Raw genomic sequence first — 55699 nt, forward strand, 5'->3', positions numbered from 1 at the left:
ACGGCGCCGCCCGGCGCACGACCGCGGCCAGGTGGTCGACCTGCCACGGTTCGAGCGCGACCATGGCCACGACGTGCTGGGCGAGGACGTCGAGCGGGTTGCGCGGGTAGCGGATCGACTCGATGGCGCCCGCCGCCATCCGCTCGGCGACCACCGCGCAGGACACGAGGTCGCCCCGGTACTTCGGGAACACCACCCCGCGGGAGATCGCGCCGACCTGGTGGCCCGCGCGGCCCACCCGCTGCAGCCCGGACGCCACGCTCGGCGGCGCCTCCACCTGCACGACGAGGTCGACCGCACCCATGTCGATCCCCAGCTCCAGGCTGGACGTGGCGACCACGCACGGCAGCCGCCCGCTCTTGAGCTCCTCCTCCACCAGGGTGCGCTGCTCGCGCGACATCGACCCGTGGTGCGCCCTGGCGACGACGGGCGGCGCCCCGCCGCCGACCCCGGACTGCCCGACGGCCTCCGCCGGGAAGCGCTCCCGGTCGGCCCCTGCGTCGGCCCCTGCATCGACACCGTGGTCGGCGTCGAGGTCGACCGCCTCCTCCGCCTCCTCGGCGGCCAGCTCGTTGAGCCGGGCCGTGAGCCGCTCGGCCAGCCGCCGCGAGTTGGCGAACACGATCGTGGAACGGTGCTCGCGCACCAGCTCGAGCAGCCGCCGCTCGACCGCGGGCCAGATGGACGGGCGCTGCGCCGTGCCGGCGGCGGAGCCGACGACCTCCTCGTCGGAGCCGCCCACGGCGGGCTGCTCGTCGAGCGCGGCCAGGTCGGGCACCGGAACCTGGACGGCCACCTCGATGGTCTTCGGGATCGGCGGCTGGATGACCTCCACCGGTCGGGCGCCCGCGAGGAACGTGGAGACCTCGTCGACCGGGCGCACGGTGGCCGAGAGCCCGATCCGCTGCGCGGGCCGCGGCAGCAGCTCGTCGAGCCGCTCCAGCGACAGCGCGAGGTGGGCGCCGCGCTTGGTGCCCGCCACGGCGTGCACCTCGTCGACGATCACCGTCTCCACGCCGCGCAGCGCCTCCCGCGCCGCCGAGGTGAGCAGCAGGAACAGCGACTCGGGCGTGGTGACCAGCACGTCGGGCGGGGTGCGGGCGAACTGGCGGCGCTCGTCGGCCGGGGTGTCGCCGGTGCGCATACCGACGGTGATGTCGGGGGCGGGCAGGCCGAGCCGCGTGGCGGCCTGGCGGATGCCCGCGAGCGGCGAGCGCAGGTTGCGCTGGACGTCGACGGCGAGGGCCTTGAGCGGGGAGACGTAGAGCACCCGGCACCGGTGGGCCGGCTCCGGCGCCGGCTCGGACGCCAGCCGGTCGAGCGCCCACAGGAACGCGGCGAGGGTCTTACCGGAGCCGGTGGGGGCGACGACGAGCGCGTGCCGCCCCGCCTGCGCGGCCCGCCACGCCCCCTCCTGGGCCGCGGTGGGCGCGGCGAAGGCCCCGCGGAACCAGTCGCGGGTGGCGGGGGAGAAGCCGTCGAGCGCGCTCACACAACCCATCATGCGCCGAACCCCCGACAGGCTCCGGCTGGACGGCGGCATACGGGGTGACCGGGGCGCGGGCGGTGTCGGAGGCGGGGCGCAGCGCGAGGGCGACCCCGGCGGCGCAGATCGCGACGCCCGGCAGCGCGAGCGGGCCGGGCGCCTCGCCGAACATGGCGTACGCCCACAGCATCGTGGCGGGCGGGGTGAGGTAGAGCAGCGTGCTCACGCGCACGGCCCCGCTGCGGCGCAGCACCAGCAGGTAGGCGCCGTAGCCGCCGAACGACGACAGCAGCACCACCCACGCGACCGCCCACCAGAACCCCGGGTCGGCGGGCGGGGCGAGCCGCCCGCCCGCGCTGGCCAGCGCGACGAAGAACCCCGCCGCCACGACCGTCTGCACCGTGAGCGACGTGAGCGGGGTCTCCGACGGCCGCCACCACCGCTCCAGCAGGGTGCCCGCCGACAGCGCGATCATGCCGCCGACCGGGAGCAGGAACGCCCACCACGGGGCGCCGCCGGACCCCAGGTCGCCCGCGACCACCAGGCCGACCCCCACCAGCCCGAGCGCGAGCCCGACGCGCCCGCGCGCCCCGGTGCGCTCGCCGAGCAGCGGCCCGGCCGCCGCGGCCACGAGCAGCGGCTGCACGGCCGCGATCAGCGCCGTCGTGCCCGCCGGCACGCCGAGCGCCACGCCGGTGACGACCCCGCCCAGGTAGAGGCACTGGATGAGCAGGCCCAGCGCGCCGTGGCGCACGAGCGCCCGCGGGCCCAGCCGGGTGTCGAGCACGACCGCGAGCCCGCCGAGCAGGGCGGCCGCCACGACGTAGCGCCAGGCCAGCAGCGTGTCGGCCGGGGCGTAGCGGGTGCCGAGTTCGGCCCCGATGAAGCCGGAGCTCCACAGCACGACGAGGGCTGTGCCCGCCGTCGTGCCCGCCGCCGTGCCCGCCGCGGGGTGCGTGCGTCGTTCCATGCCGGCGAGGTAACCATACCGGTCGGTATACTCGCAGTGTATGAGCGCCCAGTTCGACGTGATGCCCCTGACGCCCGCTGGGGAGCGGCTCCTCGACGCCGCGGCGGAGCTGTTCTACCGGCGCGGGATCAGGGCCGTCGGCGTCGACCTGATCGCCGACGCGGCGGGCACCACGAAGAAGACCCTCTACGACCGGTTCGGCAGCAAGGACGCCCTCGTCGCGCTGTACCTGCGGCGGCGCGCGCAGCGGTGGCACGCGTTCGTCCGCGGGTACGTCGAGCGGGTGCCACCGGGGCCGCAGCAGGCGCTCGCCGTGTTCGACGCGCTCGCCGAACGGCTCGCCGACCAGGACCGCGGCTGCGCGTTCGTCAACGCCCACGCCGAGATCGGCGGCACCGGCCACCCCGGCGAGCCGGTCATCCGCGCCGAGAAGGCGGCGATGCGGGCCCTGTTCACCGAGCTCGTCGGCGGGGACGCCGACCTGGGTGCCCAGCTGCACCTGCTCTACGAGGGCGCCAACGTCGCCGTGACGGCGGGCGGGCAGCCCGACGGGGTCGAGCAGGCCCGCCGGGCCGCCGCGCGGCTACTGGACGGCTGAGAGCCGCCCCACCAGGCCGGCCAGGCGGCGGTCCGCCCCGCTGCCCGTCCGGTAGGTGCACGCGAGGCCGACGGCGGCCACCCCGCCCGCGGCGACGATCCCGCCTATGGCGTCGGCCACCGTCGCGAGCGACGGGCCGCCGGGGGCCGGGAACAGCGTGCCCGGCAGGTCCTCGGGGTTCGCCACGTCGACATCGACGTGCAGGTAGACCGGCGCGCCTGCCTCGCCCACGGCCTGCACCGCCGCGTCGACCGGAACGTGGCGGATCCGGGACCCCGCGAGGTAGTCGGCCTCCGGCGGGTCCAGGTCCCGGGCGTCGACCAGCACGACGTCCTGCTCGGGCACCGGGCGCAGCCCGAGCCGCTCGGGTGCCGTGCGATCCGCTCCGCCCACGAGCTGGCGCAGCGGGAAGCCGCCCAGGTAGCCCGAGGTCGTGGTCTGCGGCGTCTGCACGTCGCCGTGGGCGTCGAAGCAGACCACGCGCGGATCGCGCCCGGCCCGCTGCAGCCCGGCGACGACGCCCAGCGACGTCGTGCAGTCGCCGGAGAGGACCATCGGCACCCGGCCGTTCCGGACCTGCGCCGCCACCACCTCGGCGACCTCTTCGTAGAGCACGGCCATCCGCTCCCACGGCGCGCCGTCCGGGAGGTCCGGAGCGATCGTGCGGTCGGCGGGGAGCGGCAGCTCCAGGTCGGGCAGGGGTTCGTCGAGGTGGAACGGGACGGCGAGCACGGTCACGGGGCCAGTGTGGCGACGGTTGACATGCAGCCAAGCAGCTGCCTATCGTGAAAAGGCAGCCGTGCGGCTGCATATGCGGACCGGAGCGGGATGGACGAGATCTTCAAGGCGCTGGCCGACCCGAGCCGGCGGCGGCTGCTCGACAGCCTCAACGCCCGCAACGGGCAGCGGCTCACCGAGCTGTGCGCGGGCCTGGACATGGCGAGGCAGTCGGTGAGCAAGCACCTCGCGGTGCTGGAGCGGGCGAACCTCGTCACCACGGTCCGCCACGGCCGGGAGAAGTTGCACTACCTCAACGCGGTCCCGATCCTCGCGATCGCCGACCGTTGGATCCGGCAGTACGAACGGCGGCGGGTGGAGGCGCTCGCCGACCTCAAGCGAGCATTGGAGTCCCCGATGACGGGTCTGCCCGCCTTCGTGTACACGACCTACATCAAGACCACGCCCGAGCGGCTGTGGACGGCGCTCACCGACCCGGCCTTCACCCGCCGCTACTGGGGCGTGTCGTTCGAGACCGATTGGCGGCGGGGCTCGCCGATGGTCTGGGAGCAGGACGGGCACCGCATCGCCGACCCCGAGCAGGTCGTGCTGGAGGCCGAGCCGTACCGCAGGCTCGCCTACACCTGGCACACGCCCACCGAGGAATGGGCGCGCCTGAACGGGATCGACGAGGAGCTGCGCGCCACGCTCGCCGCAGAACGCAGGTCGCGGGTGTCGTTCGAGATCGAACCGATGGGTGAGACGGTCAAGCTCACGGTCGTGCACGACGACTTCCCGGAAGGCAGCACGATGCGCACGATGGTCGAATCCGGGTGGCCGCACCTGATCTCCGACCTGAAGACGCTGCTCGAGACCGGGGCGACGCTCCCGCCGGTGTCCGCCGGGGCACGCTGAACGAAGCGGTTCTCGATCACCGCACCGGGAATTCCATGAACGACACGCGGAATGCCGTCGCTCCCACCTCCGGGTGAATCCACCCGGCCTGTGCCAACCTCGTCTCGCCTTCCGCTCTAGCCCACGTCGTCGAGGCGAGGAGTCGGCCGATGATCGATTCCGGATCCCGGAGGACGCTCCATTGCGTCCTGATCATTTCGACCGTTCTCGCGGCGATGAGCTTCGCCGTCGCCGCGACGGGACCGGAGCCCGGGGAGCGCAACGAGCTCGCCCGTTGGCTCGACGCGCTCGGCGAGAACAGCCTGCCCTCCTGGTGGGGCACCGCCCTGCTGGTCGCGGTGGCGCTCGCGTTCGCCGTGACCGGTGCGGCGGCCCGGACGGGCCGGGTGGCCGGGGCCGGCGCGTGGTTCGCCGCGTCCGCGCTCGCCGCGGCGTTCTCGCTGGCCGAGCTCACCGGCGTGCACCGCAGGCTGGGCGGGATCGGCAGGCTCCTGCTCGGCGAGGGCGCGCTCACCCGCAGCTGGTTCGCGATGGCCGCGCTCGTCGTCCCCCTGGTCGTCGCGGTGCTGGTGCTGCTGGCGGCGCGGGTGGGCGCCCCGTCCGGCCGCCTCCTCGCGGGCGGCGGCGTGCTGCTCGTGGTGTCCGCGGTGGGCGGGGAGCTGGGCGCCGCTCTGCTCGGCGGGCGCACCGGGCCCGACCTCGCGCCGGTGCTCGTCGCGCACCTCGGGGAGCTGGGGGAGAACCTCGGCGCGGCCCTGATGCTGGCCGCGGCGCTGCACGCGCTGGTCCCGTCCGGGCGCGGCACCGTCGCGGTGCGCCACCGCGCGGCGGCGCCGTCACCGGCGGGCGCCGACGACGTCCCGGTCCGCCTCGCTCCGTTCTGGTGGTGGTGCGGGGCGGTGAGCGTGGCGCTCGCGCTGCTCTCCGCCGGGTTCGTCGCGGCCGACCCCGCGCACCCCGTGCTGCGCGACGCGCGCCTGTTCGTCGACCTGCTCGTCGAGCACAACCTGCCGACCTGGTGGAGCGTGGCGCTGCTCGCCACCGCCGCGCTCGCCCACCTCGGCGCGTTCGCCGCGGCGCGGGCCGCCGGGGCGCCGGAGGCGCGGTACTGGCTCGTCACCGCGGGCGTGCTCGCGCTGCTGTCGCTGGACGACCAGAGCCAGCTGCACGAGCGCTCCGAGCGGCTGGGCCGGATCGTGGCGGGCGAGACCGGCTCGTTCCCGTTCTACTGGCTGATCCCGGGCGTGCTCGCCGGGCTCGGCGTCGCGGTCGCCATCGCGATGCTCGCCGTCCGCGTCGCCGCGAGGGCCCGCGTGCTGCTGGTCTCCGGCATCGGGATGATGCTCGCCGCCGGGCTCGGCCTGGAGGCCGTGCAGGGGCTGTTCATGGCGGCCGGGAACGAGGGGCTCGGGTTCGCCGTCGGTTACCACATCGAGGAGCTCGCCGAGGACGTCGGCGTGATCCTGCTGATCGCGGCCGCGGCCGCGGCCACGCGCCTCTCCCGCGGCGCGGGCATCTCGCTCGCCCGTTCCGCGCTGCCGGCGCGCCCCGACCCGGATCCGGTGGACGTCGGGCGATAGCGGAATCCGGACGCCGGTGCCCGGCGTCCGATTCCCGCCGGATCCGCCCGCCGACCGCGGCGAGTCTCGTCGGTGTGGAACTCGAACTCACCGGAAAGACCGCCGTCGTCACCGGCGGCAGCAAGGGCATCGGCCTCGCCGTCGCGCGCACGCTGCGCGCCGAGGGCGCGAACGTCGTGGTGGCCTCCCGCACCGGCACGCCTGCGCTCGACGCGCTCGCCGGCCCCGGCCTCGTGCACGTGCCCGCCGACCTCACCGACCCGGACGCGCCCGCGGCCGTCGTCGCCCGCGCCGTCGAGGTGTTCGGCGGCCTCGACGTCCTCGTCAACAACGCGGGCGGGCCCCCGCCCGGCGCGACCCTCCCGCGGTTCTCGTTCCTCCCGCTCACCGACGCCGACTGGCGGGAGATGGTCGAGTTCAACCTGTTCTCGGCCGTGCGCGCGATCCGGGCGGCGCTGCCGGCGATGCTGGAGCGCGGGGTGGGGCGATCGTGAACGTCTCGTCGGCGGTCGCGCGCCAGCCCGGCGCGATGAACGCCGACTACTCCGCGGCGAAGGCGGCGCTCACCGCGCTCACGAAGTCGCTGTCGGAGGAGTTCGCCCCGCAGGGCGTGCGGGTCAACAGCGTCTCGCCGGGACCGGTCCGCACGCCGTGGTGGACCGAGGACGGCGGGGCCGCCGACGTGCTCGCCGCCGCGCTCGGCACCGACCGCGACGCGGTGCTGGAGAAGGTGGCCCCGGAGGCGATGGCCGTGCGGACGGGACGGCTGCTCGACCCGCAGGAGGTCGCCGACGTGATCGTGCTGCTCGCCTCGCCCCGCTCGGCGAGCACCACGGGGGCCGACGTCCTCGTCGACGGCGGCTTCCACAAGGCGGTCTAGGAATCGCTGGCGCGGGCGGTGGTCGCCACACGAGGATCGGGCGGTGACCACCACCCAGAGCGCCGTCCAACGCAGGATCCTCGCCGTGCTCGCCGCCAGCCAGGTGCTCGGCGGGGTCGGGGTGGCCGGCGCGATCGCGGTCAGCTCGCTGGTCGCCACCCGCCTGTCCGGGTCGGAGGCGGTGGGCGGCCTGGCCCAGACCTCCGTCGTGCTCGGGGCCGCCGTGGCGTCGTTCACCGTCTCGCGCGTCGCGACCCGCGCGGGCCGGCGCCCCGCGCTGAGCCTCGGCTACGGCACGGCCGCGCTCGGCGGGGCGGGGGCGGTGGCGGCCGTCTCGGTGGGCAGCGCCCCCGCCCTGCTCGCCGCGCTCGTGCTGGTCGGGTCGGCCACGGCGGCGGGGCTGGCCGCCCGGTTCGCCGCCACCGACCTCGCGGCCCCGGACCGGCGGGCCCGCGCGCTCGCCACGGTCGTCTGGGCGACCACGGTGGGGGCGGTGGCCGGCCCGAACCTCGCGGGACCGGTCCAGGGGGTGGCCGCCGCGCTCCGGATCGAGCCCGCGGCGGGCCCGTTCCTGCTGTGCACGGGCGCGTTCACGCTCGCCGCGCTCGGTACGTGGGCGGGCCTGCGGCCGGACCCGCTGCTGCTGGCCCGGGACGGGGCCGCGGCGCAGGCGGGCCCGCCCCCGAGCGCCGCCGAGGCGCGCGCCGCGCTGTTCGCCTCACGCGGCGCGCTGCTCGGGATCGGCGCGATCGTCGTCGGCCACCTGCTCATGGTCGGTTTGATGTCGATGACGCCGGTGCACATGGACCACGGCGGCGCGACGCTCACCGTCATCGGGCTCGTGATCAGCCTGCACGTCGCGGGCATGTACGCGCTGAGCCCGCTGTTCGGTTGGCTCGCCGACCGCGCGGGGCGCCCGCGCGTGCTCGTGCTCGCGGCGGCGTTCCTGCTCGGGGCCGGCGTGCTGTGCGCGCTCGCCGGGGCGACCGACACCGCGCTGCTCGCCGTCGGGCTCGTGCTGCTCGGGCTCGGGTGGTCGGGCGGCCTCGTCGCCGGGTCGGCGCTGCTGTCGGAGTCGGTGCCCGCCCGGGTGCGCACCGGCGTGCAGGGCATGGCGGACGTCGCGATGAACGTGAGCGGCGCGGTCGGGGGCATCACGGCCGGCCTGGTGTTCGCGGGCACCTCGTACCGGGTGCTCGGGGTGGCGGCCGCGGTGATCGCCGTGCCGTACCTGCTGGCCGCGGGCTCGGCGGTGGTGCGCAGGCCGCGGCCCGCGCTGTCCTGACGGCGGTCAGCGCCTGCGGTTGAACCACCACCAGCGCAGCAGCACCACCAGCGACGCGAGCAGCCCGAACAGGACCACCAGCCGCCCCACGGGCGAGGACAGGCCGGTGGGGTCCTGCGCGAGAACGGACATCACGGACACGACGGTACCGGTCCGACTACCAGCGGGGCGCGGCCGTCCCGTAGGACGGGGGCGGGTCGGGCCACCCCAGCGGGGTGCCGTCCACCGCGCCCGGCGGGGCGGCGAGCGTGAGCCTCCCGGCCGGCGCGGCGACCTCGACCAGGTACGGGGTCGGGTCGACCTCGGCGACGGGGCCGGCCGGCCGCCGCGGCAGCGACTGCAGCCACGCCGCGGTGCCGGCGAGCGCCAGCCGGACGTGGTGGGTCCCGCCGCTGCGCCGCTGCTCGGCGAGCGCGAGGAGCGCACCGGCCGCCGCCAGGTACCCGGTGGCGTGGTCGAGCAGCTGCGCGGGCAGCGCGCCGGGGGCGCCGTCGGCGCCCTCGGCGTGGGCGATCCCGCACGCGGCCTGCACGATGCTGTCGAAGCCGCGCCGGCGCGCCCACGGCCCCCGGTGGCCCCACGCCGACAGCGTCACGACCACCAGTCCCGGGTGGCGTTCGGCCAGCTCGGCGGGGCCGAGGCCGAATTTCTCGAGCGCGCCGGGGCGGTAGCCGCAGACCACCACGTCCGCGCCGGCCAGCAGCTCCTCCAGCACCGGCCGGTGCGCGGCGAGGTCGAGCAGGGCGCTGCGCTTGCCGGGGAGCGTGTCGTAGGCCTGCAGCGGGATCTCGGGCCGGTCGGGCGGGTCCAGGCGCAGGACGTCGGCGCCGTGGGCGGCGAGCGTGCGCGTCGCGACCGGCCCCGCGATCACGCGGGTCAGGTCGAGCACGCGCGGCCTGCCCGCCGGCCGGGGCGGCGCGTCGCCCAGGACCCGCCGTCGGACGAGCGGGGGCGGCGGGCCGGCGTGCGCGCGCCACGCCTCCTCGGTGCGCACCGCGGCCCCGACCCCGCCCGCGTCGTGCAGCGCCGCCTCCAGCTCGAGCGACCCGCGCTCGGCGATCGCGGCCGGGACGTCCGCCGGGTCGCCGCAGCCGAGGACGCGCAGCGCCGCGTCCCGGTGCCACGGGTAGTTGGCGTGCAGCCGCAGCCAGCCGTCGGCGGTGCGGTGGAACGCCGACAGCGGGTCGAACGGGCTGCCGACCGGGCGGCCGTCGAGCCGGACGTGGCGCTCGCTGCGCAGGGCGACGGCGAGCGCGCGGGTGTCGAGCGACACCGGCGCGCCGCGCGTCCCGGCGAGCAGGCTCGCGCCGACCGCGGCGGTGCCCGCGGCCGTGACGGGGAACGTCGAGGGCAGCACCTCGGGCGGCCCGGTGATCCGGATCCGGTGGAGCTCGCGCGGGTCGCCCCCGAGCGTCCCCCACACGTCGGCGAGCAGGTCGAGCACGGCGAAAGCCTGCCACTACCGTGGTCGTTGTGCGATTGACCTACTTCCGGGAGCTGATGGAGAACGAGTTCGGCGTCGTCCGCGCCGCGGCCGTCTCGCGCGACCACGTGTTCTCCGAGCTCGGCGGCCGCACGGTGGAGGAGGCCCTCGAGGCGGGCATCGAGCCGCGCGAGGTGTGGAAGGTGGTCTGCGAGGCCTACGACGTGCCGCCCGCGCGCCGCTGACGGGCCTCAGGCGGGGGTGAAGACGCCGAAGCGGTTGCCCGACCGGTCCAGGAGGTGGGCGAAGACCAGCCCGTTCGGCGTGGTGACGGGCGGCGTCAGCACCCTGCCGCCGAGGCGTTCGGCGCGGGCGCACACGTCCGCGACGTCCTCGACGCGCACGAAGAACGTCGCGTGGTTCGCCGCGCCGCCCGCGGTGTGCGCGATCCCGCCCGCCGGCCGCCCGCCGCCCGCGTAGGCGGGCGACCAGGTCGTATCCCTCGGAGTCCGGGTCGGGGGTGGCCCCCCAGCCGAACAGGCCGCCGTAGAACTCCCGGGCCCCCGCCGGGTCGTCGGTGCCGATCTGGAACCAGGCGACGGTGCCGGGCGCGGGGCCGGTGCTGGTGGTCGCGGTGTCGGGTGCGGTGGTCTCGGTCATGGCGCCACCCTCGACGGGGCGGGCGACAACCCCCCGTCGGTGTTTCACACGAGTTCCACCGGGCGCAGGACCACGTCCCCGGGGACGGGGCACCCGAGCTCCTCGGCGCTGCGCACGGGCGCGCGCTCGTCGAGCAGGACGGCGTAGCGGATCCGGTCGGTGCGGAACACGCGGGCCCCGCCCCGCAGGCGGCACCAGCCGACGAGGTACCAGCAGCGATCCCGCGCGGTGAAGGAGACCGGTTCCACCTCCCGGTCGGTGACCGCCCCCGCCCGGTCGACGTACCCGATCCGCACGACGCGGCGCGTGGCGACGGCCTCCTCCAGCACGGCGGGCACGGACGCGGGCTCGTCCGGCTCGACGGGGGAGATGAACCGGATGCGGTCGGCGAGCTCGCGGGCGGCGGCGCCGTCCGCGGCGGACATGGCGGCGATGATCTTGTGGAGGGCGGTGCGCGCGGACCGGTGGTACGGCGAGCCCCGGCTGCGCCCGAGCAGGATGGCGACCGCGACCGCCTCGGTCGGGGTGAAGTTGAGCGGCGGCAGGGTGCGGCTCTTGTCGAGGGTGTAGCCGCCGGTGCGGCCGACGTCGGCGTAGATGGGCACCCCCGCCTGCTGGAGCGCGGAGATGTCCCGCTCGACGGTGCGGACGCTGACCTCGAAGCGGGCCGCGAGCTCCCGGGCCGACAGGCGCCGGGGTGCGCACGCCCGCAGCTCCTCGACCAGCGCGTAGAGGCGGTCGGTGCGGTTCACGGGCGCGACGGTAGGGCCGGCCACCGACAGCGCCCCGTCCTCCGGGTGCGTCGGGTTGCCGGACGCGTCCTCCCGACGAGCGGCGGCGCTTCGTCGGAACCCGTGCGACCGACGCGCCGTTCGTCGGAATCCGGGGCCGCTCGACCGCTCTCGACCGGGATCCTCCGCGCGTGGGCGTCGACGGCGACCGCACACCTGCCGGCGCAGACCCCGGGCACGAACACCGCGAGGTGGGCACCGCGCGGCCACCCGGCGTGTCCCGTGGTCGATCGAACACGTGTTCGCTACGATTCCATCCACATCGCGGTGCGGCTGTCCACAGATCGCGACCGCCCGCACAGATCGTCGGTGGCCCCGCCTACCGTCGACGCCAACCGACAGACCCGTCCAGAGCACTGAGGTGGAGACCCGGCGATGACCACACCCGACCGCGAGAAGGCGCTGCAGCTCGCCCTCGCGCAGATCGAGAAGAACCACGGCAAGGGGTCGGTGATGCGCCTCGGCGACGAGACCCGGCCCCCCATCGGGGTGATCCCCACCGGGTCGATCGCGCTGGACGTCGCGCTCGGCGTCGGCGGGCTGCCGCGCGGCCGCGTGGTCGAGATCTACGGCCCGGAGTCCAGCGGTAAGACCACGGTGGCGCTGCACTGCGTGGCGAACGCACAGGCCTCCGGGGGCATCGCCGCGTTCATCGACGCCGAGCACGCGCTCGATCCCGAGTACGCCAAGGCCCTCGGCGTCGACACCGACTCCCTGCTGGTGTCCCAGCCCGACACCGGTGAGCAGGCCCTCGAGATCGCCGACATGCTGATCCGCTCCGGCGCCCTCGACATCATCGTCATCGACTCGGTCGCGGCGCTCGTCCCGCGCGCCGAGATCGAGGGCGAGATGGGCGACAGCCACGTGGGCCTGCAGGCCCGCCTGATGAGCCAGGCGCTGCGCAAGATCACCGGCGCGCTGAGCAGCTCGGGCACCACGGCGATCTTCATCAACCAGCTGCGCGAGAAGATCGGCGTGATGTTCGGCTCGCCGGAGACCACCACCGGTGGGCGCGCGCTGAAGTTCTACGCGTCGGTCCGGCTGGACGTCCGCCGCATCGAGACGCTCAAGGACGGTTCCGACATGGTCGGCAACCGCACCCGCGTCAAGGTCGTCAAGAACAAGGTCGCGCCGCCGTTCAAGCAGGCCGAGTTCGACATCCTCTACGGCGTGGGCATCAGCCGCGAGGGCTCGCTCATCGACGTCGGCGTCGAGCAGGGGATCATCCGCAAGTCCGGCGCCTGGTACACCTACGAGGGCGACCAGCTCGGGCAGGGCAAGGAGAACGCCCGCAAGTTCCTGCGCGACAACCCCGACGTCGCCAACGAGATCGAGAAGCGGATCAAGGAGAAGCTCGGGGTCGGCGCCCAGGTCGACGCCGAGGCCGAGCCGCTGCCCGCCCCGGTCGACTTCTGAGCATGGCCGACGGGCGGGTCGCCCGGCTCGACGGGATCGACGTCGGCGACGCGGAAGTCGTGCGCGCGCCGGTGGCCCGGCTCGACGAGCTGCCCGCGGCCGAGCCGGGCCGGGAGCGGTCCGGCCCGGCGCCGGCGGGGCCCGTCGACCTGGGCCGGGTCGGGGACGCCGCCCCGGCCGCGCCGGTCGCCGACCTCGCCGCCCCCGGCGGTGCGCAGCGGGACAGCACCGCGGGGGCGGCGGGGCCGGTGGCGCTGTTCGACGTGCCGTCGGTGAGCGCGGGGCGCGACGACGTCACCGTGGTCGAGCTCGGCCCCGCCGCCCTGGACGGGCGTGCGATCCGCGGCGGTCGGCGCCGTCCACGCGGGGCCGGTGAGCCGGGTGGCGGCACCCGCCCGGGCGCCCGGCGCCGCGGACGGTCACGCTCGGACGGTCCGGGTCCCGACGGTGCAGCTCCCGACGGCCCGGTCCCCGGGGAGGCCGGGCACGACGGCGCCGCCACCGGGCCAGAGGTCGAGGAGCCGCACCGGCGTCCGCGCGGTCGGCGCGGACGGGCCCCGGAGGAGCTCGACCCCGACGCCGACCCGGTGGCCGTCGCCCGCGAGGTGTGCCTGCGGCTGCTCACCGAGCGCGCCCGCACGCGGCAGGAGCTGGCCACCGCGCTGCGGCGCAAGGGCGTGCCCGACGACGCCGCCCACACGGTGTTGGAGCGGTTCGACGAGGTCGGCCTGATCGACGACGCGGCGTTCGCCGAACAGTGGGTCCGCTCCCGGCACGCCTACCGCGGCCTCGCCCGCCGCGCGCTCGCCGTGGAGCTGCGGCGCAAGGGCGTGAGCGACGAGGACGCGCAGGAGGCGCTCGCCGGCGTGGACGCCGAGGCGGAGGAGCGGCGGGCGCGGGAGCTGGTCGACCGGAAGCTGCGCTCGCTCGCCGTCGGCACCGCCGAGCAGCGGGCCGCGGCCGGGCGGCGCCTCGTCGGGATGCTCGCCCGCAAGGGCTACGGCGCCGGCACTGCCTACCGTGTGGTGAAGGAGGCGCTCGCCGAGCGCGGCGCCGAGGTCGACGAGCTGGGCGACGGCGAACTCCCGGACGACTGAGGGGCGCTACTTCGTGCGCCGGCGGCTGCCGCCGTGCCAGTCCTCCACCGCGCCGACCTCGCCCTCGCGCCAGCCGAGCGCGCGCAGCTGGGGACGTTCGCGCAGGCTGCGCTTCAGCTCCGCGAAGCCGGGGAACCGGGTCAAGCCGATCACGTGGTCCCACAGCTGCGCCGCCTGCTCTGCGGTGGGCAGCCGGCTGATCACCGGACCGAAGAACGCCACGCCGTCCGGTGGCTCGAAGTGCAGGATCGGCGTGCCGACGTCCTTGCCGGTGAGCGAGAGCGCCTCGTCGGTCTCGGCGCGCAGCTCGGTGTCCCACACGTCGTCGTCGAGGGCGTCGGCGAGCGCCGTGGGCAAACCGACCGAGGCCAGGATCGGCTCCACGAAGCCGCGGGTGCCGCGGGCCTCGCGGGCGATGGCGTCGTTGCGGGCGTCCTCCCGGTCGAAGATCGCCGAGCCGAGCGCCTCGTAGAGGGGCCCGATGGCCTCCCGGCCGTACTCGGCGCGGGTCCGGGCGGCCATCCGCAGCAGCCGCAGCCCGGACGTGTGCCCGGCCTCGTACTCCGGCGGGAAGCGGGTCGCGTAGTCGACGTCGGCGTTGACCAGCCGCAGCGAGATGAAGCGCCAGTCGACGCGGTAGTCGCGCTGCGCCTGCACCATCCGCACCCACTTGCTGGTCATCCAGGCGAAGGGGCAGACCGGGTCGAAGTAGAAGTGGATGTCGGCGTCGGCCATCGCCCGACCATAGCCGTCGATCAGGCGGGGGGCAGGACGCCGCGGTCGATCAGCACCCGCAGCCAGTGCCGCATCGACTCCTCGGTGTCCCAGGTCTCGCAGAACCCGGCCTGCTTGATCTTCACGGTGCTCACGAACGCCGGCGCCGGCACGCGCTTCGCGCCGTAGGCGAAGCAGTAGTCGGCGTAGTGGTGCGACTCGCCGAGCAGCTCGGGCAGGCGCAGCGGGCGCAGGTGGTGCGTGCGGACGACGTCGTCCCACACGTCCGCCTTGGCGGGGAGGAACTCGCCGAGACGCACCGGCTCGTCCGGACCGGTCTCCACGCCGAGCACCTCGGCCAGCGCGGGCCACAGGTCCCGCCACTCGAACACCTCGCCGTTGGTGAGGTTGAAGTGCTCGCCCCACGCCCGCGGCTCGGTGGCGGCCCAGAGCGCGGCGTCGGCGACCAGGCGCACGTCCACCGCCTCCGTCACGTACGACGGCCCGCCGGGGAAGGAGAACGGCCGGCCCTCCGCGCGGCGGATCGCCGCGTACGCCCCGATCACCGGCGGCAGGTTCATCGCCACGCCGTAGGCGGGGCCGACCACCATCTGGGGGCGCAGGATCGTCCAGGCGAATCCCCGCTCGGCGGCGAGGGCGCGCAGGTGGTCCTCCTGCAGCCAGTAGAAGTTCGGGTGGTCGTCGCGCGGGTGGCGCTCGCGGGCGGGGATGCGGATCGGGTGGCGGTGCACGCCGTAGGCCTTGGTGCCCTGCAGCAGGGTCACGTGCCGCAGGCCGGCGGCCGCGGCGAGCGGGTCGAGCAGGTTGCGCAGCATGGCGAGGTTGGTCTCCATCTGGTCCTGCTCGCGCCAGCCGGCCACCAGCCCCGGCTTCTCGTAGAGCGCGGTGTAGACGACGTGGGTGACGCCGGACAGCTCGCCGACGGCGGCGCGGCACGCGTCCGAGTCCCGCAGGTCGACCGGGAAGTGGCGGAACGGGGCGGTGGAGAACACCTCCGGCGGGCGGCGGGAGAGTGCGACGACGTCCCACCCGGCGCCGAGGAACGCGTCGACGGCCGCCGCGCCGACGAGCCCGCTCGCGCCGACCACGAGCACGGTGCCGCCCATCAGAACGGTGCATCGAACCCGGCCGCGAGCCGGGCGATCCGCCACACGCCGTCGGGCTCCCGGGCGAGCTCGAACCGGTAGGGGCCGGTGGTCACGGGAGTCATCGCGCCCCCGTGGGCGGCGGTGAGCACCAGGTATGCGTGCGCGTCCGCCCGGTCGGCGGAGAGCGCGTCGACGACGACGTTGGTGAAGACGTGCCGCCGCTGGTCGGTCTGCTGCGCCCAGAACCCGGCCAGGAAGTCGGCGATGGCGTCGCGGCCCTCGACCGGCCCGACCCGGTCCCCGCCCATGACCAGGCCCTCCCAGACCCCGTCGGCGGTGAAGCACTCGGCGAGGGCGGCGCGGTCGCGTTCGTCGTAGGCCCAGCCGTAGCGCGCGATCCGTTCGCCGACGAGCAGCCGATCCGAGGCGGGCTCGGCCGCGACCGGCGGTCGCAACCGGACGTGACCGTGCGACCGCGCCCAGCCGGGTACGGGACGAAGATCGTTCATCGGGCCCCCTTCCGGCCACCACAATGTCGCCGCCGCGCGAGCCGATCAGGCCCGCGAGCAGCTGAACATACTGCGCGGTATGTCGTCAACACTCGATTTCTCGGCGATTTTCACCGGTGCCCTTGACCTGATCACATCGGCCCCTCTATACACCCAACCTACGCAGTAGTACGTCGACTGCCTCGACCGTCCGACTCAATGGGGAGACGCGTGTGAAGGGCTCGAGGAAGCTGCTCGCCGCCACCGCAGCGGTGCTCGCGGCGCTCAGCGTGGGATGTGCCAACACCGGGTCCGGTGCGGCGCCGGGTGCGAGCGCACCGGAGCAGGACGCGGGACCGCTCAAGATCGGGGTGATCGTGCCGCTCTCCGGCCCGGCCGGCCCGAACGGGGCGCACGTCCTCGAGGCCATCGAGGTCATGGCCGACCTGGTCAACTCCGAGGGCGGCTGCGCCGGGCGCCAGGTCGAGGTGGTGTCGCGCGACGACCAGAGCACGCCCGCCGCCGGCGTGAGCGCGGCCAACGACCTCATCGCCGAGGGCGTCGACGTCGTGATGGGTGGCTGGAACAGCCCGGTCACGCTCGCGATCCAGCCGGTGCTGGTGCGCGCGGGCATCCTGAACATCACGACGATCCCGCAGAACGCCTCGATCCTCGGGGGTGCCGACCCGGCCGCGATCCGGATGAACGCCGGCAACGAGGTCGGGGCGCACGTGGCCGCCCGCTACATCGCCGACACGCTGCAGGCGAAGCGGGTCGCGATGCTGCTGCAGAACGACGCCTACGGCAACGACGCCGGCGCCGCCCTGCGCGCCGAGCTGGAGAAGCGGGGCGTCGAGGTGGTCGCCGAGCAGACGTTCGCCTTCACCGACACCGACTTCCGCATCCCGCTGTCGAACATCGCGGCCGCGAACCCGGACGTCGTGTTCTCCGCGAACGCCGCCGAGTCGTCCGGCATGCCGGCGATGGCGCGCCAGTACGCCGAGTCGGGCATCCCGGCGGTGCACTTCGCGGGCACCGGGACCGTCTCGCCGACCGTCATCGAGCTCGCCGGTGGCGCGGTCATCGACGGGCTGGTCTCGGCCGACCTGTACTTCCCCGACGTCGAGCCGTTCCGCAGCCTGCCGCGCAACGAGGCGTTCGTGCAGGCCTACACGCAGCGCTCGGGCGGCGACCTCCCCGACAAGTACCGTGCGCTCGGCGCGCAGAGCGTGGACATCTGGTGCAAGGCGGTGGAGAAGGCGGGCACCACGGAGCGGCTCGCCGTGGCCGACGCGATCCAGGGCGAGAGCTTCACCGACACGGTCCTCGGCGACGTCCGCTTCACCGAGGAGGGCCAGCAGGAGTTCGCCGTCTACGCGTTCACCGTCGAGGGCGGCAAGACGAAGGTCCTCGAGGAGATCCCGGTCGACGAAGCGGTGTGGGGATGAGCGCTCCGGCGCTGGCCGTCGAGGGGCTGACCGTGCGCTACGGCAGCCTCACCGCCCTCGACGACGTGTCGTGGACGGTGGACGACGGCGAGATCGTGGGGGTCATCGGCCCCAACGGTGCGGGCAAGAGCAGCAGCTTCGCCGCGATCACCAACACCGTGCCGCACGAGGGGGAGTGCCGCCTGTACGGGGAGAGCACCTCGGGGTTGTCCACCCAGGCGCTCGCCCGGCGGGGCCTGCGCCGCACGTTCCAGCAGAACTCGTTCTTCACCGGCCTCACCGTGCTGGAGAACGCGATGGCGAGCCTGCAGGTGGAGCGCGCGACGCGGCTGCTGCCGAGCGTGTTCACGCCGTGGCGGGAGCACGCCGCGCGGGCGGCGACCCGCCGCGAGGCCGCCGAGCTGCTCACCGAGTTCGGCATCGCGGCGCGCTACCACGAGCTGCGCCCCGACGACCTGCCGTACGGGCTGCAGCGGGTGCTGTCGATCGTGCTCGCCTTCGGCGGGGGCACGCGCGTGCTGCTGGTCGACGAGCCCGCGGCCGGGGTGGGCGGCGACGACATGCGCAACCTCGCCGCCCTGCTCGAGGAGCTGCGCCGCCGCGGGCTCGCGATCGTGCTCATCGAGCACCACATGGACCTGGTGATGGAGATCGTCGACCGGCTCGTGGTGATCGACCGGGGCCGGCAGATCGCCTACGGCCCACCCGGACAGGTGCAGCGGCTGCCCGCGGTGCTGGAGGCCTACCTGGGGCGGACGGCATGAGCGCGCTGTTGGAGCTCGTGGACCTCGAGGTCCGCTACGGCCGCACCGCCGCGCTGCACGGCGTCGACCTGACCGTGGGCGAGCGCGAGCTGGTCGCGGTCGCGGGCGCCAACGGCGCGGGCAAGAGCACGCTGGTCAACGCGGTGGCGGGCTGGTCGCGGGGCAGGCCCGCGGTGTCCGGTGCCGTCCGGCTGGACGGCGCGGACGTGGGCGGGCTCGCCGCCCACCGCAGGGCCGCGAGCGGCATCGTGCTCGTGCCGGAGGGCAAGGGCGTGTTCGAGACGCTCACGGTCGAGGAGAACCTCGAGCTGGTCCGCCCGCCGCGCAAGGCCGCGGGCAAGCGGTACTCGGTGGCCGAGGTCTACGAGGTGTTCCCGCAGCTCGCGGCGCGGGCGGACAAGAGGTGCTCCACGCTGTCGGGCGGGGAGCGGCAGATGGTCGCGATCGGCCGGGCGCTGCGTGCGGCGCCGCGGCTTCTGATCCTCGACGAACCCTCGGTCGGGCTCGCGCCGCGGCTCGTGCTCGACGTGCTGCGCCACGTCCGCGAGCTCGTCGACGCGGGGCTGTCGGTGCTGCTGGTCGAGCAGAACGTCCGGGCGACCCTCGAGGTCGCCGACCGGCTCTACCTGCTGGAGCAGGGCCGGGTCGTCGCCTCGGGCCCGGCCGAGCAGATGCGCGACGACGAGCGCATCGTCGCCGCCTACCTGGGTGGGTTGCGCGCATGAGGGTGCTGGATCAGCTGGTCAACGGGCTCGCGCTCGGCGCGGGTTACGCCCTGCTCGCCGTCGGCTGGACGGTGCTGCTCGGCGCGGCCCGACTGGTCAACTTCGCCCACGGCCAGCTCTACATGCTCGGCGCGTTCGTGACGTGGTGGGCCTGCACCGCGCTCGGGGTGCCCTACCTGGTGGCCATCCCGATCGCGCTGGTGGCGGTCGGGGTGCTCGGCGCGGTCATGCAGCTCGCGCTGACCCGGCTCGTCGTCGAGCAGAACATCGTGAGCCTGATGCTGGTCACGCTGGCGTTCGGCTACCTGCTCCAGGGCAGCGCCGCGCTGGTGTTCGGCGGCAACCCGCAGCAGATCCCGAGCCCGTTCAGCAGCCAGAACGTCGCGATCGGGTCGGCGCGGTTCACCCAGCAGGACGTCCTGATCATCGTGGCGGCGCTCGCGCTCTACGCGGTGACGTTCTACGTGCTGAGCCGCACGGGGATCGGGCGGATCGTGCGCGGCGTGGCCGAGGACCCCAAGCTCGCCCAGCTCTACGGCATCGACGCCGCGCGGGTCTACCTGGGCGTGTTCGTCTTCGCCGCGCTGAGCGCCGCTCTCGCCGGGGCGATCATCGCCCCGCGCAGCCCGATCCTCACCTCGATCGGCTTCGACGAGGTGATCATCACCTTCCTGGTGGTGGTGCTCGGCGGCATCGGCAGCGTGCTGGGCAACCTCGTCACCGGTTTCGGGCTCGGCTTCTTCGTCGCCCTGTTCGGGGCGTTCTTCCCACCCGCGTACTCGATGGCGGCGGCGTTCGCCGTCCTGCTGATCGTCCTCGTGGTGCGACCCGAGGGGCTGAGGATCCGGTGAGCGTGAGCGAACTGCAGGTCACACCGCAGCGGGCCCCGGGCGGGGGCGAGAAGGGCGGGCGCGCGCTGCCCACCGCGGTCCGCGTGCTGCGCTGGCCCGCGCTGATCGTCCTCGGCTACCTGGTGCCGGTCCTCCTGGGCGGCTCGGACCGGATCTACGCCGCGGTCGTGCTGATCGCGATCTTCGCGATCATGTCCTACGGCATCGACGTCGTGCTGTCCTACCTGGGCGAGGTGAGCCTCGGCCACACCCTGTTCTGGGCGGGCGGGGCGTACGCCACGGCGGTGGTGGCCGTGAAGTACGGCTGGGGGCCGCTCACGTCGCTCGCCGCGGCGATCGGCGTGGTCACGGCGCTCGCGGTGGTGCTGGGGCTCGCCACGATCCGCACGCGCGAGTTCGTGTTCTCCCTGGTCACCTACGCGGCGGCGGTCATCGGGCTCACCGTGGTGAGCAACAGCGACTTCCTCGGCGGCACGGACGGGCTCGTCGGCGTCCCGCTGCTCGCGCTCCCCGCGGTGGGCGGGCAGTACGTCGCCCGCACCAACGCCGAGATGTGGCCGATCGCGTTCGGGCTGCTCGTGCTGGTCGTCGCGCTCATCGCGCGGTTCCGCCGGTCCCGGCTGGGGGTGACCGCGCTGATGGCGCAGATGAACCCGCAGCTCGCCACCACCCTGGGCGTCGACGTGCGCCGGACCCGGGTGCTGGTGTTCGTGCTCTCGGCACCGATCGCGGGGCTGGCCGGCTGGCTCTACGCCTACCAGCGCAGCTACGTGAGCCCCGACCTGCTCTCGGCGCACTTCCTGCTGTTCATGCTGGCCGCCGTGATCCTGCCCGGGCGGCGGCTCCTGCTGGGCCCGCTCGTCGGCGCGGCGATCCTCACGACGCAGCAGGAGCTGTTCTCGTTCGGCGGCGACGCGGACAAGATCGTCCTCGGCGGGGTGCTGGCCGCGATCCTGCTGCTGTCGCCGAACGGGCTGGTGGGAATCTGGCACACGATCACGCGCCGGTCGGGATGAGGAGTTGCCGTGGCGATGCAAGCCGGCCTTGGCCGGAGGGGGCCCGCGGAGGCGGGGCGCATGGAGGTGCTGAACGCGGCCGCGACCGTGTTCATGGAGCGGGGCTTCACCGCCACCAGCGTCGACGACATCGCCGAGGTGCTGGGCTCGACGAAGGGGCGGATCTACCACTACTACCGGTCGAAGGCCGACATCTTCCTCGACGTGCTCACGCTGTCGATGCTGGACCTGCTCGACCGGATCCGGCCGATCGCCGAGCGCCGCGACCTGCCGCCGGACGAGCGGCTGCACGCCGCCGCGCGGATGCACGCCGTCGTGATGATGACCCAGAGCGCCCGCTCGCGGGTGGCGGTCCAGGGCACCGAGATGCACCTCATGCAGGAGGCCGGGACCAAGCAGCGCAGGGTGCTGCAGGCGTTCGTCGACATGCGCGACGAGTACGAGCAGTACTTCGCCGACATCGTGGCCGACGGCATCCGGGAGGGCATCTTCCGCGACGTCCCGCCGCGCCTTGCGGCCAAGCCGATCCTCGGCGCCCTCAACTGGATCAACATGTGGTACCGGCCGCGGCCGGACAGCGACATCGACAAGATCGCCGACGAGTTCGCGACCTTCGTCGTGAACGGCCTGCGGCCGTTCGACTGATCGATCGATTCCGAGGGGTTGGTGGATCGACATCGATAACCAGACATACGTCTGAGTAGGTTGGCAATTCACGGCACGAGATCGGAGCACGAATGGCTGTGGTGTGGTCCCCGGAGCTCGACGACGACGGCCGCAAATGGTTGAACACGGCGAAGGAGCTCGCCGAGCAGCATTTCGCGCCGCTGGCCGAGGAGCTCGACCGGGAGCAGCGCTACCCGGACGAGAACGTCGCCCTCCTCGTCGAGTCGGGGTTGGCCGGGCTCTTCGTGCCCACCCGCTTCGGTGGCGCCGGCGCCTCGTTCGCCACGACGTGCGCCGTCATCGAGGAGGTCTCGCGCGCCTGCGCCTCCACCGGCGCGATCCTCACGGCGTACGCGCTCGGCGGCACCCCGATCCTGCTCGCGGGCACCGAGGAGCAGCAGGCGCGCTACCTCGGCGGCATGGCCCGCGGGGAGGCGGTGAGCTTCGCGCTCACCGAGGTCGGCGCGGGCAGCGACGCCAACGCGATCCGCACCACCGCGGAGCGCGACGGCGACGGCTACCGCCTGCGCGGCGAGAAGATCTTCATCGGCAACGGGGGAGCGTCGCGGCACTACGTCGTGTTCGCCCGCACCGACCCGGATGCGGGCCCGCGCGGCATCAGCGCGTTCTTCGTCGACCGGGAGGCGCCCGGGGTCGTCATCGACCGCTACGAGGACAAGATGGGCATCCGCGGCACCAAGACGAGCAACCTCAAGCTCGACACCCGCGTGAGCGAGTCCGACATGCTCGGCGAGCCGGGTCGGGGCCTGCGGCTCGCGCTGAAGACGCTGAACGCCGGGCGCATCAGCGTGGCGGCCCAGTCCACCGGGGTCGGGCTCGCCGGCTACGAGGTCGCGTCCCGCGAGGCGGTGCGGCGCACGACGTTCGGGCGGCCGATCATCGAGAACCAGGGCGTGTCGTTCCCGCTGGCCGACGTCGCCACGGAGCTGTCCGCGGCGCGCCTGCTCACCTTCACCGCGGCCGAGACCTACGACCGCGGCGGCGACGTCTCGGTGCTCGGCGCCATGGCCAAGCTGTACGCGAGCGAGGCCGCGCACCACGCCGTCGACGTGGCGGTGCAGGTGCACGGCGGCGACGGCTACTGCAAGCCGAACATCGCCGAGCGGCTCTACCGCGACCAGCGGATCCTGGAGATCTACGAGGGCACCTCGGAGATCCAGCGCCTCGTCATCGGCCGAGCGGTCGCCCAGGAGGCGGCGGCGTGACCTGGGAGCTGGACGTCCCGTTCCCCGCGGCGGGCCGCATGCGGGTGTTCGACCTCGCCCAGCCGATGTACCCGGGGATCCCGCACCACCCGGCGCACCCGCCGTACGGCTTCGTGCTCACCAAGCGCCACGGCGACCTGGTCTACCCCGGCGGCGTGTCCGGGTCGGCGGCGATGATCACCACCGGCGACCACGTCGGCACGCACGTCGACGGGTTCGCCCACGTCGCCAAGTGCGGCACCGTGGCGGGCGGGGTGGACATCACCGGGCGCCAGTCGTTCACCGGGGGCATGGCGGTCCACTCCGTGCACGAGATGGCGCCGATCGCCGCGACCGGCCACCTCGTCGACGTACCCACGCTGCTGGGCCGCGAGCTCACCCCCGACGACGCGGTCACCGGCGACCACTTCGCGACGTGGTTCGCCGACCACGGGCCCGAACCCGCCGCCGGTTCGGTGGTGCTGGTCCGCACGGGGTGGGACCGCTACTGGTCCGACCCGCAGCGGTTCCTCGGCACCGAGACCGGGGCGCCGGGGGTCTCGCTGGACGGTGCGCGCTGGCTCGCCGACCGCCGCGTGCGCGCGAGCGGCGCCGACACCGTCGCCTACGAGCACATGCCGAGCCCGTCGCTCGACGTGCACGTCCACCTCCTCGTCGAGCGCGAGATCTCGATCATGGAGGCGATGAACCTCGAGCCGCTCGTCGCGGCGTCGGTGTGGAGCTTCTTCTTCGTCGCCGCGCCGCTCAGCATCCAGGGCGGCACCGGGTCGCCCATCCGCCCGCTGGCGTTCGTGCCGCAGAGCTAGAGAGGGGGAAGGCGTGGGCCGACCGTTCTCCGCGTCGTACTGGGACGAGGTCGAGACCTGGTCGCGGGAGCGCATCGCCGAGCACCAGCTGGCGCAGCTGCGCAAGCAGCTCGCGTACGTGCACGAGCACAGCGCCTTCTACCGGCGCCGGTGGCAGGACGTCGGGTTCACCCCGGGCGACCTGCGCTCGCTCGACGACCTGCGCAGGCTCCCGCTCGTGGCGAAGGCCGACTACGTGGCGAGCCTCGAGGAGAGCCCGCCGTGGGGGTCGGCGCTGGCCGCCCCGCTGTCGGAGGTGCGCCGGGTGCACTTCTCGTCGGGCACCACGTCGAGCCCGACGCCCGTGTGCTGGACGCAGTCCGACCTCGACCGCTGGACCGACCTGTACGCCCGGGCCGCCTACAGCCAGGGCACCCGCGACACCGACGTGTTCCAGTGCCTGTTCACCTACACCTGGTTCGTCGGCGGGCTGGGCTTCACCAGCGGGTACGGGCGCGTCGGGGCCACGGTGATCCCGGGCGGCGCCGCCGAGACCGAGCGCCAGATCGAGACGATCTTCCGCTTCGGGACGACGGCGGTGGCGGGCACGCCGTCGTTCATGCTGTACCTCGCCGACACCGCCGAGGCCATGGGCCGCCCGCTGCGCGAGTCGGCCGTCCGCAGCGTCACCGTCGGCGGCGAGCCGGGCGGCGCGGTGCCCGCCACCCGGGCGCGCATCGAACAGCTGTGGGGCGCCCGCTGCTACGACGGCTACGGCAGCCTCGAGTTCCAGCCCATCGCGTGGGAGTGCGCCGAGCAGGCGGGCGGGCACCTGCCCGAGGACTTCGCCTACGCCGAGGTGCTCGACCCGGACACCCACGAGCCGGTGCCGGACGGCACGCCGGGGGTGCTCGTGCTCACCCACCTCGACAAGCGGGCCACCCCGCTCGTGCGCTGGTGGACCGGCGACGTCGTGGTCCGTGACAGCACGCCCTGCGCCTGCGGCCGCACGCTCGCCCGCCTGCCCGGCGGGGTGATCGGCCGCGCCGACGACATGCTCGTGATCAAGGGCGTGAACCTGTTCCCGTCCGCGGTCGAGGATGTCGTCCGCCGCACCGAGGGCGTCGTGGGCGAGTACCGCATCGTCCTCGACGACGACGTCACCGACCGCACGACCGGCGCGCTCACCGCGATCAAGCTGCGCGTGGAGGCCGACCCGGAGCGGGTCGACGAGGTGTGCGCGCGGCTCGCCGCCGCGGTGCGGGCCGAGCTCACGGTGCGGGCGCTCGTCGAACCCGTCCCGCCCGGGTCGCTGGAACGCCACACCCACAAGGCCAAGCGCGTGCTGCGCGAGAACTGAAAGCCGGGAGGACACATGGCAACCGAAGCGTTCCTCGTCGCGGGCGTGCGCACCCCGCACGGCCGCTACGGCGGGTCGCTGCGCGACGTCCGGCTGGTCGAGCTCGGCGGCATCGCGGGCGCCGCCGCGCTGGAGCGGGCGGGCGTGGCCGCCGACGCGGTCGACGAGGTCGTCGTCTCCAACTGCAGGCAGGCCGGCAACGGCCCCAACCCAGGCCGCCAGGTGGCGCTCCGCGCGGGTGTCCCCGTCCACGTCCCCGCGCAGACCATCAACATGGCGTGCGCGTCCGGGCTCAAGGCCATCCAGCTCGCGAACCGGTCGGTGCTGTCGGGTGACGCCGAGGTCGCGCTCGCGATCGCCGCCGAGAGCATGAGCACGATGCCCTACATCGCGCCCTACACGCTGCGCTGGGGCGGTGTGCGCCGCGGGGACATCACCCTCTCCGACGGCTGGCGCGACGGCGGCACCGACCCGATCTGCGGCATGAACATGGGGCAGACCGCGGAGAAGCTCGCCCGCGAGTACGGCGTGGACCGCGCCGCGCAGGACGAGTGGGCCGCCCGCAGCCAGGACCGCGTCCGCCGCGCCTGGGAGGAGGGCCGCTTCGCCGAGGAGGTCGTGCCGGTGCGGTCCGAGGCGGGCGAGCTGGAGCGCGACGAGACGTTCCGCGTCACCTCCGTCGAGAAGCTCGCCGCGCTCAAGCCGTCGTTCGAGACCGACGGCACGGTCACCGCGGGCAACGCGAGCCAGATGGCCGACGGCGCCGCGGCGGTGGTGGTCGCGAGCGGCGAGGCGGTGCGCCGCCACGGCCTCACCCCGATCGCGCGGCTGGTGTCGTTCGCGGCCGTCGGCGTCGACCCGACGATCATGGGGATCGGGCCCACCGCCGCGATCCCGATGGCGCTCGACCGCGCCGGGCTGAAGATCGACGACATCGACCTGTTCGAGATCAACGAGGCGTTCGCCGCCCAGATCGTGCAGAACGTGCGCGAGCTCGGGCTCGACCCCGAGCGGGTGAACGTCAACGGCGGCGGCATCGCGCTCGGGCACCCGACCGGGCAGAGCGGCACCCGCATCGTGGTGTCGCTGCTGCACGAGCTCGCCCGCCGCGACGGCCGCTACGGCGTGGCCAGCCTGTGCGTCGGCGGCGGGCAGGGCGTCGCCGCGGTACTGGAGCGGATCGCGGCATGACCGGTCCGCCCGCCCCGCTCTCCGGCCGGACGGTGGTCGACCTGAGCCAGTACATCGCGGGCGCGGTGTGCGGGCAGCTCCTCGCCGACTTCGGCGCCGACGTGCGCAAGGTCGAGCCGCGCGGCGGGGACCCGTCGCGGGCGCTGTCCGGCACCCGGTTCGGCAGCGTCTACTACCGCTGGTTCAACACCGGCAAGACCGCGCAGGCGCTGGACCTGCGCACCGCCGACGGCCGCGCCCGGCTCGACGCGCTGCTCGCCGACGCCGACGCGCTCGTCATGAACTTCGGCCTGCGCACCCTGGAGCGCCTCGACCTCACCTGGGAGGTGCTGCACCGAGCGCACCCGCACCTGGTGGTCACGCTCGTCTCGGCGTACGGGGCGGGCGATCCCCGCACCGGCTTCGACTCGATCGCGCAGGCGGTGAGCGGCTACGCGGTCACCAACGCCGACGAGGACGGCACCCCGCGCATCGCGGCCGGTTGGCCGACCGACGTGATCAGCGGGACCTACGCGGCGTTCGCCACGGCGATGGCGCTCGCCGACCGCGACCGCACCGAGGGCGTGCTCGTCGACGTCCCGATGCACGACGTCGCCATGGTCGCGCTCGTGGGCCCCGCGGTCCTCGCCGCGGCCGAGGAGGGCGCGTTCCGCCGCGGGACCGGCAACCGCGACGCCGCCACCTCGCCGTCGAACGTCTACCGCTGCCTCGACGGGCACGCCTACATCTACGCCGGCCTGGACAAGCACTGGGAGCGGCTCGCGCCCGTGGTCGGCGGCCCGTCCGCCACCGCCGCCGAGCGCCTCGCCGACGCCGCGGCCTACGACCGCATCGTCGAGGCGTGGACGTCGCGCCACCCGGTCGACGAGGTCTGCGTGCGGATGGCGCAGCTGGGCATCCCGGCCGGGCCGGTGCGGGACCCGGTCGCCGCGCTGGGCGAGGTCGCGCGCGAGCGGCCCGGCGCCGTCGTCGCGACCACACCGCAGGGCGAGGCCGTGCCGCAGTTCCCGGTGACCTTCTCCGGGCGCAGGCCGAAGCGGCGGCCCGCGCCACCCCGTCCCACGTTCGAGGAGTCGCGATGACACCAGGTGCGCAGGTGCTGCGCGAGGACGCGCTCGCCGGGATGTCGGCGATCGTCACCGGCGCCGGCAGCGGCATCGGCCGGGCCATCGCGCTGCGGCTGGTCCAGCTCGGCGCGGCCGTCACCGGCTTGGGCCGCCACGAGGAGACGCTCGCCGAGACCGGCGCGTGCGCCGCCCAGGTGGCGAAGGGCTCCGGCGCGTACGACTACCGCGTCTGCAACGTCCGCGACACCGAGGCGGCCACCGCGGCGGTGGTGGAGGTCGGCGAGGAGCGCGGGCTCGACCTGCTGGTCAACAACGCCGGTGGCCAGTTCTTCGCCCCGGCGGTCGACATCACGCCCGGCGGCTGGAACGCCGTCATCGACCTCAACCTGACCAGCGTGTTCCACCTGACCCGCGCCGCGTACCCCTACCTCGCCCGCACCAGCGGCAGCGTGCAGAACATCTCGCTGTCCGGCGTGGAGCGCGGCGGCATGGGGATGGCGCACTCGATCGCCGCGCGCGCCGGGGTGCTCGGCCTGACCCGCACGCTCGCGCTGGAGTGGGCGCGCGACGGGATCCGGATCAACTGCATCGGGCCGGGCACCGTGCTCACCCACGCCCTGAGCGACGAGGCGAGCGAGCACGTGCTGGGCAACCTCGTCGAGAAGGCGACGCCGATGCGCCGGCCCACCCCGGCCGAGGACGTGGCCGAGCTCGTGGCGTTCCTCGCCGGGCCCGCGGGCTCGCTCATCACCGGCCAGCTGCTGCAGGTCGACGGCGGGGCCCACCTCGGGCGCGGGCTGCACATGCTGCCGGAGGCCTACGCGTGAGGCCGGTGCTCGGGCTCGCCGACGCCGTCCGCGCCCACGTCCGCCCGGGCACGCGCGTGTACCTGGGCAACTTCGGCGCCCAGCTGTTCTGCGTCGGCCACGAGGTGATCCGCCAGGGGGTCCGCGACGTCGACCTCGTCATCGCCTCCGGCGGCCTGCTCATGGACCAGCTGCTCGGTGCCGGGGTGCTGCGCTCGGCGACGTTCGGGCACTGCTGGAGCCCGGTCGGGCCCGCGCCCGCGCACAACTTCCGGCGGGCGGCCGAGGGCGGTGCGCCGGTCGCGCTGCACGAGATGAGCCTCGGGCTGCTCACCGCCGCCCTCACCGCGGGGGCGTGGGGCGTGCCGTTCCTGCCGGTGCCGGACCGGGCGGGCACCGGCTACGTCGACGAGGACTGGACGCGGGGCCTGCTGGACACCGCCACCTGCCGCTTCGGCACGAGCCGGGTGGTGCGGGCCGAGGTGCCCGACGTCGCGTTCGTGCACGCCGACCTCGCCGACGCCGACGGCAACGGCGTGGTGCGCGGCCCGCTCGGGGAGGTGGTGGTCGCGGCGCAGGCCGCCCGCGCGGTGGTGCTGGTGGCCGAGGAGCTCGCCCCCGCCGAGACCGTGCGGGCCGCGGGCATCACGATCCCGGGCCTGCTGGTGAGCGCCGTCGTGCACCACCCGGGGGCGCTCGCCCCGGACGGGGCGCTCGGCCGCTACGACCGCGACGTCGCCGCCTACGAGCGGTACGCGCGGCGCGCGGCCACGCCCGAGGGGTTCCGGTCGTGGCTGGAGGAGGAGGTGCTGACGTGAGCGCCCCGGATGTCGGCACGCTCGACTTCCTGGTCCGCGCCGCACGCGAGTTCCGCCGGGGCGGCTGGGTGTTCACCGGCTTCCACTGGCCCGTGCTCGCCGGGCAGCTGGCCCACCACCTGCCCGGGGCTCCGTTCACGCAGGCGTTCGAGGCGGGCGCGACCACCCACGGGCCCGGGCGGCTCGTGCCCACCAGCACCACCGACTACCCGGCGTACGGCAACGCGCTCGGGTACGCCGCCGACACCGCGTCGGTGCTGCTCGCCATGGCCCGCCGCTTCGACCGGGTGGTGCTCGACGCGGGCACCGTCGACCTGCGCGGGTGCGTGAACTCCTCCGTCGTCGGCGAGCACCGCCGCCCGACGGTCCGGCTGCCCGGCGGCGGGGGAGCGCCCGACGTCGCCGCGGCCGCCCGTGAGCTCGTGTGGCTGCACGGCGGGGCGGATCTGCGGCGGATCCAGGCGCGGGTCGAGCACGTCACCGCCGCGCCCGGCCCGCACACCCGCGTGCGCCTGCACACCCGCTGGGGCGTGGTACGCGTCGGCGCCGACCCGGCGCTGGAGGAGGTCGCCGACGTCGACGGCGCGGAGGAGTTCGCGGCGCACCTGGCCGCGCTGGGCGCCCGCACGGACGGGGCGGCGCCGCGCCCGCCGGTGGACGCGGCGGAGCGGGCCGCCGCGGCGGCGCTGCTGCGGGAGGCGGCCGACCGCGGCTACGCAGTGGCCCGCCGGGCGCTCGCGGAGGCCGCCGCGCGCTGACGGGTCACGCGGTGGCGGGGCGCAGCACCTGCACGTCGCCGGAGAAGCCGTCGCCCGCCGCCAGCACCGCGAGGAACGACAGCAGCGTCGTGCGGAACGCCTGCATGGCGTGGGTGGGGGTGAGGTCCGCGCGGCGGGCGAGCGCGACCGTGCGGTACAGCGGCGGGGTGAGCACGGTGCGGCGCAGCCGGGGTCGCCCGGCGAACACGAGGTCGGGCACCACCGCCACCCCGGTGCCCGCCTCGACCATCCGCAGCACGGCGTCCATCTCGCCGCCCTCGACGGCGAACCTCGGCTCCACGCCCGCCGCGGCGAAGGCCGCCAGGGTGGTCTCGCGCACGTCGTAGCCGCGGCGCGGCACGACCAGGGGGCGGCGGCCGAGCTCGCGGATGCTCATCGAGCCCCGCGAGGCCGGGGACCGCTCCGAGGTCGGGGATGCCACCGAGAGCCGCTCGCGCAGCACCGGCGTGGTGTGCAGGGCGGGGTCGACGCCCGCGGAGGGCACGATCACCAGCGCGAGGTCGAGCTCGCCGCGCGCGAGCGAGCGCACCAGCGGCTGCGAGCCGTCCTCGGCGAGCTCGAGCCGGATGTCCGGGTGCTGCTCGTGGAACACGCGCAGCACGTCGGCGAGCACGCCGATGCACAGCGACGGGGTGGCGCCCACGCGGACCCGCCCGCTGCGCAGGCCGACGATCTCGGCCACGGCGGTGCGGGCGCTCTCGGCGTCGGCGAGCATGCGCCGGGCGAGCGGCAGCAGCGCCTCCCCGGCGGGGGTGAGCACCGGCCCGTCGCGGGCGCCGCGGTCGATCAGCTCGGCGCCCAGCTCCGCCTCCAGGGCCTTGAGCTGTCGGGACAGCGTGGGCTGCGCCACTCCGACGGACTCGGCCGCTCGCGTGAAGCTGCGCACGTCGGCCACGGCGAGGAAGTACGCGAGCTGCGTGAACGTCACGCTCATAGCGTACGGCTATGGTCTGCGGCCAATCGATGCATTGGACGATGCGTGGGTGCGCTATCGACGCTATGGCGCATGGTGATCGTGGAACAGCGCCCCGCCGTGCGCGCGGGTCGCCCGCCGCGCCGCACGTCGATCCAGCTGAAGTACGTCATGGCGGTCACCGGCGCGGTGATGCTGCTCTACCTCGTGGCCCACATGCTGGGCAACCTGAAGATCTTCTTCGGGGCCGAGGCGATCGACACCTACGCCGCCTGGCTGCGCGAGGTCGGGGAGCCCGCGCTGCCGCGCGAAGGGCTGTTGTGGCTGGTCCGGGTCGTGCTCGCGCTCTCGCTGGTCGGGCACGTCGCGTCGGCGGTGATCCTGACCCGCAGGGCGCACCGGGCCCGCCCCGTGCGCTACGCCCACCGCAGGCCGGTGCACGGCAGCTACGCCGCCCGCACCATGCGCTGGGGCGGCGTGATCATCGCGCTGTTCGCGGTCTACCACCTGCTCGACCTGACGGCCGGCACGCTCAACCCGCACGGCGTGCACGGCGAGGTGCACGCGAACGTGGTCGCCGACTTCGCGCCGGAGCGCTGGTACGTCACCCTCGCCTACACCCTCGCCGTCGTGGCCGTCGGCTTCCACGTGCGGCACGGCGTGTGGAGCGCCCTGCAGACCTTCGGCCGGTCCAACGCCGCCACCGAGCGGGCGCTCAAGGGCGTCGCGCTCGCGGTCGCGGTCGTGCTGGTGGCCGGTTTCCTCTCCGTCCCGTTCGCCGTGCTGACCGGATTGGTGGCGTGACATGAGCTCCTACACCGACTACATCGTCGGCTCGCCGCTGGTGGACACCGCGGCGCCCGACGGGCCCATCGAGACGCGCTGGGAGCGGCGGCGGTTCGGCGTCAAGCTGGTCAACCCGGCCAACAAGCGCAAGATGAAGATCATCGTCGTGGGCACGGGGCTCGCCGGGGCGTCCGCCGGGGCCACGCTCGCGGAGCTGGGCTACCAGGTCAGCTCGTTCTGCTACCAGGACAGCCCGCGGCGCGCGCACTCGATCGCCGCGCAGGGCGGCATCAACGCCGCGAAGAACTACCGCGGCGACGGCGACAGCATCCACCGGCTGTTCTACGACACGGTCAAGGGCGGCGACTTCCGCTCCCGCGAGTCCAACGTCCACCGGCTCGCCGAGATCAGCGTCCAGATCATCGACCAGTGCGTGGCCCAGGGCGTGCCGTTCGCCCGCGAGTACGGCGGCCTGCTCGACACCCGCTCGTTCGGCGGCGCCCAGGTCTCGCGCACCTTCTACGCCCGCGGCCAGACCGGCCAGCAGCTCCTGCTCGGCGCCTACCAGGCGCTCGAGCGCCAGATCGACGCGGGCCGGGTCACGATGTACCCGCGCCACGAGATGCTCGAGCTGATCGTCATCGACGGGCGGGCCCGCGGGATCGTGGCGCGTGACCTGGTGACGGGGGAGACCCGCAGCCACCTCGCCGACGCCGTCGTGCTCGCCTCCGGCGGCTACGGCAACGTCTTCTACCTGTCCACCAACGCCAAGGGCTGCAACGTCACGGCGACCTGGCGGGCGCACCGCAAGGGCGCCTACTTCGCCAACCCGTGCTTCACGCAGATCCACCCGACCTGCATCCCGGTGAGCGGGGACCACCAGTCGAAGCTCACGCTGATGAGCGAGTCGCTGCGCAACGACGGCCGGGTGTGGGTGCCGGTGAAGGCGGGAGACACCCGCGCCCCTGCCGACATCCCCGAGTCCGAGCGGGACTACTTCCTGGAGCGCCAGTACCCGGCGTTCGGCAACCTGGTGCCGCGCGACATCGCCAGCCGCGCCGCGAAGAACGTCTGCGACGCCGGCCGCGGCGTCGGCCCCGGCGGGCTGGGCGTCTACCTCGACTTCGCCGACGCGATCGCGCGGCTGGGCCGCCAGGCGGTGGCCGCCAAGTACGGCAACCTCTTCCAGATGTACCAGCGCATCACCGGGGACGACCCGTACGAGGTCCCGATGCGCATCTACCCGGCCGTGCACTACACGATGGGCGGCCTGTGGGTCGACTACGACCTGCAGAGCACGATCCCGGGCCTGTTCGTGATCGGCGAGGCGAACTTCTCCGACCACGGCGCCAACCGGCTCGGCGCGTCCGCCCTGATGCAGGGCCTCGCCGACGGCTACTTCGTGCTGCCCACCACCATCGGCGACTACCTCGCCCGCGGCGTCCCGTCCGTCTCGGAGGACGCGCCCGAGGTGCGCGAGGCCGAGGCCGCGGTCGCCGCGCGCATCGAGAAGCTGCTGTCGATCGACGGCAACCGCACCGTGGACTCGTTCCACCGCGAGCTCGGCCGGCTCATGTGGGACCACTGCGGCATGGAGCGCACCGAGGAGGGCCTGCGCAAGGCGCTCGACCGCATCCCCGAGCTGCGCCGCGAGTTCTGGACCAACGTCAAGGTCCCCGGCTCGGCCGCCACCCTGAACCAGTCGCTGGAGAAGGCGGGCCGCGTCGCCGACTTCCTCGAGCTCGCCGAGCTCATGTGCCTGGACGCGTTGCACCGCACCGAGTCCTGCGGCGGGCACTTCCGCGCCGAGTCCCAGACCGAGGACGGCGAGGCCGCCCGCAAGGACGACGAGTTCAGCTACGTCGCGGCCTGGGAGTTCACCGGCGAGGGCAGCCCCCCGGTCCTGCACCGCGAGGACCTGCACTTCGAGTACGTCACCCCGAGCCAGCGGAGCTACAAGTGAGACTGAACCTGCGGATCTGGCGCCAGAGCGGGCCCGACGACGAGGGGCGGCTGGTGGCCTACCGCGTCGACGACGCCGACGAGGACATGTCGTTCCTCGAGCTCATCGACGTGCTCAACGAGAAGCTGATCCTCGACGGCGAGGAGCCGGTGGCGTTCGACCACGACTGCCGCGAGGGCATCTGCGGCGCCTGCAGCATGGTGATCAACGGTGAGCCGCACGGCCCGGAGAAGGCCACCACCACCTGCCAGCTGCACCTGCGCCACTTCCGCGACGGCGACACGATCACCGTGGAGCCGTTCCGCGCCGCCGCGTTCCCGGTGATCAAGGATCTCGTGGTGGACCGGAGCGCGTTCGACCGCATCATCGCCTCCGGCGGGTACATCTCCGCGCCGACGGGCGCCGCGCCCGAGGCGCACTCGACCCCCGTGCCGAAGGCCAACGCCGACCGGGCGTTCACCGCGGCCGCCTGCATCGGGTGCGGCGCGTGCGTCGCGGCCTGCCCGAACGGCAGCGCGTCGCTGTTCCTCGGGGCGAAGATCACCCACCTCGGCGAGCTGCCGCAGGGCCAGCCGGAGCGCGCCGACCGCGTGGTCCGCATGGTGGAGACCCACGACGCCGAGGGCTTCGGCGGGTGCACCAACACCGGCGAGTGCGCGGTGGCGTGCCCGAAGGAGATCCCGCTCGACGTCATCTCGCAGCTGAACCGGGACTACCTGGCCGCGACGACCCAGCGGCGCTGACCGCCGCGGGCCCACGGCCCGCGGTAGCGCGCGGCGAACGCGAGCGGGACGAGCACGAGCCGGGCGGCGCCGCCGTCGACGACCGGCGTCGGGAGCGTCCCCGCCGGGCCGTACCGGTCGATCGAGGCCTGCGGCACGACCGGTGGGACGAGCCCGGCGACCACGCCGGCGGCCCGGGTGGCGTCGACGGCGAGCACGACCCGGTACGCCCAGGTAGCAGAGCCCGACGGCGCGCCACGCCGCCACGAACCCGGGGCGCCCGGTACGCCGCCCCGGGCGCGCCCGTCAGCTGCACGGCGTGGGTGACGAGCGCGTCGTCGATGACCACGAACGCCTGCCGTGCCGATCGTGAAGACGGCCGAGCACACCGCCGCCAGGACCTGCAGACGCCTGCTCCGATCCACGCCGCCGGCCCGCACCGGCTCGGTTCGACGCCGACGCGAGCGCCGCGATCGGTCGGCTGCTCACCGCCCACGTGCTGGGCTCGGTCGAGCAGCCGCGCCGCGACCCGGGCGCCGTCCCGGCCGACACCACCGCCCACCCCGCCCTCCGCGAGGTGGCCCCGGCGTTCGCCCGGCTGCGCCGCCGCCGGCCGGCGGCGCACCGACCCGTCGGTGGGTGCCTCATCCCCCCGGGTCGGCCCAGAACAGGCGGAGCTCCTCGAGGTCGGCCTCCTGGTCGGCGCGCGCGTCCCCGGTCGGTCGGGTCAGCGCGAGGTCGCCCGCGCACCCGGTGGCGTCCTGGTCGAAGCGGAGCCGGGGCCTGCCCTCGAGGTCCACGTAGCGCACCCGCACGCCCTCGCCGCGCACCTCGTGGCCGGCCGGGATGCCGGTCCGGGCGGCCGTCCCGCTGCCGTCGTAGCGCCAGCGCAACGACACGACGGTGCCCGGGCGGGCCTGCCGGCCCGCGACGAGGTCCTGGCGGCGCTGTCGCATCTCCTCGGGCGACGTGCGGGTGAACACGGCCGTGCGCTCGGCGCCGAGCTCGCAGGCGACGCGCTCGGTCTCCCCGTCCTCCGGGGTGCGGGACTGGCACGACACCCCGGGTCCGGCGAGGAACGGCTCGGCGAGCGCGCGCAGCGCGGGGTCGGCGAACACGGCGCGGGGGTCGGAGGGAGGCGCGGGCGCCTGGGCGGTCGGGGCGGGTACCGGGGCGGCCTGCTCGGAGTGGGACGGGGGCGCGGCGGGCGGCGTCGCGATGGCGGGTGGGCTACCGGCGGGGCCCTGGCCGCGCTGCAGCGCGTACGCGCCGGCGACGGACGCGACGACCGTGCCCGCGACGAGCAGGGCGGCCAGCACCACGAGCACCGCGGGCGGCCGGGAGCCCGCCGGCGCGAGGGCCCGCCGCACGGCGGCCCCCGCGCCGCGCTCGTCCGCGTCGCGGCCCACGGCGGGCCACTCTAATGTCCGCGGGCCCTCCACGGCCCGTTCCCGCGTGAATCGCGTCACGATGGGAACACACGGTGACAGCCCGATACGCACCGCGCGGCGCTTCGGTCGTAGGCTCCGGCGAGATCCGGACGTCCCGACGCCGCGACGTGCAGCGGACGGCGTCGTACCGCTCGAGAACAAGGAAAACTGACGTGTCATCCACCACAGACGCGTCCGCCGGCCGGGCGCAGATCACGGCACGGACGCTGCGAACGGACCGGTGGTGGTTGCCGCCACTGGCCAACTTCGTCGGTCTCACGGCATGGGTCGTGTACGCGACCGTGCGAGCGTTCGCCCAGGCGGACTACTTCGTCGCCGAGTACAACTACCTCACGCCGTTCTACTCGCCGTGCGTCTCCTTCGGCTGCGACCCGCACGCCTCGCACTTCGGGCAGTTCCTCCCCGACGTCTGGTGGCTGCCCTACGCGGCGATGTCGCTACCGTTCCTGCTGCTGTTCCGCCTGACCTGCTACTACTACCGCAAGGCCTACTACCGGTCGTTCTGGCTCTCGCCGCCCGCCTGCGCCGTGGCCGAGCCGCACAAGCGCTACACCGGTGAGACCCGGTTCCCGCTGATCGGCCAGAACCTGCACCGCTACTTCTTCTACGCCGCCGTCATCATCTCGCTGATCAACACCTACGACGCGCTGTACGCGTTCGTGAAGGCCGACGGCAGCTTCGGGCTCGGCCTGGGCAACGTGATCCTGCTCGGCAACGTCGTGCTGCTGTGGGCGTACACGATCTCGTGCCACTCGTGCCGCAGCATCATCGGCGGCCGGCTCAACCACTTCTCCAAGCACCCCGTGCGCTACCGCATGTGGGTGTTCGTCTCGAAGCTCAACGCCCGGCACGCGCAGCTGGCCTGGACCACGCTCGCGACACTGGCGGTGACGGACTTCTACATCATGGCCGTGGCGGCGGGCTGGATCCCCGACCTGCGGATCATCAACTGAGGGCGGGTTGCAGATGACCGAAGAGATCGAACACCACGAATTCGACGTCGTCGTCATCGGCGCCGGGGGCGCCGGCCTGCGGGCCGCCATCGAAGCGCGGATGCAGGGCAAGCGCACCGCCATCATCACCAAGTCGCTGTTCGGCAAGGCGCACACCGTGATGGCCGAGGGCGGGTGCGCCGCGGCGATGGGGAACGTCAACCCCAACGACAACTGGCAGGTGCACTTCCGCGACACCATGCGCGGGGGCAAGTTCCTCAACAACTGGCGGATGGCCGAGCTGCACGCCAAGGAGGCCCCGGACCGCGTCTGGGAGCTGGAGACCTACGGCGCGCTGTTCGACCGCACCAAGGACGGCAAGATCAGCCAGCGCAACTTCGGCGGGCACACCTACCCGCGGCTGGCCCACGTCGGTGACCGCACCGGGCTGGAGATGATCCGGACGCTGCAGCAGAAGGTCGTGTCGCTGCAGCAGGAGGACTACGCCCAGCACGGCGACTACGAGGCCAACATCAGGGTCTTCCACGAGACCACGATCACCGAGATCTTCAAGGACGACGGCCGGATCGCGGGCTGCTTCGGCTACTACCGGGCCACCGGCAAGTTCGTCCGGTTCGACGCCCCGGCGATCGTGCTGGCCACCGGCGGCGTGGGCAAGAGCTACCAGGTGACCTCGAACTCCTGGGAGTACACCGGCGACGGGCACGCGCTGGCCCTTCGCGCGGGCGCCACGCTGATCAACATGGAGTTCCTGCAGTTCCACCCGACCGGCATGGTCTGGCCGCCGTCGGTGAAGGGGATCCTCGTCACCGAGTCGGTCCGCGGCGACGGTGGCGTGCTGCGCAACTCCGAGGGCGAGCGGTTCATGTTCAACTACGTCCCGGACGTGTTCCGCGAGCAGTACGCCGAGACCGAGGAAGAGGCCGACCGCTGGTACACCGACGCCGACAACAACCGGCGTCCCCCGGAGCTGCTGCCCCGCGACGAGGTGGCCCGCGCGATCAACGCCGAGGTCAAGGCGGGCCGCGGCAGCCCGCACGGCGGGGTGTTCCTCGACATCGCCTCGCGGCTGTCGCCCGAGGAGATCAAGCGGCGGCTCCCGTCGATGTACCACCAGTTCAAGGAGCTGGCCGACGTCGACATCACCAAGGAGCCGATGGAGGTCGGCCCGACCTGCCACTACGTGATGGGTGGCGTCGAGGTCGACCCCGACACCGCGATGTCGAAGGTGCCGGGCCTGTTCGCGGCCGGTGAGGTCGCGGGCGGCATGCACGGTTCGAACCGGCTCGGCGGCAACTCGCTGTCGGACCTGCTGGTGTTCGGGCGGCGGGCCGGGCTCGGCGCGGCCGAGTACGTCGACTCGCTCGGCGGGGTGCGTCCCGCCGTCCGCATCGACGACGTGTCGAAGGCCGTCGACCGCGCGCTGCTGCCGTTCTCCAGCGCCACCGACGGCGGCGAGAACCCGTTCGTCGTGCAGCTGGAGCTGCAGAAGACGATGAACGAGCTCGTCGGCATCATCCGCAAGGCCGACGAGATGGAGCAGGCGCTCAAGGCGCTGCAGCAGATCGCGGCCAAGGCGAAGACGGTCACCGTCGAGGGCGGCCGGGAGTTCAACCCGGGCTGGCACCTCGCGCTGGACCTGCGCAACATGCTGCTGGTCTCGCTGTGCGTGGCCAAGGCCGCGCTGGAGCGCAAGGAGAGCCGTGGCGGGCACACCCGGGACGACTACCCGGTGATGGACGCCGACTGGCGGCACGTGCTGCTCGTGCTGTCGGCGAAGGGCGAGGACGACGTCGAGCTGGTCCGCCAGGAGCAGGTGCCGATGCGGCCCGATCTGCTCGACCTGTTCGAGCTGGACGAGCTGAAGAAGTACTACACGGGTGAGGAGCTCGGCGGACACCGCGCCGGGGCAGGGGAGAAGGCATGAGTTACGAGGCCCACTTCCGCGTCTGGCGGGGTGACGACGAGAAGGGCGAGCTCGTCGACTACCCGGTGGAGGTCAACGAGGGCGAGGTCGTCCTCGACATCATCCACCGGCTCCAGCAGACCCAGGCCCAGGACCTCGCCGTCCGTTGGAACTGCAAGGCCGGCAAGTGCGGCTCGTGCAGCGCCGAGATCAACGGGCGGCCGCGGCTGATGTGCATGACCCGGATGTCGACGTTCGCCGAGGACGAGGTCATCACGGTCACGCCGCTGCGGACGTTCCCGGTGATCCGGGACCTCGTCACCGACGTGTCGTTCAACTACACGAAGGCGCGCGAGATCCCGAGCTTCGCCCCGCCGCCGGACCTCGCGCCCGGCGAGTACCGGATGCAGCAGGTCGATGTCGAGCGGAGCCAGGAGTTCCGCAAGTGCATCGAGTGCTACCTGTGCCAGAACACCTGCCACGTGGTGCGCGACCACGAGGAGAACAAGCAGAACTTCGCCGGGCCGCGCTACCTGATGCGCATCGCCGAGCTCGACATGCACCCCCTCGACGCCGCCGACCGCAAGGTGGCGGCGCAGGAGGAGCACGGCCTCGGCTACTGCAACATCACCAAGTGCTGCACCGAGGTCTGCCCGGAGAACATCAAGATCACCGACAACGCGCTCATCCCGCTCAAGGAGCGCGTGGTCGACCGCAAGTACGACCCGATCACGGTCTGGCTGGGCAAGAAGATCTTCAAGCGGCCGGAGAACTGACCGATCCGGCGCACCGACGGGCCGTCGGCCTCCGCGTGAGGCCGGCGGCCCTCGTCGTTTCACCCCGATGGTCGCTCGTCCGCCACGCAGCGCCGCCGAACATCACCCGGATGCAACACTGCGTGTCCGCATGATCGCGTCACGTCACCGACGTGTGCTCGTTGTGCCGGTGGGCGCCGGTCGGCGCCCGGAAGGGAAGGGCACGACTGATGACGGCGGCGATGGACGGTGCGGCGGCCGGGACGGTGGGGGCGCCGCTGCGGACGACGCGGATCGCGCCTTCGGGAGCTCGGGTCGCCCTCACCGTCCCCGAGGTGTTCGGCCCGCTGCGCTGGTACGCGAGCACCCGGTTCACCGGGCCGCGGACCGCGCGGCAGTTCTTCCTCGCCCCGCGCGGCCAGTACCGGCTGATCCCGCGCCACGTGCTGCCCGGGGCGCGCGAGCGGCGCGTCCCCCTGCGCGGCGCGGACGCCGTGGTCTACGAGGCGGCCGACCGGTCCGACGCAGCGCTGGTGCTCGTCGGCCCCCACCACGAGGCCACCACCTGGTTCGGTGGGCCCGCCCCGACCGAGGACGGCCTCGCCGCGCTGCTCGAGACGTTCCGGTTCACCGACGACGCCGCGGGCGCCACCCTCGTCCCAGCCTCCGACCTGCTGCTGCGGCAGGCCGGGGTGTCGGTGATCGGGCGCGGGGAGCGGGCGACGCTGGTGGCCCGGCCGGCCGTCGAGGCGCTCCCGACGCTGCCGGACTGGGCGGGCCTGCGGTTGCCCGCGGGCGAGCTGTGGCGCGCCGACCGCGTCCTCGACGCCGCGGGGGCGGCGCTGGCCGGCGGCACCATCCACGAGTGGCGCTACCTGCTCGCCGGCCCCAGCGCCGCGATCGACCTGGTCCTGCACGGCCCGGAGTCGGGGCGCCCGCCGCTCGCGCTCACCGAGGACCAGCTGCTCGACGCGCTCGCCGCGCTCGGTGCGGAGTGGGAGGGCTGAGCCGTGACGGTGGAGCTGGCCGTGGCGCTGCTCGCGCTGCTCGTCGCGTTGTTCGCGCTGGTGGCGCTCGTCGCCGTCTACGCGAGGGTCCGGGCGCTCGAGGCCGCGCGCACCACCGGGCTGTCCGGCTACGCCGCCGTCGTCGGGCGACCCGCCCCGCCGGCGGTCCGGCCGCGGCCCGGGCAGCGGGCCGGCCTGGTCGCCGTACTGGACGCCGACTGCGCGCTGTGCCACGCGGTGTGGGACGCGCTCGGCGGCGTCGCCGACGCGGGGGTGCGCGTCGTCGCGCTCGTCGACCGCGCGGAGGCGTTCACCCCGCACGAGGGCGCGGAGCTCCTCACCGACCCGGGCGTGTGGGCCGAGCTGTTCGAGGGCTACACGCCCACCGTGCTGCAGCTCGACGCCGCCGGCACGGTCGTGCAGCGCGTCTTCGTCGACGCCGAGGCCGACCTGCCCGCCCTGTTCCGGATCGGGAGCCCGGCATGAGCGCCCGCAGGCTCGACGACATCCCCCGCACCTCGGCCCCGCCGCCCGGTGCGGCGCCCAGCGCGGTCGTGGCGCGGCTGCGCGCGATCCGGCCCTCCCGGCGCGCGGTGCTGCGGGCGCTGGTGATCGGGGCGGCGGCCGCAGCGCTCGTGCCGCTCGACTGGTACCTCGACCGGCGGACGGCGGCGGCCGTGCCCGGCTCGGCCAACCGGGCCGAGCACACCGGCTGCGCGCCCTCGTCGTACGCGGAGGAGGCCAACAACTGGCCCTTCGACGACGGGCCCGCGGTCTGCTACGGCGGCTGGCGGCGCGGCAGCTACCCGTGCTCGGGCGGCTACCACCGCGAGGGCTTCTACGAGATCGACGGCGAGGAGATGGAGAGCACGCGGCTCGCGACGGAGTGCGAGGGCAAGAACGCGTGGCGGTGGAAGGGGTACCGCTGCTCCGACGCGATCACCGACGTCGTGTTCGCGAGCGGCGACACCTACACCGGCATCACGATCGCCGCCTGCCGGCTGCCGGAGCGCGGCGGACTCCCGGTGCTCGGCGGGTAGCGGTGGCGATCCGGGTGGTGCTGCACCCCGTCCCGGCGGCGGTGGCGTTCGTGCTGGCGGCGTTGGGTGCCGGGGCGCTGGGCGGGCTCGCCCTCCTGCTCGTCGCGGGCGCCGCCGCCGGCTTCGCCAACTCGGGCAGCACTTGAAGCCACAACTCGGCGTTCCTGCTGAGCGCGTCGGTCTGGCGCGACGAGCCCGTGGTCCGGTTCTTCGGCACCGGCCTGCTGCTGGGTGCCCTGCTGGTGGCGTTCGTTGCGGGCGCCGTGGGGGCGCTGCCCCAGGCGCTGCTGCCCGCCCCGGTGCGGCACACGCTGTTCGCGCTGGTCGCCGTGCCGGTGCTGGTGCGGGAGCTCGGGCTCGTGCGGTTCCCGGTCCCCGAGAACGCCCGCCTCGTCCCGCAGGACGTGCAGCACCTGCGCCGGTGGGGCGCGCTGCAGTTCGGGTTCGAGATGGGCACGGGGATGCGCACCTACTCGCCGTCGGCGCTGCCGCACCTCGTGCTGGCCGCGGTGCTGCTGGTCGTGCCGCTCCCGGCCGCGTTCGCACCGGCCGTGGGGTTCGCGCTCGGCAGGCTCGCGATGCCGGTGCTGTCGAACGCCTGGAGCGACGACGGGTCGTGGACGGCCGCGTGGGCCCGCGCCGAGCGCGTCGTCCGGCCGGTGCTGGCCCTCACCTGCGTCGGCTCGCTCGCGGTTGCGATCCTGGTCCCGTGATCCGTGCCGTCGTCGTCGTGGCGGACGTCGCCTGCCCCAGCTGCTCGCAGATCGCGCGCGAGCTGCCCGACCTGCTGCGGGTCCCGGTGACCGTGCGCGCGTGCCGCGACCCCCGGCTCGCCGGGGAGTACCCCACGCTGCCCGCGGGCGTCCGCGCGTGCCGCACGCCCGCCCTCGGCACCGTCCGCGGGGACGGGTCGGTGCGCTGGTGGCCGGGGCTCACCGGGGCGATCGGGGTGCTGCCGGTCGTGCGCCCACGGGCGCTGCCGGAGGCCCTCGCCCTGCTGTGGACGGCCTTGCGCACGCGCCGCTCCTGACCGGGCGGGCGGCCGCGGGTCACCGGCGCGACGCTCCCCGCTGCTCGTGGACGACCCGCCTCGCACCGACCCCATCCTCATCGCGAGGGTGGCTGGGGCAGCCGGTCGGCGTCGACGTTGACCGGCGTGCCCGGTGCAGGTCGATGCCGAGGCACCTCGTCCGCACCGGAGCGTCGATGCGCTCGACCCGCGCGGCGCCTGCCCGCCCCACCACTCCGCCATCGACGGTCCGGACGGCGCCCCGCCCACCGGAGCCAGCGGGCGGTGGACACTGCGGTCGCCACCGCGCGTGGCGTCGACGTCCACGACGGGCCGGGGTACGCCGGGACGGCGGCGGAGATGGCGTCGCGTCGGTCCCCCTGCGCGCGGGCCCGGTGCTCGGCGGCCTTCGCGCGGTTGCCGCAGGCCTCCATCGAGCACCACGGGCGGCGGCCCTGCGAGGTGTCCGCGACGATCATCCGGCAGTCGTCGGCGGCGCAGGCGCGCAGCCGACCCCGCCGATCCCCCGAGGGGTGCCGGCCGCGGCGAGCAGGTGTGGTGCGGACCCCGAGGAGAGGCACGTGATCGGCGACGACGTGCACGACCACGTGCTGCCGGCGCAGGTGGCCGGGAAGACCGGGGGCTGGTGCGCACCGGCGTGGTCCGTCGCACCGGCCACGACCGACCGCCCCGCCCGTCAGCCGAGCGAACGCCGCAGCTCCTCCAGCTTCGCCTTCGCCTTCGCCGCCCGCTCGGCCTCCTGCTCCTCCACGCTCCGCCCGGCAGCGGTGCTCTCGGCCAGCTCCGCCGCCCCCAGGGAGGTGGCGTACCGGCTCTCGATCTTGTCGCGCAGGTGGTCGAAGGTCGGCACGCCGTGCTCGTCGTAGTCGGGTGCACCGGGCGCCGGCGGCGGCACCTGCGGGCGCGGCTCGTCCACGACCTCGGCCTCGATCGGCTCCTGCGCTCGCCCCTGCGACGGCTCGCTCATGGCCACTCCTTCCCCTCGGCGCCCCGCTCGGCACCAACCTACGCCGCGGCTAACGTGATGGCGTGACGATCACCGAGCGTCCCTACGGTTCCTGGTCCACCCCCATCACATCGGAGCTGGTCACCGCGGCCGCGGTGCGCCTGGGCGAGGTGCGGGTCGACGGTGCCGACGTGGTGTGGGCCGAGGGCAGGCCCGCCGAGGGCGGGCGCACGCAGCTGGTGCGCCGCACCCCCGACGGCGCCACCACCGACCTCCTGCCGGACGGGCGCAACGCCCGCACGGCCGTGCACGAGTACGGCGGCGCCGCGTGGTGGGTGCGCGACGGCGTCGTGTGGTTCACCGACTGGGCCGACCAGCGCCTCTACCGGCTCGCGCCGGGGGGCGAGCCCGAGCCGATCACATCCGAGCCGGCGACGCCCCGGGCCGACCGCTACGCCGACGGAGACGTCGCCCCGGACGGCGCCACGATCGTGTGCGTGCGGGAGCGGCACACCGGCCCGTCGGCGGCGGACGTGCGCAACGAGGTGGTCCGGCTGGCGGCCGACCGGCCGTCGGAGCCGGAGGTGCTCGTGACCGGCCCGGACTTCGTGGCCGCGCCCCGGCTGAGCCCCGACGGCACCCGGCTGGCCTGGCTGCAGTGGCAGCACCCGTCGATGCCGTGGGACGACACCGAGCTCGTCGTGCGTGACCTGGCGTCCGGCGAGGAGACGCTGGTCGCGGGCGGGCCGGGGGAGTCGGTCCTGGAGCCGCGGTGGGAGCCCGACGGGTCGCTGCTGTTCCTGTCCGACCGCAGCGACTGGTGGAACCTCTACCGGTGGACGCCCGGCGCCGACATCGAGTCGGTGGTGCGCATCGACGCGGAGATCGGCGAACCGGCGTGGGTGTTCGGCTCGGCCCGCTACGCGCGCCTCGACGACGGGCGGATCGTGTTCGCGCGCTGGCGCCAGGGCCGCGACGGGCTGGCCGTCCGGCAGGCCGACGGCACGATCACCGACCTCGATCTGCCGTTCTCGGCGATCGCGGCCGTGCGCGCCGCGGGTCCGGACGCGGTCGTCGTGGTCGCGGGCAGCCCCACCGCCGAACCCGGCGTGCACCGGGTGGAGGTCTCCACCGCCGCGGTCGAGACGCTGCGGCCGCCGCGGGACCTCGGCCTCGACCCGGCGCAGATCTCCGTGCCCGAGCACATCGCGTTCGACTCGGTGGACGGCTCGGGCGCGCAGCGCAAGGCGTACGCGCAGTTCTACCCGCCGGCCTCGGCGGAGTTCCGCGGCCCGGACGGCGAGCTGCCCCCGCTGCTCGTGGTGATCCACGGCGGCCCGACCTCCGCCGCGGTGCCCGTGCTCAACGTCGGGCTCCAGTACTGGACGAGCCGCGGGTTCGCCGTCGTCGACGTCAACTACGGTGGCTCCACCGGCTACGGCCGTTCCTACCGGCAGCAGCTGGAGGGGCAGTGGGGCGTGATCGACGTCGCCGACTGCCTCGCCGCCGCCCGGCGGCTCGCCGAGCAGGGGCGCGTCGACGGGAACCGGCTGTGCATCCGCGGCGGCTCGGCGGGCGGGTTCACCACGCTGGCCGCGCTCGCCCGCGAGGACACCCCGTTCGCCGCGGGCGCCGACCACTTCGGGGTGGCCGACCTCGAGGCCCTCGCCGCCGAGACCCACAAGTTCGAAAGCCGCTACCTCGACCGGCTGGTCGGGCCGTACCCCGAGGCCCGCGACACCTACGTCGAGCGCTCGCCGATCCACCACGTCGACCGCTTCACCCGGCCGCTCATCGTGCTGCAGGGCGCGGAGGACGAGGTCGTGCCGCCGAACCAGAGCGAGATGATCGTCAACGCCCTGCGCGCCCGCGGCACGCCCGTCGCCTACCTGCTGTTCGAGGGCGAGCAGCACGGCTTCCGGCGCGCGGAGAACATCCGGCGGGCGCTCGACGCCGAGCTGTCGTTCTACGCCCAGGTGCTCGGCTTCGAGCTGCCCGCGGAGGAGGGCATCGAGCCGGTGGTGGTCGAGAACCTCTCCTGATGCCGGGGCCGGCGGCTCGTCAGTCCCCGGCCTGGCCCGTGGTCTCGACGAGCGCGGGCTGGGCCGGGGCGGCCGACATCTTGCGTCCCCGCGAGAGCCGCCGCTCCACGTACTCGGCCAGCTTCCCGAGCGAGTAGTTGATGACGATGAAGATCACGGCGACGACGAAGTACATCTGCAGCGGGTTCTTCGTCGTCTGCACGATGATCTGGGACTCGCGCAGCAGCTCGGGGTAGCTGATGATGAACCCGAGTGCGGTGTCCTTGAGGATGACGACGAGCTGGCTGATCAGGGCCGGGAGCATCGTCCGGAACGCCTGGGGCAGCAGGATCAGGCGCAGGCTCTGCCAGCGGGTGAGGCCGATCGCGGAGGCCGCCTCCGCCTGGCCGCGCGGCAACGAGTTGACCCCGGCGCGGATGATCTCGGCGATGATCACCATGTTGTAGAGCGTCAGGCCGATCACGAGGTAGAACAGCGTGTTCACCTCGCGGCTGGCGCCCGGGAGCTCCACGCCGACCTCGGGCAGCGCCCGCGCGGCGAAGAAGATCATGACGACCACCGGCAGGCCGCGCAGGAGCTCGACCACGCCCACGACCGCCCAGCGGTACCACGGCGCGCTCACCAGTCGGGTGATCGCGATCACGGTGCCGAGGACCAGCGATGCGATGACCGCGAGCGAGGCCGCGGCCAGGGTGTTGCGCAGGCCGAGCCCGATGAGCAGGGACCACACCTGCGGCATCACGTCGTTGGTGGGGTCGAGCAGCGACCCCCACTTCTCGGCCGTGAACTGGCCCTGCGCGGCGAGCCGCTGGATGACGACCACGGCGATCGCGAGCAGCGCGACCGCGGCCACGATCGTGCCGATCAGGGTGCGCCGCCGGGCCGCGGGCCCGGGCACGTCGTAGAGCGCGCTCATCGCGCGATCGCCACCTTCCGCTCGAGGTAGCCGAGCAACAGGCCGGCCGGGATCGTCAGCACGAGGTAGCCGAGCGCGACCCCGGTGAGCACGGGGATCGCGGCCTCGCCCAGCGAACCGGTCAGCTGGACGCCGACGGAGTAGAGGTCCCCGCCCACACCGACCGCGCCGACGATGGCGGAGTTCTTGATCATCGCGATGAACACGTTCCCCAGCGGCGGCACGACCGTGCGGAAGGCCTGGGGGAGCACGACCGTGCCGAGCGTCTGGCCGAACGTCAGCCCGATCGCCCGGGCGGCCTCGGCCTGCCCCGTGGGGACCGAGTTGATGCCGCTGCGCAGCGCTTCGCAGACGAACGCCGACGTGTAGAGCGCGAGCCCGGTGACGCCGAACCAGAAGAACGGGGCGTTGATCGCGATCTCGGGCAGGCCGAACGCGATCATGAACAGGACCACCGACAGCGGGGTGTTGCGCAGCCCGTTCACCCAACCCGCGCCCACGGCGCGCAGCGGCGGGACGGGGGAGACCCGGAACGCGGCCATGATCGTGCCGAGCACGAGCGCCCCGATGCCGGAGTACAGCGAGATCTGCAGGGTGGTCAGTACGCCCCGCCAGTAGAGCCCGAGGTGCTCCACGAGCACGTCCACCGCGGCCCGCTCCTTTCCGGTTCAGCAGCTGGTCACCACGTGTCGGGGTGCCGACCGGGCGGACCGGGCGGCACCCCGACGGGTGTGGCGTCGATCAGGCGCAGGGTTCGAGCTCGGGCAGGCTCGGGGTGGTCACCTCGGCGATCTGGCCGGCGGTCGACTCCCACGCCTCGGCGTAGGCGCCGCTCGACTGGGCCTCCTGCAGCGCCTGGTTGATGAACTCGCAGAACGCGACGTCGCCCTTCTTGATGCCGATGCCGTACGGCTCCTTGGTGAAGGTGTCGCCGGCCAGCTTGAAGGCGCCGTCGGAGTCGGCGACGAAGCCGAGCAGGATGACGTTGTCGGTGGTGACGGCGTCGACCTGGTTGGTCCGCAGCGCGTCGGCGCACTTGGAGTACACGTCGAACAGCGTCAGCTGGCTCTCGTCGACGTAGTTCAGGATCTCCTGCGACGGCGTCGACCCGGCGACCGAGCAGACCCGGGTGCCCGCGGCGCGCAGCGAGTCGGGGCCGGTCACGGTGGTGTCGTCGCTGCGGACCATCAGCGCCTGACCGGCCTCGTAGTACGGCCCGGCGAAGGTGACCCGCTGCTTGCGCTCGTCGTTGATGGTGTAGGTGGCCACCACCATGTCGACGCGACCCTGCTCGATGACCTCCTCGCGTACCTGCGAGGGCGTCTCCACCCACTCGATGTTGTCCTCGGAGATGCCCAGCTTCGACGCGACGTACTTGGCGATCTCGACGTCGAAGCCGGCCGGCTTGCCGTCGAGGCCCTGCAGGCCGAACCCGGGCTGGTCGAACTTGGTGCCGATCGTGATGGAACCCTGCTGGGCCAGCCGGGCCATCGTCGAGCCCTCGGGGAAGTCGGACGCCGCGGCCGGTTCCGCGCCGCCGCCCGAGCTGCTTTCGCCGCCACCACCACAAGCGGCGAGGGTGAGTGCCGCCACCGCGCTGACGGCGATGGCGGAGAGCCGGCGGAATCGCATGAAGACTCCTGGATCGATGTTCGGGTTAGTGGGTGAGGATCTTGCCGAGGAAGTCCTTGGCGCGATCGGTCCGGGGTTTGGTGAAGAACTCGTCCGGGACGGCGTCCTCGACGATCTCGCCGTCCGACATGAACACCACCCGGTTGGCGGCGCGGCGGGCGAAGCCCATCTCGTGGGTGACCACGAGCATGGTCATGCCCTCCCTGGCGAGGGTGGTCATGACGTCGAGCACCTCCTGGACCATCTCCGGGTCCAGCGCGGAGGTGGGCTCGTCGAACAGCATGACCTTGGGCTTCATCGCGAGCGCCCGCGCGATCGCGGCGCGCTGCTGCTGACCGCCGGACAGCTGGGCGGGGTACTTGTCGCGCTGGTTGGCGATGCCGACGCGCTCCAGCAGGGCCAGCCCGTTCCGCTCGGCCTCCGCCTTGGGCATCTTGCGCACCTTGACCGGCCCGAGCGTGACGTTCTCGAGGATCGTCTTGTGCGCGAAGAGGTTGAAGCTCTGGAACACCATGCCGACGTCGGCCCGCAGCGCGGCGAGGGCCTTGCCCTCGGCGGGGAGCGGCTTCCCGTCGATCTCGATGGTGCCGCTGTCGATCGGCTCGAGGCGGTTGATCACGCGGCACAGCGTGGACTTGCCCGACCCGGACGGGCCGAGCACCACGACGACCTGGCCGGCCGCGACCTCCAGGTTGATGTCGCGCAGGACGTGGAGGTCGCCGAAGTGCTTGTCGACGGACACCATCCGGATCATCGGCGTGTCGGTCATGAGGCCGCCTCCGCGGCGGGGGTGAGGTCGGCGGTCATGCAGGTCCTCCGGGCATGGCGGGACGCTAGGGCGATGCGATGCGTCCAGTCCAGCACCTTGAGCAAGCCATAGGGTTGCGCTCCTATAACGCTCTTGAGCGCGAGAAGGGTTGGGGAGTCGTGCACATCCTGCTGGTCGAGGACGACGACCGCGTGGCGGCCGCGCTGCGTCCGGCCCTGCACCGGCACGGGATGACCACGACGAGGCTCGCCACGGGCAGGCCCGCGCCCGACCACCTGGCGGGTGTCGACGTCGTCCTCCTCGACCTCGGCCTCCCCGACGTGGACGGGGTCGACGTGTGCCGGGCCATCCGGGAGCGCAGCGACGTGCCGGTGATCGTCGTGTCGGCCCGCGGGGAGGTCGACGACCGCATCCTCGGCCTGCACTCCGGCGCCGACGACTACCTGGTCAAGCCCTACGACATCGGAGAGCTCGTGGCCCGCGTGCACGCGGTCTACCGGCGGCGCAGGCTCGCCACCCCGACCGGGCCCGAGGACGTCGTCGAGGTCGGTGACGTGCGGGTCGACCTGCACAAGCACGAGGTGACCGTCGCCGGCAGGCCGGTCAACCTGACCCGCAAGGAGTTCCAGGTCCTCGCGCTGCTCGCGACGGCGGGCGGGGCGGTGTGCACCCGCAGCCGCATCGTCGCCGAGGTGTGGGGCCGGTCGTGGGCCGGCGCCAACCGCACGCTCGACGTGCACGTGGCCACGCTGCGCACGAAGCTCGGCAACCCCGAGTACGTGCAGACCGTCCGCGGCGTGGGGTACCGGCTCGGCAACCCCGCGGGCGCGGAGTAGGGACCGTCGATGGCCGCCCGGCTGCTGGTGATCGTCCTGTTCCTGGTGGGCCTGCTGGCCGCCGGGCTCGGGGTGCCGCTCGCGCTGTCCTACGCGCAGGCCCGGCAGCTCGCGATGTTCACCGACCGGCTGACCGACACGATCTTCTACGCCTCGGTCGCCGAGCGGCCCATCACGCAGGCCGACACCACGGGGCTCGCCGCCGAGCTGGAGCGCTACGACGAGGTCTACGGGGTGGCCGTCATGGTGCTCGACGAGGACGGCCGGCTGGTGGCCACGTCCCGCCAGCCGCCGCCGGTGCTCGACGCCGACGCGCAGGAGCGGGTGAAGCTGGCCCTGGCCAACCGCCGCTCCGAGGTCTACCCGCTGCTGCTGCCGTGGGACGAGCGCCCGCTGGTGCTCGCCGAGCCGGTGCTGGTGGACACCGAGGTCCGCGGCGTGGCCGTCACCATCTCGCCCACCGACACCCTGCGCGCCGAGGAGCTGCGGGTGTGGTCGCTCGTGGTGGCGGCGGGGCTCGCCGCGTTGGCGATGGGCGTGGTCGTCGCGCTGCCGATCGTCCGGTGGATCCTGCGCCCGGTGCGCCGCCTCGACGAGGGCACCGGCCGGGTCGCGGCGGCCGTGCTCGCCGGGGCCGACCCCGAGCCGGTCGCCGACGGCACCGGGCCGCCGGAACTGCGGCAGCTGTCGGTCTCCTTCGACCGCATGACCGCGACGGTGGCCCAGGCCTACGCCGCGCAGCGGGCGTTCGTCGCCGACGCGAGCCACCAGCTGCGCAACCCGCTCACGGCGCTGCGGCTGCGCCTGTCCAACCTGGATGGGCACGTCGACGAGGTCGCCGCCGAGGACCACGCCGCCGCGCTCGAGGAGGCCGAGCGGCTGTCCACGCTGCTCGACGGGCTGCTGGCGCTCGCCCGGGCCGAGCGCACCGCGCCGCCGGTCGTCGCCGACGTCGACGAGGGCGTGGAGGACCGACTCGACGCGTGGCGCCCGCTCGCCGAGCACATGGACCTGGAGCTGGTGCGGACCGGGATACGGGGGCTGCAGGTGCGCGCCCCGGAAGGCGCGATCGAGACCGTCCTCGATGCGGTGCTCGACAACGCGGTCAAGTTCGCGCCCCCGGGCACCCCGATCTCGGTGTCCACCGACGCGGTCGACGGGCGCGTGGAGATCGCCGTGCGGGACCGGGGGCCGGGCATGGCGCCGGAGGAGCTCGAGCGGGCCACCGGCCGGTTCTGGCGCAGTCCGGCCCAGAGCAACACGGAGGGCTCCGGGCTGGGCCTCGCGATCGCCGCCCGCACGCTGGAGGTGGCGGGCGGCGAGCTGGTGCTCGAGCTGCCGCCCGGGGGCGGGCTCCGGGTGGTGGCGCGGTTCCCGCGACCCACCGAGGAGGACGGCGCGGCCGAGGACGCCGAGCGGCGCGACGAGACCCCTACCGCGCCGCGGTGAGGCCGGCCTGCCTCCGCACCGCGGCCGGCGCGGCCCGCACCAGCAGGTGCGCGATGAGCCCGAGCGGCGCCAGCAGGATCGTCAGCACCAGCACCGGCGCGGTGACGAGCGGGTGGATGCCGCGCTCGCGGCCGTCGAGGTAGATCCAGCGGCCGGCGAACAGGTCGAACGCGATGAAGTGGGCCCAGCCCGCCGCGGCGCCCGCCGGCGTGGCGAGCAGCGCCGCGATGCCGGGGAGCTCGGGCGCGGCGACCGCGGCGAACACGGTGCCGAACTGCGGCAGCACCAGCGCCGCGTAGACAAGTGCGGGCGGCAGCGCGATCAGCGGCGAGCCGATCACCCGGCGCGTCACCGACCAGCCGGGCGCGAGGATCATGAGCGCCCAGAACGGGGCCGCGAGCGGGAACGTGAGCGAGAACAGCAGCTGGGGGTCCACGGTTCGCCTCAGACGGTGGTGGGGGCGGGGGAGCGGCGCGGCGTGCGGGCGAGCACGGCGGCGAGCGCGCCGCCGGTGCCGAGCACCAGCGCGGCGAAGGCGGCGAGCGTGACGGCGTCGGGTGCGATGAGCGGCTGGCCGCGCAGCGCCTGCCAGGTCACGAGCGCGACGAGCCCGGCGTAGCCGGCCGCCGCGATCCGGACGACGCGCAGGCGGGTGGCCTCGTCGAGGCGGCCGCTCAGCGCGGCGAGCCCGGCGGCGAGCAGCGGCAGCACCTGCAGGGCGTGCATGCCCACGAAGTGGCCGATCCGCAGGTCGCCGCCCGTGGTGCTCCAGCCGGTGAAGACCATCCCCGGTCCGCCGTCCGGCACGCCCACCGCGTGGGCGTCGCCCGCGGACATGAGGAACCCGACCGCCATGCCGGCGAGCCCGATGGCGAGGCCGAGCCGCACCGCCGACGCCGTCACCGGGTCGTCGACGGGCTCTCGCAGGTACCGCAGCGCGATCGACACCGTGGCGAGCCACACCACGACGATCACCGCGCCCATGATCGAGTAGAGCGCGACGTCGAACGGGGTGTCGGTGTTGAAGTGGCTGCGCACGCCGCGCGCCGCCTGCCCCACGATGATCACCATCTCGAGCACGGTGCCGGCCGTGATGACCCAGCCGGCGCGCCACATGGCCCGCGCGGGCAGCCGGGAGAGGATCCATGCCAGCGTGGCCCCGTAGAGCGCGATCGCGATGGCGAACTTGAGCGGCTTGAACCAGAGCGGGGCGCCGAGCAGCTCACGCTGGTCGACGACGGCGAGGGTCGCTGTGACGAGCGCGAGGGCCGCCATGGCGACGGCCGTCCCGTAGAGGCCGGGGTGCCCGCGCCGGGCGTCCGCGAGAACCGTGCGCATCGTCGCTCCCTTTATCTGACACTGTTAGGCTGTGCGAGCAGTGCCAGTATCGGCACGTTGCCTAACAGTGTCAAGGAGAACTGTCGGTGTCAGTCGAAGGTTCGGTGCGGGAACGGCGGCGGGCCGAGACCGTCCAGGAGATCAAGGCCGCGGCGCTGGAGCAGCTGGCCGAGGGCGGGCCCGGCGGGCTCTCCCTGCGCGGCGTGGCGCGTGCCGTCGGGATGACGGTCCAGTCGCTCTACCACTACTTCGACAGCCGCGACGAGCTGCTGACGGCGCTCGTGATCGACGGCCACCGCTCGCTGGCCGCCGCGGTCGCCGAGGCCGCCGACGCCACCCGCGGCCGCCCGCAGGCCGAGCGGCTGTGGGCGGCCAGCAACGCCTACCGGCGCTGGGCGCTCGCGAACAGGCCCGCGTTCCTCCTGCTCTACGGCACCCCGGTGCCGGGTTACGAGCCGCCGCCGCGCGAGGAGGTGATCGGCGCCGCGGTGAGCCTCGCCGAGCCGTTCCTCGACGTCGTGTTCGACGGCTGGAGCGCCGAGCAGCTGCAGCGGCTGCCGCTGCAGCCCGGGGCCGAGCGGCTCGCCGACGCCGACACCACCAAGGTGCCGCTGCCCGCGGGTGCCCTGGCGCTGTTCTACGAGCTGCGGGCGCAGCTGCACGGCATGGTGATGCTCGAGCTCACCGGCCACCTCTCGCCCGTCACCGACTACGGCGAGGACCTGTTCCGGGGCATGATCCACCGCGCGGCCGCCCAGCTGGCGGCGCTGCGCGCCCAGGTCTAGGGGTCCTTCTCGGCGCGGAAGAAACGCTCCGCGCCCGGGTGCAGCGGCACCGGCTGGGTCCCGATCGCCGCGCGCAGGTCGATGGTGAGCGCCGCGGGGCTCACCGCGGCCAGGTGTTCCTGGGCCGCGAAGAGGCCCTCGACCAACGCGTTCGCCACGTCGTCCGGCATCTCCGCGCGGACGACGAGGAAGTTGCGCACGAGCAGGGTGGTGATCGGCTCGGGGATGCCGTAGCTGCGGGCGGGCACCGTGCCCACCGCGTACACGGGGTAGGCGGTGCGCACCGGGGTGACCAGGTCCTCGAGGTTGAGCAGGCGGATCGCCATCCTCTGCGACAGCGCGGTGACGCCCTGCGTGGGCAGGCCGCCGACCCAGAAGAAGGCGTCGATCTCGCCACCCGACATGGCCTCGACCGACTCGTTGATGCCCAGCTGCACCGTCTCGAAGTCGGTGTCGGGGGAGAGCCCGGCCACCTCGAGGAGGCGTTCGGCGATCACGAGCACGCCGGAGTCGGGCGCGCCGACGGAGACCCGCGCGCCGCGCAGGTCACCCAGGGTCTGCACCGTCGACGACGCGGGCACCACCACGTGCACCACGTCGTCGTAGATGCGGGTGAGCGCGCGCGGGGAGCGCGGGTCGCCATCCGGGATGTGTTCCAGCTGGTCGGCGGCCGTGTCGACCTGGCTGAAGGCCACGTCGGCCGACCGCTCGGCGAGCCGACCGAGGTTGTCCACCGACCCCGCGGTGGAGAGCACCGCCGGGCGGGCGTCGAGGCCGAGCCGTTCCTGCCACACGTCGGCGAGCGCGTTGCCGAGGTTGTAGTAGACGCCCTGGGTGCCGCCGGTCGCGATGGCCAGCCGGACCCCGGCGAACCGCGTGGAACAGCCCGGCGCCCCCAGCACCCCGAGTGCGGCGGCGCCGGAGACCAGGGCACGCAGCACCGTCCGGCGATCCACCATGCGCGCATCCTGCCGTGCCCCCTCCGGTGCGGTCGACCGGGCGGCCACGGCCTACGCTGAACTGCTGTGACCCGCAGCTACACCATCCGCACCTACGGGTGTCAGATGAACGTGCACGACTCCGAGCGGATGGCCGGGCTGCTCGAGGCGGCGGGCTACGAGCGGTCCGACTCCGACGACGCGGACGTCGTCGTGTTCAACACCTGCGCGGTCCGCGAGAACGCCGACAACCGCCTCTACGGCAACCTCGGCCACCTGCGGCCGGTGAAGGCGGCGCGCCCCGACATGCAGATCGCCGTCGGCGGCTGCCTCGCGCAGAAGGACCGCGAGACGATCGTCCGCAAGGCGCCGTGGGTGGACGTCGTGTTCGGCACCCACAACGTGCACGCGCTGCCGGTCCTGCTGGAGCGGGCCCGGCACAACCGCGCGGCGCAGGTGGAGATCGCCGAGTCGCTCGAGGTGTTCCCCTCGACGCTGCCCGCGCGCCGGGAGTCGGCCTACTCCGCGTGGGTCTCGATCTCCGTGGGCTGCAACAACACCTGCACGTTCTGCATCGTCCCGTCGCTGCGCGGCAAGGAGAAGGATCGCCGCCCCGGCGACGTGCTCGCCGAGGTGCAGGCGCTCGCCGCCGAGGGCGTCCTCGAGGTCACGCTGCTCGGGCAGAACGTCAACTCCTACGGCGTCGAGTTCGGCGACCGCGGGGCGTTCGCGAAGCTGCTGCGCGCCTGCGGCGACGTCGAAGGCCTCGAACGCGTGCGGTTCACCTCGCCGCACCCGCGCGACTTCACCTCCGACGTGATCGCCGCGATGGCCGAGACGCCCAACGTCTGCCCGCAGCTGCACATGCCGCTGCAGTCCGGCTCCGACGACGTGCTGCGCCGGATGCGCCGCTCCTACCGCTCGCAGCGCTTCCTCGCGATCCTCGACGAGGTGCGGGCCGCGATCCCGGACGCGGCGATCTCCACCGACATCATCGTCGGCTTCCCCGGCGAGACCGAGGAGGACTTCCAGGCCACCCTCGACGTGGTCGAGAAGGCCCGGTTCGCCCAGGCGTTCACGTTCCAGTACTCGCCGCGCCCCGGCACGCCCGCGGCGTCCCTGCCCGACCAGGTGCCCAAGGAGGTCGTCCAGGAGCGCTACGAGCGGCTCGTCGCGCTGCAGGAGGAGATCTCCTGGCAGCAGAACCGGGCCCTGGAGGGCCGGGTCGTCGAGGTGCTCGTGTCGACGGGCGAGGGCCGCAAGGACGGCGCCACCCGCCGGATGAGCGGGCGCGCCCGCGACGGGCGGCTCGTGCACTTCGCGCCGGGCGACCTGCCGATCCGGCCCGGTGACGTGGTGGAGGTGGAGGTCGGCTACGGCGCGCCGCACCACCTCGTCGCCGACGGCCCCGTCCTGTCCCACCGGCGCACGCGGGCGGGCGACGTCCACGAGGCCGGCACCCGTCCCGGCGGCTCCCGCACCGGGCTCGGCCTGCCCGCCTTCGGTGCTCCGCCTGCCCAGCCCGCGGCGGCCGCGCCCGCCTGCGGGGTGAACGCGTGACCGACGACGGAGACGACGAGAAGGTGCCCGACGAGCTCGCGGCCCTCGACGCCGAGCTGCGCCGCGCCGAGCGGCGGGCCGAGCGCCGCGTCGACCCCGGCCCGACCGCCGTGGTCGTGTCGGTGGCGATGCTCGCGCTGATCGGTTCGCTGATGCTGCCGTGGACCGGCGCGGTGCGCGGCTGGGAGGTGCTCGCGGGCCTCGCCCCGCTCGGCCTGATGCCGCCGCTGTTCGCGGGCACGTCGCTCGTGTTCGGGCTGGTCTGCTCGGCGCTCGCGCTCGCCCTGCGCTGGTTCGGCCTGGCCTGGCTCTCCGCCGTCGGCTGCGGGAT

59 protein-coding genes and 3 pseudogenes (1 of these 62 cut by a window edge) are annotated in these 55699 nt (G+C 74.1%); 40 read left to right on the forward strand and 22 right to left on the reverse strand.

The window, feature by feature from the left end; all coding sequences use genetic code 11:
- Both VKZ81_RS33235 and VKZ81_RS33240 read right to left on the reverse strand, forming a co-directional pair.
- On the reverse strand, window positions 1–1504 hold a 1504-nt coding region (locus VKZ81_RS33235), incomplete at its 3' end, for a DEAD/DEAH box helicase (protein WP_422662698.1).
- A 91-nt stretch (window positions 1505–1595) separates the two neighbouring features.
- Window positions 1596–2456: pseudogene (locus VKZ81_RS33240) on the reverse strand (DMT family transporter); the annotation flags it as partial.
- A gap of 40 nt (window positions 2457–2496) precedes the next feature.
- Between VKZ81_RS33240 and VKZ81_RS33245 the strand changes: the two are divergent.
- Window positions 2497–3054, forward strand: a complete 558-nt coding sequence (locus VKZ81_RS33245; RefSeq protein ID WP_324245719.1) for a TetR/AcrR family transcriptional regulator — start codon at window positions 2497–2499, stop codon at window positions 3052–3054.
- On the opposite strand, the gene VKZ81_RS33250 is transcribed toward VKZ81_RS33245, so the two are convergent.
- The gene (locus VKZ81_RS33250) at window positions 3040–3792 is read right to left on the reverse strand and encodes an arginase family protein (protein WP_324245720.1); all 753 of its coding nucleotides are present in this window, start codon (window positions 3790–3792) and stop codon (window positions 3040–3042) included. The two genes, VKZ81_RS33245 and VKZ81_RS33250, sit on opposite strands and share 15 nt — an antisense overlap.
- A 90-nt stretch (window positions 3793–3882) precedes the next feature.
- On the opposite strand from VKZ81_RS33250, the gene VKZ81_RS33255 reads away from it, so the two are divergent.
- The 4 genes and pseudogenes from VKZ81_RS33255 (at window position 3883) to VKZ81_RS33270 (ending at window position 8431) form a co-directional block, all read left to right on the forward strand.
- Window positions 3883–4686 (forward strand): ArsR/SmtB family transcription factor, encoded by an 804-nt coding sequence (locus tag VKZ81_RS33255; RefSeq protein ID WP_324245721.1) that lies wholly within the window; start codon window positions 3883–3885, stop codon window positions 4684–4686.
- Window positions 4687–4835: 149 nt separating this feature from the next.
- A complete protein-coding gene (locus VKZ81_RS33260) occupies window positions 4836–6266 on the forward strand; it encodes a DUF8692 domain-containing protein (RefSeq protein ID WP_491723630.1) in 1431 nt (476 codons plus the stop codon).
- Between the two features lie 74 nt (window positions 6267–6340).
- Window positions 6341–7146 (forward strand): annotated as a pseudogene (locus VKZ81_RS33265) (SDR family NAD(P)-dependent oxidoreductase).
- A 43-nt stretch (window positions 7147–7189) separates the two neighbouring features.
- The gene (locus VKZ81_RS33270) at window positions 7190–8431 is read left to right on the forward strand and encodes an MFS transporter (protein WP_324245723.1); all 1242 of its coding nucleotides are present in this window, start codon (window positions 7190–7192) and stop codon (window positions 8429–8431) included.
- Between the two features lie 6 nt (window positions 8432–8437).
- Here the strand turns inward: VKZ81_RS33270 and VKZ81_RS33275 are convergent, their stop codons facing one another.
- Complete coding sequence (locus VKZ81_RS33275) at window positions 8438–8566, reverse strand: hypothetical protein (protein ID WP_324245803.1); 129 nt, start codon at window positions 8564–8566, stop codon at window positions 8438–8440.
- A 22-nt stretch (window positions 8567–8588) separates the two neighbouring features.
- Entirely contained in the window at window positions 8589–9875 is a 1287-nt protein-coding gene (locus VKZ81_RS33280; protein WP_324245724.1) for a CoA transferase, read from the reverse strand.
- Window positions 9876–9904: 29 nt separating this feature from the next.
- Here VKZ81_RS33280 and VKZ81_RS33285 point away from each other — a divergent pair, with 29 nt between their 5' ends.
- Window positions 9905–10099 carry a DUF3046 domain-containing protein gene (locus tag VKZ81_RS33285; RefSeq protein ID WP_324245725.1) on the forward strand — a complete coding sequence of 65 codons (195 nt, stop codon included), beginning with the start codon at window positions 9905–9907 and terminating at the stop codon, window positions 10097–10099.
- A gap of 6 nt (window positions 10100–10105) precedes the next feature.
- Here VKZ81_RS33285 and VKZ81_RS33290 read toward each other — a convergent pair.
- Window positions 10106–10345, reverse strand: a pseudogene (locus VKZ81_RS33290) (VOC family protein); the annotation flags it as partial.
- A gap of 213 nt (window positions 10346–10558) precedes the next feature.
- Entirely contained in the window at window positions 10559–11266 is a 708-nt protein-coding gene (locus tag VKZ81_RS33295; protein WP_324245726.1) for a helix-turn-helix transcriptional regulator, read from the reverse strand.
- A 414-nt stretch (window positions 11267–11680) separates the two neighbouring features.
- On the opposite strand from VKZ81_RS33295, the gene recA reads away from it, so the two are divergent.
- Both recA and VKZ81_RS33305 read left to right on the forward strand, forming a co-directional pair.
- Window positions 11681–12721, forward strand: a complete 1041-nt coding sequence (recA, locus tag VKZ81_RS33300; protein ID WP_324245727.1) for a recombinase RecA — start codon at window positions 11681–11683, stop codon at window positions 12719–12721.
- Between the two features lie 2 nt (window positions 12722–12723).
- A complete protein-coding gene (locus tag VKZ81_RS33305) occupies window positions 12724–13818 on the forward strand; it encodes a regulatory protein RecX (protein WP_324245728.1) in 1095 nt (364 codons plus the stop codon).
- Between the two features lie 6 nt (window positions 13819–13824).
- Here the strand turns inward: VKZ81_RS33305 and VKZ81_RS33310 are convergent, their stop codons facing one another.
- From VKZ81_RS33310 to VKZ81_RS33320, 3 genes are read right to left on the reverse strand one after another with little or no spacing between them, the layout of a single operon-like run.
- Entirely contained in the window at window positions 13825–14553 is a 729-nt protein-coding gene (locus VKZ81_RS33310) for a mycothiol-dependent nitroreductase Rv2466c family protein (protein WP_324245729.1), read from the reverse strand.
- Between the two features lie 20 nt (window positions 14554–14573).
- Window positions 14574–15659, reverse strand: a complete 1086-nt coding sequence (locus VKZ81_RS33315) for an SDR family oxidoreductase (protein WP_324245730.1) — start codon at window positions 15657–15659, stop codon at window positions 14574–14576.
- A complete protein-coding gene (locus VKZ81_RS33320; RefSeq protein ID WP_324245731.1) occupies window positions 15659–16150 on the reverse strand; it encodes a nuclear transport factor 2 family protein in 492 nt (163 codons plus the stop codon). Before VKZ81_RS33320 ends, VKZ81_RS33315 begins: the two co-directional genes overlap by 1 nt.
- A gap of 212 nt (window positions 16151–16362) precedes the next feature.
- Here VKZ81_RS33320 and VKZ81_RS33325 point away from each other — a divergent pair, with 212 nt between their 5' ends.
- The 14 genes from VKZ81_RS33325 to VKZ81_RS33390 all read left to right on the forward strand — a co-directional run bounded on the left by VKZ81_RS33325 (window position 16363) and on the right by VKZ81_RS33390 (window position 29610).
- Window positions 16363–17577, forward strand: coding sequence for an ABC transporter substrate-binding protein (locus VKZ81_RS33325; protein WP_324245732.1), 1215 nt, complete (start codon window positions 16363–16365; stop codon window positions 17575–17577).
- Window positions 17574–18341, forward strand: coding sequence for an ABC transporter ATP-binding protein (locus tag VKZ81_RS33330; protein WP_324245733.1), 768 nt, complete (start codon window positions 17574–17576; stop codon window positions 18339–18341). Before VKZ81_RS33325 ends, VKZ81_RS33330 begins: the two co-directional genes overlap by 4 nt.
- Window positions 18338–19066, forward strand: a complete 729-nt coding sequence (locus tag VKZ81_RS33335; protein ID WP_324245734.1) for an ABC transporter ATP-binding protein — start codon at window positions 18338–18340, stop codon at window positions 19064–19066. Before VKZ81_RS33330 ends, VKZ81_RS33335 begins: the two co-directional genes overlap by 4 nt.
- Window positions 19063–19917, forward strand: a complete 855-nt coding sequence (locus VKZ81_RS33340; protein WP_324245735.1) for a branched-chain amino acid ABC transporter permease — start codon at window positions 19063–19065, stop codon at window positions 19915–19917. Before VKZ81_RS33335 ends, VKZ81_RS33340 begins: the two co-directional genes overlap by 4 nt.
- 2 nt (window positions 19918–19919) lie before the next feature.
- Window positions 19920–20933, forward strand: coding sequence for a branched-chain amino acid ABC transporter permease (locus VKZ81_RS33345; RefSeq protein WP_324245736.1), 1014 nt, complete (start codon window positions 19920–19922; stop codon window positions 20931–20933).
- Between the two features lie 15 nt (window positions 20934–20948).
- The gene (locus VKZ81_RS33350) at window positions 20949–21578 is read left to right on the forward strand and encodes a TetR/AcrR family transcriptional regulator (RefSeq protein ID WP_324245797.1); all 630 of its coding nucleotides are present in this window, start codon (window positions 20949–20951) and stop codon (window positions 21576–21578) included.
- Window positions 21579–21670: 92 nt separating this feature from the next.
- The gene (locus tag VKZ81_RS33355; RefSeq protein ID WP_324245737.1) at window positions 21671–22825 is read left to right on the forward strand and encodes an acyl-CoA dehydrogenase family protein; all 1155 of its coding nucleotides are present in this window, start codon (window positions 21671–21673) and stop codon (window positions 22823–22825) included.
- A complete protein-coding gene (locus VKZ81_RS33360; RefSeq protein ID WP_324245738.1) occupies window positions 22822–23631 on the forward strand; it encodes a cyclase family protein in 810 nt (269 codons plus the stop codon). The genes VKZ81_RS33355 and VKZ81_RS33360 overlap by 4 nt, the downstream gene beginning before the upstream one ends.
- Window positions 23632–23644: 13 nt before the next feature.
- On the forward strand, window positions 23645–24970 hold the full coding sequence (locus VKZ81_RS33365) for a phenylacetate--CoA ligase family protein (RefSeq protein WP_324245739.1): 1326 nt from the start codon (window positions 23645–23647) through the stop codon (window positions 24968–24970).
- Window positions 24971–24985: 15 nt separating this feature from the next.
- Complete coding sequence (locus VKZ81_RS33370) at window positions 24986–26161, forward strand: thiolase family protein (protein ID WP_324245740.1); 1176 nt, start codon at window positions 24986–24988, stop codon at window positions 26159–26161.
- Entirely contained in the window at window positions 26158–27243 is a 1086-nt protein-coding gene (locus VKZ81_RS33375) for a CoA transferase (protein WP_324245741.1), read from the forward strand. Before VKZ81_RS33370 ends, VKZ81_RS33375 begins: the two co-directional genes overlap by 4 nt.
- Window positions 27240–28055, forward strand: coding sequence for an SDR family NAD(P)-dependent oxidoreductase (locus VKZ81_RS33380; RefSeq protein ID WP_324245742.1), 816 nt, complete (start codon window positions 27240–27242; stop codon window positions 28053–28055). Before VKZ81_RS33375 ends, VKZ81_RS33380 begins: the two co-directional genes overlap by 4 nt.
- Entirely contained in the window at window positions 28052–28852 is an 801-nt protein-coding gene (locus VKZ81_RS33385; protein WP_324245743.1) for a CoA-transferase, read from the forward strand. Before VKZ81_RS33380 ends, VKZ81_RS33385 begins: the two co-directional genes overlap by 4 nt.
- A complete protein-coding gene (locus VKZ81_RS33390) occupies window positions 28849–29610 on the forward strand; it encodes a hypothetical protein (protein ID WP_324245744.1) in 762 nt (253 codons plus the stop codon). Before VKZ81_RS33385 ends, VKZ81_RS33390 begins: the two co-directional genes overlap by 4 nt.
- A gap of 4 nt (window positions 29611–29614) precedes the next feature.
- Here VKZ81_RS33390 and VKZ81_RS33395 read toward each other — a convergent pair whose 3' ends face one another.
- Window positions 29615–30559 (reverse strand): LysR family transcriptional regulator, encoded by a 945-nt coding sequence (locus VKZ81_RS33395; RefSeq protein ID WP_324245745.1) that lies wholly within the window; start codon window positions 30557–30559, stop codon window positions 29615–29617.
- A 78-nt stretch (window positions 30560–30637) separates the two neighbouring features.
- Here VKZ81_RS33395 and VKZ81_RS33400 point away from each other — a divergent pair, with 78 nt between their 5' ends.
- Genes VKZ81_RS33400 through VKZ81_RS33410 form a run of 3 tightly spaced genes read left to right on the forward strand, consistent with a single transcriptional unit; the run spans window position 30638 to window position 34036 of the window.
- Window positions 30638–31348: a succinate dehydrogenase cytochrome b subunit gene (locus tag VKZ81_RS33400; RefSeq protein ID WP_324245746.1), complete on the forward strand. Its 711-nt coding sequence runs from the start codon at window positions 30638–30640 to the stop codon at window positions 31346–31348.
- Between the two features lies 1 nt (window position 31349).
- Window positions 31350–33293 carry a fumarate reductase/succinate dehydrogenase flavoprotein subunit gene (locus tag VKZ81_RS33405; protein ID WP_324245747.1) on the forward strand — a complete coding sequence of 648 codons (1944 nt, stop codon included), beginning with the start codon at window positions 31350–31352 and terminating at the stop codon, window positions 33291–33293.
- Window positions 33290–34036, forward strand: coding sequence for a succinate dehydrogenase/fumarate reductase iron-sulfur subunit (locus VKZ81_RS33410; protein ID WP_324245748.1), 747 nt, complete (start codon window positions 33290–33292; stop codon window positions 34034–34036). The genes VKZ81_RS33405 and VKZ81_RS33410 overlap by 4 nt, the downstream gene beginning before the upstream one ends.
- Here the strand turns inward: VKZ81_RS33410 and VKZ81_RS33415 are convergent.
- Together VKZ81_RS33415 and VKZ81_RS33420 are read right to left on the reverse strand one after the other, a co-directional pair.
- Window positions 34006–34233: a hypothetical protein gene (locus VKZ81_RS33415; RefSeq protein WP_324245749.1), complete on the reverse strand. Its 228-nt coding sequence runs from the start codon at window positions 34231–34233 to the stop codon at window positions 34006–34008. The two genes, VKZ81_RS33410 and VKZ81_RS33415, sit on opposite strands and share 31 nt — an antisense overlap.
- 426 nt (window positions 34234–34659) lie before the next feature.
- Entirely contained in the window at window positions 34660–35424 is a 765-nt protein-coding gene (locus VKZ81_RS33420) for a hypothetical protein (RefSeq protein ID WP_324245750.1), read from the reverse strand.
- A 194-nt stretch (window positions 35425–35618) separates the two neighbouring features.
- Here VKZ81_RS33420 and sdhC point away from each other — a divergent pair, with 194 nt between their 5' ends.
- The 9 genes from sdhC to VKZ81_RS33465 all read left to right on the forward strand — a co-directional run bounded on the left by sdhC (window position 35619) and on the right by VKZ81_RS33465 (window position 42157).
- Entirely contained in the window at window positions 35619–36419 is an 801-nt protein-coding gene (sdhC, locus tag VKZ81_RS33425) for a succinate dehydrogenase subunit SdhC (RefSeq protein WP_324245751.1), read from the forward strand.
- 13 nt (window positions 36420–36432) lie between these two features.
- Window positions 36433–38346: a fumarate reductase/succinate dehydrogenase flavoprotein subunit gene (locus tag VKZ81_RS33430; RefSeq protein ID WP_324245752.1), complete on the forward strand. Its 1914-nt coding sequence runs from the start codon at window positions 36433–36435 to the stop codon at window positions 38344–38346.
- A complete protein-coding gene (locus tag VKZ81_RS33435; protein ID WP_324245753.1) occupies window positions 38343–39101 on the forward strand; it encodes a succinate dehydrogenase/fumarate reductase iron-sulfur subunit in 759 nt (252 codons plus the stop codon). The genes VKZ81_RS33430 and VKZ81_RS33435 overlap by 4 nt, the downstream gene beginning before the upstream one ends.
- 209 nt (window positions 39102–39310) lie before the next feature.
- Window positions 39311–40087 (forward strand): hypothetical protein, encoded by a 777-nt coding sequence (locus VKZ81_RS33440; RefSeq protein ID WP_324245754.1) that lies wholly within the window; start codon window positions 39311–39313, stop codon window positions 40085–40087.
- A gap of 3 nt (window positions 40088–40090) precedes the next feature.
- Window positions 40091–40573: a hypothetical protein gene (locus VKZ81_RS33445; RefSeq protein ID WP_324245755.1), complete on the forward strand. Its 483-nt coding sequence runs from the start codon at window positions 40091–40093 to the stop codon at window positions 40571–40573.
- A complete protein-coding gene (locus VKZ81_RS33450; protein WP_324245756.1) occupies window positions 40570–41127 on the forward strand; it encodes a hypothetical protein in 558 nt (185 codons plus the stop codon). Before VKZ81_RS33445 ends, VKZ81_RS33450 begins: the two co-directional genes overlap by 4 nt.
- Before the next feature lie 2 nt (window positions 41128–41129).
- Window positions 41130–41273, forward strand: coding sequence for a hypothetical protein (locus VKZ81_RS33455; RefSeq protein ID WP_324245757.1), 144 nt, complete (start codon window positions 41130–41132; stop codon window positions 41271–41273).
- A gap of 51 nt (window positions 41274–41324) precedes the next feature.
- Window positions 41325–41840, forward strand: a complete 516-nt coding sequence (locus VKZ81_RS33460; RefSeq protein ID WP_324245758.1) for a hypothetical protein — start codon at window positions 41325–41327, stop codon at window positions 41838–41840.
- Window positions 41837–42157, forward strand: coding sequence for a hypothetical protein (locus tag VKZ81_RS33465; RefSeq protein ID WP_324245759.1), 321 nt, complete (start codon window positions 41837–41839; stop codon window positions 42155–42157). Before VKZ81_RS33460 ends, VKZ81_RS33465 begins: the two co-directional genes overlap by 4 nt.
- A 77-nt stretch (window positions 42158–42234) precedes the next feature.
- Here VKZ81_RS33465 and VKZ81_RS33470 read toward each other — a convergent pair whose 3' ends face one another.
- Together VKZ81_RS33470 and VKZ81_RS33475 are read right to left on the reverse strand one after the other, a co-directional pair.
- The gene (locus VKZ81_RS33470) at window positions 42235–42744 is read right to left on the reverse strand and encodes a CGNR zinc finger domain-containing protein (RefSeq protein ID WP_324245760.1); all 510 of its coding nucleotides are present in this window, start codon (window positions 42742–42744) and stop codon (window positions 42235–42237) included.
- An 89-nt stretch (window positions 42745–42833) separates the two neighbouring features.
- Window positions 42834–43124, reverse strand: coding sequence for a hypothetical protein (locus tag VKZ81_RS33475; RefSeq protein ID WP_324245761.1), 291 nt, complete (start codon window positions 43122–43124; stop codon window positions 42834–42836).
- A gap of 62 nt (window positions 43125–43186) precedes the next feature.
- Here VKZ81_RS33475 and VKZ81_RS33480 point away from each other — a divergent pair, with 62 nt between their 5' ends.
- A complete protein-coding gene (locus VKZ81_RS33480; RefSeq protein ID WP_324245762.1) occupies window positions 43187–45145 on the forward strand; it encodes a S9 family peptidase in 1959 nt (652 codons plus the stop codon).
- A gap of 19 nt (window positions 45146–45164) precedes the next feature.
- On the opposite strand, the gene VKZ81_RS33485 is transcribed toward VKZ81_RS33480, so the two are convergent.
- From VKZ81_RS33485 to VKZ81_RS33500, 4 genes are all read right to left on the reverse strand, one after another.
- Window positions 45165–46061 carry an amino acid ABC transporter permease gene (locus VKZ81_RS33485; protein ID WP_324245763.1) on the reverse strand — a complete coding sequence of 299 codons (897 nt, stop codon included), beginning with the start codon at window positions 46059–46061 and terminating at the stop codon, window positions 45165–45167.
- Window positions 46058–46708 (reverse strand): amino acid ABC transporter permease, encoded by a 651-nt coding sequence (locus tag VKZ81_RS33490; RefSeq protein WP_324245764.1) that lies wholly within the window; start codon window positions 46706–46708, stop codon window positions 46058–46060. Before VKZ81_RS33490 ends, VKZ81_RS33485 begins: the two co-directional genes overlap by 4 nt.
- A 94-nt stretch (window positions 46709–46802) precedes the next feature.
- A complete protein-coding gene (locus tag VKZ81_RS33495) occupies window positions 46803–47693 on the reverse strand; it encodes a glutamate ABC transporter substrate-binding protein (RefSeq protein ID WP_324245765.1) in 891 nt (296 codons plus the stop codon).
- A gap of 25 nt (window positions 47694–47718) precedes the next feature.
- Window positions 47719–48447: an amino acid ABC transporter ATP-binding protein gene (locus VKZ81_RS33500; RefSeq protein WP_324245798.1), complete on the reverse strand. Its 729-nt coding sequence runs from the start codon at window positions 48445–48447 to the stop codon at window positions 47719–47721.
- A gap of 173 nt (window positions 48448–48620) precedes the next feature.
- Here VKZ81_RS33500 and VKZ81_RS33505 point away from each other — a divergent pair, with 173 nt between their 5' ends.
- Window positions 48621–49298: a response regulator transcription factor gene (locus tag VKZ81_RS33505; protein ID WP_324245766.1), complete on the forward strand. Its 678-nt coding sequence runs from the start codon at window positions 48621–48623 to the stop codon at window positions 49296–49298.
- Between the two features lie 9 nt (window positions 49299–49307).
- Window positions 49308–50747 (forward strand): sensor histidine kinase, encoded by a 1440-nt coding sequence (locus VKZ81_RS33510; protein ID WP_324245767.1) that lies wholly within the window; start codon window positions 49308–49310, stop codon window positions 50745–50747.
- On the opposite strand, the gene VKZ81_RS33515 is transcribed toward VKZ81_RS33510, so the two are convergent.
- The gene (locus VKZ81_RS33515) at window positions 50731–51183 is read right to left on the reverse strand and encodes an ABA4-like family protein (RefSeq protein ID WP_324245768.1); all 453 of its coding nucleotides are present in this window, start codon (window positions 51181–51183) and stop codon (window positions 50731–50733) included. The genes VKZ81_RS33510 and VKZ81_RS33515 overlap by 17 nt on opposite strands.
- 8 nt (window positions 51184–51191) lie before the next feature.
- Window positions 51192–52085, reverse strand: coding sequence for a hypothetical protein (locus tag VKZ81_RS33520; RefSeq protein ID WP_324245769.1), 894 nt, complete (start codon window positions 52083–52085; stop codon window positions 51192–51194).
- An 86-nt stretch (window positions 52086–52171) separates the two neighbouring features.
- Between VKZ81_RS33520 and VKZ81_RS33525 the strand changes: the two genes are divergently transcribed.
- A complete protein-coding gene (locus VKZ81_RS33525; RefSeq protein WP_324245770.1) occupies window positions 52172–52870 on the forward strand; it encodes a TetR/AcrR family transcriptional regulator in 699 nt (232 codons plus the stop codon).
- Here the strand turns inward: VKZ81_RS33525 and VKZ81_RS33530 are convergent.
- Complete coding sequence (locus VKZ81_RS33530) at window positions 52867–53829, reverse strand: TAXI family TRAP transporter solute-binding subunit (RefSeq protein WP_324245771.1); 963 nt, start codon at window positions 53827–53829, stop codon at window positions 52867–52869. The two genes, VKZ81_RS33525 and VKZ81_RS33530, sit on opposite strands and share 4 nt — an antisense overlap.
- 66 nt (window positions 53830–53895) lie before the next feature.
- Between VKZ81_RS33530 and miaB the strand changes: the two genes are divergently transcribed.
- Together miaB and VKZ81_RS33540 are read left to right on the forward strand one after the other, a co-directional pair.
- Window positions 53896–55368: a tRNA (N6-isopentenyl adenosine(37)-C2)-methylthiotransferase MiaB gene (gene miaB, locus VKZ81_RS33535; protein ID WP_324245772.1), complete on the forward strand. Its 1473-nt coding sequence runs from the start codon at window positions 53896–53898 to the stop codon at window positions 55366–55368.
- On the forward strand, window positions 55365–55699 hold the 5' portion of the coding sequence (locus VKZ81_RS33540; protein WP_324245773.1) for an Rv2732c family membrane protein. Its footprint extends 148 nt past the window's final position; 335 of the gene's 483 nt are visible here — the first part of the coding sequence; its start codon is at window positions 55365–55367; its stop codon lies off the right edge, out of view. The genes miaB and VKZ81_RS33540 overlap by 4 nt, the downstream gene beginning before the upstream one ends.

This window comes from Pseudonocardia sp. (genome assembly GCF_035305885.1).
Taxonomy (GTDB): Bacteria; Actinomycetota; Actinomycetes; order Mycobacteriales; family Pseudonocardiaceae; genus Pseudonocardia.

Coding starts and splice junctions, on each gene's coding strand:
- VKZ81_RS33520 (WP_324245769.1), bottom strand. CDS start 52,085: ATGCGCACGGTTCTCGCGGACGCCCGGCGCGGGCACCCCGGCCTCTAC.
- VKZ81_RS33315 (WP_324245730.1), bottom strand. CDS start 15,659: ATGGGCGGCACCGTGCTCGTGGTCGGCGCGAGCGGGCTCGTCGGCGCG.
- VKZ81_RS33530 (WP_324245771.1), bottom strand. CDS start 53,829: ATGGTGGATCGCCGGACGGTGCTGCGTGCCCTGGTCTCCGGCGCCGCC.
- VKZ81_RS33370 (WP_324245740.1), top strand. CDS start 24,986: ATGGCAACCGAAGCGTTCCTCGTCGCGGGCGTGCGCACCCCGCACGGC.
- VKZ81_RS33430 (WP_324245752.1), top strand. CDS start 36,433: ATGACCGAAGAGATCGAACACCACGAATTCGACGTCGTCGTCATCGGC.
- VKZ81_RS33255 (WP_324245721.1), top strand. CDS start 3,883: ATGGACGAGATCTTCAAGGCGCTGGCCGACCCGAGCCGGCGGCGGCTG.
- VKZ81_RS33310 (WP_324245729.1), bottom strand. CDS start 14,553: ATGGCCGACGCCGACATCCACTTCTACTTCGACCCGGTCTGCCCCTTC.
- VKZ81_RS33260 (WP_491723630.1), top strand. CDS start 4,836: ATGATCGATTCCGGATCCCGGAGGACGCTCCATTGCGTCCTGATCATT.
- VKZ81_RS33305 (WP_324245728.1), top strand. CDS start 12,724: ATGGCCGACGGGCGGGTCGCCCGGCTCGACGGGATCGACGTCGGCGAC.
- VKZ81_RS33510 (WP_324245767.1), top strand. CDS start 49,308: ATGGCCGCCCGGCTGCTGGTGATCGTCCTGTTCCTGGTGGGCCTGCTG.
- VKZ81_RS33380 (WP_324245742.1), top strand. CDS start 27,240: ATGACACCAGGTGCGCAGGTGCTGCGCGAGGACGCGCTCGCCGGGATG.
- VKZ81_RS33475 (WP_324245761.1), bottom strand. CDS start 43,124: ATGAGCGAGCCGTCGCAGGGGCGAGCGCAGGAGCCGATCGAGGCCGAG.
- VKZ81_RS33440 (WP_324245754.1), top strand. CDS start 39,311: ATGACGGCGGCGATGGACGGTGCGGCGGCCGGGACGGTGGGGGCGCCG.
- VKZ81_RS33435 (WP_324245753.1), top strand. CDS start 38,343: ATGAGTTACGAGGCCCACTTCCGCGTCTGGCGGGGTGACGACGAGAAG.
- VKZ81_RS33355 (WP_324245737.1), top strand. CDS start 21,671: ATGGCTGTGGTGTGGTCCCCGGAGCTCGACGACGACGGCCGCAAATGG.
- VKZ81_RS33340 (WP_324245735.1), top strand. CDS start 19,063: ATGAGGGTGCTGGATCAGCTGGTCAACGGGCTCGCGCTCGGCGCGGGT.
- VKZ81_RS33375 (WP_324245741.1), top strand. CDS start 26,158: ATGACCGGTCCGCCCGCCCCGCTCTCCGGCCGGACGGTGGTCGACCTG.
- VKZ81_RS33450 (WP_324245756.1), top strand. CDS start 40,570: ATGAGCGCCCGCAGGCTCGACGACATCCCCCGCACCTCGGCCCCGCCG.
- VKZ81_RS33320 (WP_324245731.1), bottom strand. CDS start 16,150: ATGAACGATCTTCGTCCCGTACCCGGCTGGGCGCGGTCGCACGGTCAC.
- VKZ81_RS33485 (WP_324245763.1), bottom strand. CDS start 46,061: ATGAGCGCGCTCTACGACGTGCCCGGGCCCGCGGCCCGGCGGCGCACC.
- VKZ81_RS33400 (WP_324245746.1), top strand. CDS start 30,638: ATGGTGATCGTGGAACAGCGCCCCGCCGTGCGCGCGGGTCGCCCGCCG.
- VKZ81_RS33350 (WP_324245797.1), top strand. CDS start 20,949: ATGCAAGCCGGCCTTGGCCGGAGGGGGCCCGCGGAGGCGGGGCGCATG.
- VKZ81_RS33335 (WP_324245734.1), top strand. CDS start 18,338: ATGAGCGCGCTGTTGGAGCTCGTGGACCTCGAGGTCCGCTACGGCCGC.
- VKZ81_RS33500 (WP_324245798.1), bottom strand. CDS start 48,447: ATGATCCGGATGGTGTCCGTCGACAAGCACTTCGGCGACCTCCACGTC.
- VKZ81_RS33495 (WP_324245765.1), bottom strand. CDS start 47,693: ATGCGATTCCGCCGGCTCTCCGCCATCGCCGTCAGCGCGGTGGCGGCA.
- VKZ81_RS33330 (WP_324245733.1), top strand. CDS start 17,574: ATGAGCGCTCCGGCGCTGGCCGTCGAGGGGCTGACCGTGCGCTACGGC.
- recA (WP_324245727.1), top strand. CDS start 11,681: ATGACCACACCCGACCGCGAGAAGGCGCTGCAGCTCGCCCTCGCGCAG.
- VKZ81_RS33405 (WP_324245747.1), top strand. CDS start 31,350: ATGAGCTCCTACACCGACTACATCGTCGGCTCGCCGCTGGTGGACACC.
- VKZ81_RS33245 (WP_324245719.1), top strand. CDS start 2,497: ATGAGCGCCCAGTTCGACGTGATGCCCCTGACGCCCGCTGGGGAGCGG.